A 41,961-nucleotide genomic window follows, 5' to 3' on the forward strand; every position below is an offset into this window, starting at 1 on the left:
CTGAGCCAGGATCAAACTCTCATAAAAAGTGTTTGAAACAATCTTGCGATTGTTAAGCTCAATTTTAAAAATTGACTTGCTAGCATATTGCTTGCTATGTTTCGTTTGTTTCTATTAAAAGAAACGCCCTACACATTTGGTTTGTTTTATTCGTTCAGTTTTCAAAGGTCTACATTGTTTGTTGCTTTGTTTCAGCAACTTTTATATCTTAACAGATTTAAAAGTTAATGTCAACAACTTTTTCGATTTTTTTCAATCTCAAAAGTTATTATTTAGTTTCCACTATATCAGCAACTTTTAAATCATATCAGGTCTTCAATCAAAAGTCAAGAACTTTCGTTTAAAAACTTTTTATAAAAAAACAAGTTAGCTTTTCTTTTTGTTCAAGCGACTTTATAAAAATACCACAAGTTTCAACATCCGTCAATAATTATTTTTAATTTTTTTCGAGATGTTTTTTCTCTTGGGAACAGATAATAATATAGCAATTTTAAAGCTATAATGCAACTATTTTTTATATATTTTTTTATCTTTTTTATTTTTCGAACGTTTAATTATTTATCTGAAATAACGTTCGATTTTAAAACAAAAATAACGTTATCTTCTCAAAAAATAAATTTTAATTTTCGCATAAAAAAACAGTTGAGAAGTTACTCAACTGTTTCTTCTTCTACCATTGGAATAAAAATTCTGAAAATTGTTCCTTTTCCAACTGCACTTTCCACAGAGATATTTCCCTTATAGCTCTCTAAAAGTTTATGTGCAATTGATAAGCCTAGTCCATTTCCACCCTTCGTTCGAGCGCGAGCTTTATCTACACGATAAAATCGATTAAATACTTTATCTATATCTTCATCTGGTATTCCTTCACCAAAATCTTGAATCGCAATTTCAAACTTATTCAATGTTGAAGAAACTGAAATGTGAACTTCTTTTCTATCAGTAGAATATTTTACTGCATTATCTAAAATAATAATCAAAATTTGTTCTAAGTGATTTCGATAAATTTTTAGGATCTTTTCACCATCAAGGTCATCATCCAAAGTGAACGTAAATTCCGGATATAAAATTTTAAAGTTATTGAACACTTGATAGGTTACTTCCTTAGCTTTTGCTGTTTCATTACCATAATAAACATCCACTTGTTCTGCACGTGATAAATCTAGCATTTCTTGCACTAGGCTCTTCATACGGACGAGCTCTTGTAAACTTGCTTGGATGGATTCATCTAAAATTTCTGGATCATCTTTGCCCCAGCGGTTCAACATGTTTAGATGGCCCTCTATCACTGCTACAGGAGTCCTAAGCTCATGAGAAACATCTTCAACAAACTGTTCTTGTTGTTCAATATACATCCTTATACGGTCAATGACATCATTAAAAATGACTGCTAAATCTGATAACTCGTCATTTGTTGTAATTTCTGGCACGTGCACTTCTGCTTGAGGATCTTTCCGAATGATTTCCATTGTATCTCTCAATACTTTTACTGGTTTCAAGAAATATGAAGATAAAATAAAGCCTAAAAAGCTACTTAACAATAGAGAGACAATTTCTAAAATGATTAATGTAAGTAGTAATCTACTGCGCATTTCATAAAAATCTGATAACTCATAAAAAATTTGCGCATAGCCTATTTTTTCTCTCGTTTTTTTGGAATAGATGGGTTCGACTGATAAAAAACCACTCTTTTCATCTACTGTAACGATTGTCGGACTCTTATGTTTTGTCTGTATCAATGGCTGATATTCATTTTGAGTCTTGAATATCAGTTTCTTATCCAGGTTGTAAATATCTAACGAAAGAGGACGTTGGCCTAGTTCTGAAATAAAATCATCAATCCGCATCATATTACCTTCTAGCGTCATATTCTGATCATATAATGCACTCTCTTGGCCAGTGGACTCAGTCAATGTTCGATAAGTGTTTACTAACGTCAGCTCTTCATCGGCATTTGATAGACGCGAAGTAACTTCTGAGATCGTCCGTTCAACATTCTTTCGTTCTTTTGTTACTATTAAATTCACTGAAGATTTATACGTAATAACTGCAAAGATAGTAAATACTACGAATATAAAGAAAGAACTTGTAAAGGCCCACTTGATGGTAAGTGAGGGCCCCTTCAGTTCTCTTTGTTTCTTTATAAATTTTCTCATGAGCGCATAACGTAACCAGTACCGCGGACAGTTTGAATATAGCTGTCTTCACCCGGTACATCAATTTTATTACGCAAGTAACGGATATATACATCCACTACATTTGTTTCTACTTCAGTTTCATAACCCCATACTTTATTTAGTAAAACATCACGTGCTAACACGACATTTACATTTTCCATAAGAGTTAATAGTAATTCATATTCACGTTTTGTTAATTCAATAATTTCATTACCACGACGAACAACACGATTTTCTTTTTCAATTGTTAAGTCACGGTAAGTAATCGTTGTTTGTTTTGCAACGTTTTTATCGCCCTCGATATCAATACGACGAAGTAAGGCACGTAAACGAGCTAATAATTCTTCGATAGCAAATGGTTTGACGATGTAATCGTCAGCACCATGATCCAACCCTGAAACACGATCGATCACAGAATCACGTGCTGTCATCATGATAATTGGTGTATTTTTCACTTGACGAACACGACGACAAACTTCTAACCCGTTCAATTCAGGTAACATCAAGTCTAATAAGATGGCATCCCAATCGCTTTCAAGTGCTGCTTCAAGTCCAGTTCTGCCGTTATAATGAACTTCGGTATCATAGCCTTCATGTTTCAATTCTAATTCGACGAAACGAGCTAAGTTTTTCTCATCTTCAATGATCAGAATATTACTCATTTTTTTAGTTCCTTTCCTGGTTAAATTTCATTAAACCTATACTATTATAGGGCTAAAAACACTAAAAAGCTACATTTAATTGTATAGACCTATTATAATTAACATTTTTATTCTTCGTCATACCAGCTGTAATGATATGTTCCTTCTTTATCAGTACGTTCATACGTATGTGCACCAAAGTAATCTCTTTGCGCTTGAATCAAGTTTGCTGGTAAACGTTCTGCGCGATAAGAATCATAATAAGTAATAGCAGATGAGAATGTTGGTACAGGAACACCCGCTTGAACCGCAATTGCTACTACTTCACGTACAGCTTGCTGATACTTAGCTGTCACTTCTTGGAAGTAACTATCTAACATCAAGTTTGCTAAATCTGGATCTTTTTCATACGCATCAGTAATCTTTTGTAAGAAACCTGCACGAATAATACAGCCTGCTCGCCAAATTTTAGCAATTTCGCCAAACGGTAATGACCAACCAAATTCTTTTGAAGCCGCACGTAATTCAGAGAACCCTTGAGCGTAACTCATGATTTTACTGAAATAAAGAGCCTCACGAATTTTTTCGATCAAATCTTTTTTATCACCATCGTATTCGTAAGGAGCTGGTCCTGTAAGGACTTTGCTAGCAGCAACACGTTCTTCTTTGTATGCTGAGATAAAGCGGGCAAAAACGGATTCAGTGATCAATGGTAGTGGTACACCAAGATCTAATGCGCTTTGAGAAGTCCATTTACCTGTTCCTTTGTTTCCAGCAGCATCTTTGATGACATCAACAATTGCGTGATCTGTTCCTTCATCATCTTTACGCGTTAAAATATCTGCAGTGATTTCAATTAGATAGCTATCTAATTCCCCTTTATTCCATTCAGCAAATACTTCAGCCATTTCATCAACTGAAAGGCCTAATAAACGATGCATTAAATCATAAGACTCAGCAATTAATTGCATATCTCCATATTCAATACCGTTATGAACCATTTTTACATAATGTCCAGCACCATTAGCACCAATATAAGTAACACATGGTTCGCCATCTTCAGCTTTGGCAGCAATTTGTTCAAAAATAGGAGCAACTAAATCATAAGCTTCTTTTTGACCACCAGGCATCATTGAAGGGCCTTCCAATGCACCCTTTTCACCACCTGAAACGCCAGTACCAATGAAATTGATTCCTGAATTTGCTAATTGTTCGTTACGACGAATCGTATCTTTAAAGAATGTGTTTCCGCCATCAATCAAAATATCCCCTTTGTCTAAATGAGGTAACAATGATTGAATCGTTGCATCTGTTGCAGGACCAGCTTGGACCATCAACATGATACGACGAGGTTTTTCAATTGCTTGAACAAACTCTTCGATTGAAAAAGTTGCTTTTAAGTTACGTTCTGGATGTTCTGCTACTACGGCTTCAGTTTTTGAACCTGTTCTATTGTATAAAGCTACAGAATATCCACGGCTTTCAATATTTAGGGCTAGGTTTTTCCCCATTACTGCCATACCTACGACACCAAATTGTTGTTTTGACATAAGAATCCTCCTATTTCAAGTAGATAACGATTGCCATTTCGTTAGAGAACAATCTTCTCTACTTTACATGTACTATTCCATTATGCATATCTTCATCTAATAAATGGACGAATCAATGATCTCTTCGTCTGTTCTGTTATGCAAAAGATGTTTAAAATGCATGATATGTTTACCTTTCTCATTATATCCTAAGAAAGTAAGAATGGAAAACGAATTGTGTTTTTTCTAAGAAAAAAACCTCAAGACTCCATGGTTAGTCTTGAGGTTTTAGCTTCTCTATTAAAAAGTGCTTATGCTTCTTTAGACATAACATCTTTTCCATCGTAGTAGCCACAGTTGCCACATACGTGATGGCTCTTCTTCATTTCGCCACAGTTAGGACATTCGTTTAATCCTTTGATGGTTAATTTGTAGTGAGTACGACGTTTGTTCTTTTTAGCTTTTGATGTTTTTCTAGCTGGTACTGCCATTGGGTGTTACACCTCCTTATAAAATGAAGTATCATTACTGATACATTTTATTCCAATCTTACTCGTTATCCTCTGATTCATTGAATAATTCAGACAATTTTGCAAGACGAGGATCAATTGTTTCAGCAGATTCTTTTTTTTGCAAGTATTCTTCTTCGCTCACGACTACCCAATCGTTACCTTTTGGTAAGTCTTTTGATTGAAGCTCTTCTTCAGAAAACACTTGCAACGGAATCGCTAATAATATGTTATCTTCGATAGAATCTGTTAAGTCGATCGTATCATTGTCTATGACAAGGATCTCTTCGTCTCGTTCATCTTCTAGAGAAGACCATTGCTCCCGTGTCATGAATACTTCATCTACTGATAGATCAAGTGGTAGATCAACTGGTTCCAAGGAACGTGCTGAAGGAACAGTTACAACAGTTTTCAAACGGTAATGTAAAATATATTCATTTTTCCCAACGGACAAGATACCTTCAACAGCAACAGGTGCTACTGCTAAAACTTCATTATCACGATGAATCAACGTTTCATTTACATCAATCGTTTCTGAAAAATTTAATGCTTCTTCTTTATAGCGGCGTAATTCGCCAATCGACCATTTCATTATTCATCACCTCTAAGCAACAATCGCTATTATACAGGTGTAAAAAAACTTTGTCAATGAAATTTTCTTGACACCTATAAAAAACGCTCGTCTGCATTTATCTATTTTATTTAGTGTAAATACTCATAAAAAAAGCGAACCAATAAATTGGTCCGCTTCGCAACAGTCTAAGATTTAGATAGCTGTTGTTTGTCCACGGTAAACAATGCCACGACGAGAGTCGACAGTCACTAATTCGCCATCAACAACAGTTGAAGTTGCATCTTTTGCTCCAACGATTACTGGGATATCTTGAGCGATACCAACAACAGCAGCGTGTGAAGTTAATCCACCTTCTTCAACGATCAAAGCAGCAGCTTTTTCGATTGCAGGCATATATTCTTTATCAGTTGTTGGAACAACTAGAACCATACCATCTTGAGCTTTTTTGATTGCTTCTTCAGCTGAACTTGCAACAACTGCATGTGCAACAACTGAAGATTCGCCGATTCCTTGTGCTTCCAATAATTTAGAACCGATCATTTGAACTTTCATTACGTTTGTAGTTCCACGTTCACCAACTGGTACACCAGCAGTGATCAAGATTAAGTCGCCTTCTTCAGCAAAACCTAATTCTACAGCTTTTTGAGCAGCTAAGTCGAACATTTCATCAGTTGTTGAAGGTTTTTCAGCAACTGTTGGGTATACACCCCAGTTAACCATTAAGCTACGTTTTGTATGTTCGTCAAATGTTACAGCTAAAATGTCAGCATCTGGACGGTATTTAGAGATCATACGTGCAGTGTGGCCTGATTCAGTAGCAGCAACGATTGTTTTAACACCTAAGTTTTTAGCAGCGCGAGCTACAGATAAACCGATTGTTTCAGTTACGTTTGTTTTGTCAAATTCGTTGATTTGGAATGAACCTAATTCGTTCAATGCTGCTTCAGCTTCCATATCGATACGAGCCATTGTGCCAACAGCTTCAACTGGGTATTTACCATTTGCAGATTCACCAGAAAGCATTGTAGCATCAGTTCCGTCAAATACAGCATTGGCAACGTCAGATGCTTCCGCACGTGTTGGACGTGGGTTTTCTTGCATTGATTCTAACATTTGAGTAGCTGTGATAACTGGTTTACCAGCAAAGTTACATTTTTTGATGATACGTTTTTGAACCATAGGTACTAGTTCAGGCGCGATTTCAACACCCATGTCACCACGAGCGATCATGATACCATCAGAAACTTTGATGATTTCGTCGATATTATCGATACCTTCTTGAGATTCGATTTTAGGGAAGATTTGAACGTGAGTCATGTTCTTTTCTTCTAAGATTTCACGAATGTCTAGAACGTCTTGCGCTTTACGTACAAAACTTGCAGCGATAAAGTTAATGTCGTTATCTAAACCAAAACGGATATCGTCAGCATCTTTTTCAGTGATACCAGGTAAGTTGATTGAGATACCAGGTGCATTAACACCTTTACGAGAACCCAACATACCAGCATTTTTAACTAACATGATTAATTCACGGTTAGCAGCGTCTTTTTCAACGATTTCCATGTCGATAAGACCATCATCGAATAAGATGTGTCCGCCGATGTGAGCATCGTCGAATAGACCTGGGTAAGTTACAGCGATTTTTTCTTTTGTTCCTTTAAGTTCAGAATCCATTGAGATGCGAGTTTTGTCGCCTACGTTGAATTCGATATATCCAGCACGACCATAGTCAGCTTCAGTAGTATCTTGAACAGTAGTACGGATTTCAGCTCCCTTTGTATCTAAAAGAATACCAACGTCTTTACCAGTTTTTTCTACTGCTTCACGAACCATTTGCATACGAGTTAATTGTTCTTCATGGTCTCCGTGAGAGAAGTTGAAACGGAAGACGTTAGCACCAGCTTCAATTAATTGAGAAATTAATTCAACAGTATTACTTGCTGGTCCTAATGTACTAACGATTTTAGTTTTTTTCATTGCGTAAACGCTCCATTCTTGGTTGTTTATAATATATAGTATTCAACTATTATTAACGAGATTAAAATGAGATTTGGTTATTTAAGTCATATAATGATAAATCAGGTTTGTGTTTGTTGTTTTCTAAAGTTTCAACGATATCAGAAGCAATAACTTTATTGTCTTCCATACCAATACACAATCCGCCTTTACCTTCTAACAATAAATCTACGGCATATGAACCGAATTTACTTGCTAATACACGGTCACGAGCGCTTGGAGAACCACCACGAACAACGTGTCCTAGAACACTTACACGTGTATGGAAATCGCCGTATTCAGCTAATTTATCAGCGAATTCATTTCCGCCCATAACACCTTCAGCTAAAATGATTAGACAATGTTTTTTGCCACGATCACGGCCTGCTTGGATTTTTTTCGCAATTTTTTCAATGTCGAAGTCATGTTCAGGAATGACGATTTCGTCAGCTCCACCAGCAACACCAGACCACAAAGCGATATCGCCTGCGTTACGTCCCATTACTTCGATAACAAATGTACGGACATGTGAAGTTGCAGTATCACGGATACGGTCAACAGATTCAAGGACTGTATTGATAGCAGTATCAAAACCAACGGTAAAGTCAGTTCCTGGAATATCATTATCGATTGTTCCTGGGATACCTACAGCTGGATAGCCATGTTTCGTTAAAGCTAATGCGCCATGGTAAGAACCGTCGCCACCGATAACAACTAAGCCTTCAATACCGAATTTTTTCAATTGTTCGATCCCTTTTAATTGACCTTCTTCAGTAGCAAATTCTGGGTAACGAGCTGAATATAAGAAAGTTCCGCCTCGTTGGATTTTATCACCAACATCGGCAACATCTAAACGACGGATGTCTCCAGCAACTAGTCCGGCGAAACCATAATTGATACCATATACTTCCATGCCTTCGAAGATCGCTTTACGAACGACCGCGCGAACAGCAGCGTTCATTCCAGGAGCGTCTCCTCCACTTGTTAAAATTCCAATGCGTTTCATTTTCTCACCTCATAAATATTATCAAAAACATACATTGCTTAATTCATGGTACATTCTACCAAAAAACATCCCAAAAGTCTTGGGATGTCCACGCTAAAAGCTTATATTTTGAAAAAAGTTTTTGAAAGTTACAAGAAATCATCTTATTACGACATTTTGTTCCCCTAATATGTCACGTAAAGCAGCTATTAAGGAGTCATTAACCCCTATCCAAAACTTTTTAGCCAACACAATCTTTCGCTGATTTTTTTCATAATAGATAATTACCGGAACATTTCCAGGTGATAATTTGATTTGATCAGCGATTTCTCGTTCAATAGCAGTTGACTCTTTTTCAGCTTTGACACGTAAATACAATGTTTGATCACTGATTGCCTTTTCTGCTGTTTGTGCTAACTCAATTTCTTCTACTAATAATTGAATCGTTTGATCATAGCGACTGCGTTCAACTTTTCCTTGTACCACATACACCTGTTCTACCACTAATAAATTACGGACTCGGCGATACATTTGCGGAAAAATCGTTAAGGAAACCTCACCGCTTTGATCATTTCCAGTCAAGAAAGCCATTTGTTCACCTTTTTTTGTCCGTATTTCGCGAATATCCTTTAAATAGAAGAGAATTTTAGCTTGGCTGCCTACAACTAATTCAGTAATCGCTTGAAGATCTTTTTGTTTCAATAGTTTAGGATAATTCTCTGTCGGGTGCCCCGATACATAGAGCCCTAAATACTGTTCTTCATAATCAAGCCGTTCAGCTAATGAAAAATCAGCACTTGCTCGTTCTTTAAGACTCATTACATCCAGCAGGGACATACTTCCGCCGCTATATTGCACATTTTGAATCTTCCCTTCCAAACCATCAGATAATTCTTTTCGGTTAGGATGTAATTCATCAAAGGCTCCTACTAAAATCAACGGTGCCAGATATTCGTTTTTCAACCAACGTGATTCGATGCGTAATAAAAATTGATCGAGTGATTGGAAAGATCCATTTTCTTTGCGTGCCTTTACGATATCACTGACAAAATCTCGTCGCATCCCTTTAATAGCATCTAATCCAAAACGAATCACATTTTTTTCTACTAATGTAAAACTGTACCCGCTCCGATTGATATCAGGAGCCAATAGTTTTACTCCTGCTCGATTAGCTTCAGCAATATATTCTCTTAATTTTTTAGGATCGTTACGAACTGACTGCATCAATGCTGTATATAAAGCACCTGGATAATGAACTTTTAAATAGGCTAATTGATACGCTACAAAAGTATAGGCCACGGCATGAGATCGATTGAATCCATAATTTGCAAAACGCTCAATATAGTCGTATACCTCTTCCGCACTTTTTTGACTGTGTCCATGAGCTAAGGCGCCTTCAACAAAATGTTTTCTTTCCTCATCTAAAAGTTCCTTTTTCTTTTTGCTGACTGCTCTACGTAAAATATCCGCCTCGCCTAAACTAAAACCAGCCATCTCAGATGCCACTTGCATAATCTGTTCTTGATACACAATGATACCGTACGTCGGTGCCAAGATTGATTCAACGGAAGGATCAGGATAAACCACTTTTTCTTTCCCATTCCTTCGAGCGATAAAGTGATCGATATTTTGCATTGGACCTGGACGATAAAGTGCATTAACAGCAATAATATCTTCTATTGTTGTTGGGTGAAGTTTTCGTAAGACATTTCGGATACCTGCGGATTCAAATTGAAAGACACCGCTTGTTTCACCTCTTTGGAATAGTGCTAACGTCTCTGGATCATCTAACGGAATATCTCTCAATATTAAATCCTCTTGATAAACACGTTGAATATTTTGTAATGTATTGTCTATGATCGATAAATTTCTTAATCCTAGGAAATCCATCTTTAATAATCCGATCGTCTCGACATCGGTCATCGTAAATTGAGTCAGCAATATATCTTCTGATCCATTTTGCAAGGGAACGATGTTCATTAAGTCTACATCGCTGATCACTACTCCACCCGCATGAGTCGATACATGACGAGGCAGACCTTCTAAGTCCAATGCTGTCTCAAATAATAATTTACTGCGTTCATCATAGGCCACCAATTGTTTCAACGATTCTGATTTTTCATAGGCGGCCTTTAAAGTGATCTTTAACTGATTCGGAATCGCTTTTGACCAACGGTTGGCCTCGCTTTGAGACAGTCCGAAGACCCGACCAACATCACGAAGCACCATTTTAGCAGCCATCGTTCCAAAGGTGGCAATTTGCGAAACATGAAAGTGGCCGTATTTCTCATGAACATAATGTAAAACTTGATTACGCCGATTGTCAGGAATATCTAAATCAATATCAGGCATGCTATTTCGTTCAGGATTCAAAAACCGTTCAAACAATAAATTATAGGCAATAGGATCGACATCAGTAATATTAAGCACATAGGCCACCAGCGAACCCGCAGCCGAACCTCGGCCAGCACCTGAAACGATTTTACTGCGATGAACGTAATCCATCACATCCCAAACAATCAAGAAATAGTCATCAAATCCCATATGATGAATGATTTCCAATTCTCGTTCTAACCGTTGACGATAAACTTCTGTCACTTCGAAAACACGCTCAGGAAGTTTTCCCCAACAAAGTTTTTGCAAATACTCTTTAGCAGATTGCTCGGTTGGTACTGGGTAATGCGGTAATAATTTTTGGTGCAACGGAAGTTCAAAATGGCATTCGTTAACAAATTTTTCAGCATTTACTAAAGCTTCCGGATCATCAAAACGCTCAATCAGTTCCTGCATATCAAGTAAATAATGCTCTCCAGATTGCGCAATCAATTCTTCTCGGGGAATTTGAGTTCCAGCTTGAATATGACTCATCACGTTAACCGAGAAAGCCTGAGATTTTTCTAAATAAGCTACTTCATGCAAAGCAACTTTAGAACAACTGACTGGCAAATTACTAAGCTTCGTCTCAGGTGTGATCCCTAAATAAAAATCCGTTTGAAACAGTTCTTGAAATTCATTTATAAGCGGTTCGAGTGCTTCTTTGATTGAGTCTACGGGCAAAACAACCAATAAGTTATCTTGTTTGATTTGATATTCGCTGATTTTTTGAGGCTTTTCTGCCATCATTCGAGTACTCGATAAACGCATGAGTTCTTGATAGCCTGCTACATTTTTTGCATAGAGCAATACCGTTTCAGTTGATTCAATCGAAATAAAATCTAATTCTAATCCAATGATCGGTGTTAATTGATTTTTTTGACACGCTTGAAAAAATTCTACCGCACCGTATAAAACATTTTTATCTGTAATAGCAATTGCTGAATACCCACGGGCTTTTGCTGTTTCTACATATTCCTTGATCGTTAAGGTACTATTTAATAATGAATAGGAAGTTTTTGTATAAAGTTGTGGTAGTTGCATAAGGTCCTCCTACTTCGTCTATCTATCAGTATTTTTTCTATTTAATCAGTATTCATTGCTATCATTCTTTTAGCGTTCAATTAATGTAAATAGGTACTAGACTTTTCTTTACATTTTCAAAAAAAATGCTAAACTAAACCTAAATGTTACTGTGAAAAGAGGTGCTCTTGATGAAATATCTAGTCACACTATTTTGGGCTTTCGCAATTGGACAAGCCGTTTGTTATCTAGGCGGTGCCTTGCAAAGTGCTTCTTATAATTTTGAAATGTCTACTATCATTTCACTCATTGTTGGCGTGATCGCAATTATTACTGCTCGTTTCGTCTCACCAAAAAAAGTAAAAGCATAAAGAAAACCAGTTACTTAATTGTAACTGGTTTTTTATATATTTCAAATTAATCGCAAAACTTTTATCAAATTTCGTTTTGATGATAATAATTTGCTAAAAATTCTTTGGTTCGTTCTTGTTTAGGGTGTTCAAAAACTTCTTGCGCTGTTCCTGCTTCAATGATTTTTCCATGCTCTAGAAACAGGACACGATCCGCAACTTTCCTAACAAAATTCATCTCATGAGAAACTAGCAACATCGTAAAACCATCCTTTGCCGCCTGTTGGATCGTTGCCAATACACCACCGACTAATTCAGGATCTAGTGCAGAAGTTGGTTCGTCTAACAACAATAACTCTGGCTGCATCGCTAGTGCGCGAGCAATTGCGACTCGTTGTTGTTGGCCGCCAGAAAGATGTTTGGGATAATAATCTGCTCTTTCTAATAAGCCCACCTTTTCCAACTGGCTTTCTGCCATTTTACGTGCTTGGTCGACTGGTATTTTTTTTACAACAACCAACCCTTCCATAACATTTTCCAATGCTGTTTTTTGGCGAAACAGATTAAATGATTGAAATACCATAGCGGTTTGCTTTCTTAGTTGAATGATCTGTTCTTTTTTTGCCGCTGCAATTTCTAATGAAAACTCATCGATCGTAATCCGACCGGTATCTGCTTTTTCTAGAAAATTAAGTGTACGCAAAAGTGTTGATTTACCTGCCCCAGACGAGCCAATCAGCGCGACCACTTCTCCGGATTGAATCTCAAAGGAAAGATCATTCAATACTTGATTGCTTTGAAAAGATTTAGATAAATGTTCGATTTGGATCATAACCAATCACCTGACCTTTTTGATCGTAAAACTACTTCATCGGGCACCGCAATTTTTTTCTCGATCAATCGAATCAGCTGTTCGATGATAATTGTTACTACCCAGTAAATCAATGCTAACGCTAGATAGACTTCAAAATAGCGAAAATTAGAGCCTGCTAAAATTTTTGCTTGAGCAGTCATCTCGACTACAGCACAAACAAAGGCCAAAGAAGTTCCTTTTAACAAACCTATCAATGTATTTCCCAAAGTTGGCAAAGCGACCACGAATGCTTCAGGTAAGATCACGCGTTTCATTACTTGACCGTAAGTCATCCCTAAAGATTGTGCGGCTTCGATTTGGCCTTTATCTACTGATAACAAGGCTGCACGTAAACTTTCCGAATTATAGCCGGCTTCATTGAGACTGAAAGTGACTAAGACAAACAGCAGTGCTGGAACATTGTTGACATTTAAGTCAGTCCCATGATGAAGATTGTAGTATTTTAACAATAATGGAATGCCAGTATAGCTTAAATACAGTTGGACGATCAGTGGTGTTCCACGAACAAAAGAAACGAAGATCGTCGTTAGTTGAGACAAGACCGGAACCCTATTTATTTTGATGATTGCTAATAACAAGCCTAAAACAAGCCCTAAAAACATCGACAAGACCGTGATCTGCAATGTCATCGGCAAAAATTTTATAAGTTCTGCGATGGCATCAAAAACATAATTAACATCAAAAATTTTACCCAAAAAAACTGCCTCGCTTTCTATTCCAAAGAGCGTACTTTGATAACGCCATTTTCTTCAACGATTTCGGTTAGGTATCGTTCTTGACTGACTGCATTCAAATGAGCGATCAGATTGCGACGCGATCGTGCATCTGCAATGATTGGGAGCCCTCGTTTGGTCACCCTATCATTACGTAATTGCAAATTGGTTGCAATCAACTGAAATTGTGGTTCTTGTCCGCTTTTTAAATCAAATGAAACTAAAAAATTTTCTTCAAATTTAGGATCACTATAAAATCCTTGCCAATTTCCATCTGAGTCTTTAACACGATTGCTATGGAGCGTTGATGGCAATTCAGCAGAAGCATAGCCATAAGCTTCATTCATTTCTGAAGGCAAGAGTGATTCACCCGCTTCAAACTCCATCAGCAAACTGCCAAGATTATAAAAAATCGTACCACCATGATAGTTTTGAATTCCCCGAGTAAAATGCGCACCATGTCCAAATACGATATTTGCGCCTGCATCGATCGCAGCTTGAGAAAACTGTTCAATAAATGCAGCAGGATACTCGCTATACCAGTTTTCATTTTCTCCCTCATGAGTATGAAGACTGACAAAAACGAAATCGCTTCTTTTTTTCGCATCTTCAATCGAGGCTAAAATAGCCTGACGATCACTTTCTTTTGCCGTTGTTTCTACGCCCGGCTGCTCTCCTGCAACAAAACTGATGTAGCCTTCAAAAAACGAACCTAGATCTAATTGTTTTCTTGAATCAGCTGCTTTCCATAATTCGATTTTTTTCGCTTCATCCATACTCGCTGAAAAACCGCTGCGTTGACTGATTGCTTCTAATGATTGTAGATCCTTGGGACTGACTACATATTTACGATCCCATCGTAATGGATTCACTCCTGGACGTGCCGGCAATCCATTGGCACTATCAATTGCAGCAAAAACTTCGCTTCGTGTGACATCAATGGTGATAAGAGCGATTCGGCAATCCGCATGATCAATAAATACTGGTTTTCTGGCGTTGTATAAATTCTCAGCAATCCCCAAAGGAATAATGTTGCGTTTCCGACTTTCTTCTAATGTATCTAACATCCCTTGAATCCCAAAATCTCCTGTATGATTATTGGCAAATCCAACATAACGAATATTTAATTTTGTAAACTCATCTAACAATGCTGGACGAACACTTGTTACATATCCTCTACCGGCTGCGGGAGGAGTTGCTAAATTCGGCGTGACAAATTCGGCATTAGTAAAGACTGCATCAGCGGTTTGTAATTTTGCTACTAAAGCCTCATCTATCGTTTGCGTTAGATTTTGACTTGAAAAAAGCGAATCTCCGGTAATTATAAAATTCATGTGTAACCCTCTCTTCTCTTTACGGTTGTTTCAAATCAGCTGTTTTAGGAACGTAATCTCCACCTAGCTGTTCTTGACTGATTTTAGCTAATGTACCATCTTCCACTAATTCCTTAATTCGATCATTGACTGTTTTTTGCAAGGCTGGATCTGCATCTTTTCCTAGCAAGACATAAGCATTGGCATTGGTTCCTTCGCTAGTAAAGGCAACGGTCTTTAAATCTTTAAAGCCATGTTCTTTGATCCCAGCTTCGGCAGAAACTTTAGAAATGATCCGTACATCATATTGTCCAGCTTCGATTTGCTCGAATTGTTTGATAAAATCTACTTCTGAATAGGTGATATTTACTTTATTATCTGGATTTTCTTTATTGTAGTTTTCAAGAATCGTTGCTCCAGAATTTCCCACCTCTGTGACCGCCTTTTTCCCGCCTAAATCACTGATTTCTTTAATAGAGTCATCATCTTTTCTGACAGTGAAAACATTAGGATTTGTAATAATCGGATAAGAGAACGTATATTTGCTACCTCTTTCTTCATTATAAGAAAAGTTATTGACTCCTAGTTGATAACGTCCGCTATCTACACCTGATAAAATCGATTCGAATTCCGTTTTTTCAAATTTCACTTTATAATCAGTTCCCTTGAAAATAGCTTTAACTACTTCCACATCATACCCTGTTAATTGCCCATCCTTTTCATAACTAAATGGTTTGCTGACACCACTCGTTCCGACAACGATCGTTTTTTTTACATCACTCGAATTCGTTGTTGCTGTTTTTTTTGTGTCGCAACCTGTAAGTATCAAAAAACTGGTAAGAGCTACCAAAACCAACGCTATTTTCTTCATATTTTAAACTCCCTTTATTTTCAACTTTTTTATAAATAATTATCAATAATGTATTAATTAAAACTAACAAATTGTTAGAATTGCTTTTTAGTATAGCATTCGGAATCATTACCGAATAATTTATAAATTTTATATCTATCCATCAAAAAAACTTATACATAAATAAAAAAGCAGGCAGAGTCGAAAAATTTTTCAACTCTATCTGCTTTTTATGAAGTCTATCTTTGCTTATTGCTTAGATTTTTGTTTTAGTTACGAGCAACTTACGAAAATTAAAGAAGCTCAAAATGATATTTCCAAACACACAGAGGCTAGTCACTAGAAATACTGACGGATAACCCATTGAATGTGCTACAGTCGACCCTAACATCGGTCCGATAACTTGTCCAAAGTTGTTGAACATTTGATTATAACTAAAGATCCGACTGACTCCTTCTGGTGGGCTGATTTTACTGATCAACGTATTGATCGATGGCATTAGTGCTCCAGTGGAAAAGCCAAGGAAAAAACGCAACACGCCTAATTGAAAAGGTGTTCGAACAAATGCCATTGGAATAAAACAAACGAACGAAAGAATCAAGCCCGCTAATAGTACTTTATGATTCCCGATGCGGTCACCAATTTTTCCTAACGTTGGAGAAGAAATGATTGCTGACACACCCGCCACTGAAACAATCAAGCCGCTAATGAATAGCGTATTACTGCTGGATCCATTTAGGTCTCTGATATATAGCGTCAATATCGGACTGATACTCGTAGCGCCCAATTGCAAAATCAATGAACTAATAAATAGTCCCACTAAAATCGGCATATGATCGATTCGTTGACGCAATTCACTCATGCTGACGATATCAGCTTTCTCGATTGGCTCGAAATCTTCTTTGACCATCAAGATCGTTAAAATTGTACAAATCAATAAAATAATTCCTGTAATAATGAAAACATTTCGTAAACCAAACCACTGCGCCAACATCCCGCCGATCAACGGTCCGATCAAATTTCCGGCGACCGCTCCAGTAGCCAATGTACCTAACGCCCAGCCGCTTTTTTCTTTTGGCGCTTGAGAAGCAATCAACGCTGTTGCATTCGGAATATATCCTGATAATACCCCTGTCATAAAGCGCATGATCAGCAGCCAATAAACATTAGGGACAAAAGCTAATGACCCCATCGTTACTGTCATCCCCGCCGCAGCCCGCACCATCATTAAACGCCGTCCTTTACGATCGGCTAAATTCCCCCATAAAGGAGATACGATTGCGGCGGCAAATGCGGTAACTGAAATCGCCAGTCCCGAAAACAAATCAACCTGTGATTTTGCCGTTCCCAATTGCTCGATATAGACCGGTAAAAACGGCATTACTAAACTGAAACTCGCCCCAGTAAAAAAACACCCAATCCAAGAAATAAATAAATTTCTACGCCAATGGATTTTCATCTTCTATTTTTCACTTCCTAGCCATTAATTAGTTCTATACTATAACAGAACGAAAAAAAAAGAAACGTATCTTCCTCTAGCGTGTATTTAGATATTCATTAATATTCTTATTTTTAAACGCTCTGCAGTTGCGTTTTTTGATGAGTATGCTAGACTTAAACAAATCGAAATAAGGATTTTAGTCGGTGACAACTTTATTACTGAGCCTAAATTTTCTCAATGTTATCTTATTTCGAAATCGTTTCCTTATCTATAGAAGGGAGATCCTATGAAAAAATTAATTGCACTTGATTTAGATGGGACAACATTAAATCCCGAGTCTAAAATTACTGATAAAACGGCTAAAGTATTACGACGCGCAATCGCGGAGGGACACTCTGTTGTCATCGCTACTGGCCGACCATATCGGATGAGTAAGAATTTTTATGAACAATTACAACTAACAACACCTATGATCAATTTCAACGGCGCACTTGTCCACTTGCCAGAGCAATATTGGATTGGTGAACAAGAAACTTCTTTCAATCGAAAAATTGTTTTTGACTTAATGGCGGAAAAGAAAAATTTAAAATTGGATTTTATCGCCGCTGAAAATCGTGAAACTTTCTTCATCGATGATTTAAATTTCTTTGATAAACATTTTTTTGCGAGTGATTTTGCTACTGATGAAAACTTACTAACCATGAATACCTTGCGAACAAATCCAACTTCCGTGTTACTTCGCAGCCAACCTGAAAATGTCGGCAGTGTTTCTGAGGAACTAAAACAGCAATTCGGACATGAAGTAGAAGTGAACACTTGGGGCGGACCTAATCCTATCTTAGAAGTTGTGGCCAAAGGAATCCAAAAAGCACATGGCCTACAACGTGTGATCGAAACACTTGATTTTCAACGTGAAGATATCGTTGCCTTTGGAGATGAACACAATGATGTTGCTATGTTGAAATTTGCCGGTTGGGGTGTAGCGATGGCTAACGGTACAGATCAATTAAAATCGGTAGCCAACGATATTACTGAAAAAACAAATGCTGAAAACGGTATGGCCGACTATTTAGCTAAATATTTAGATTTATAAAAAGCTGAGACACAGAATGCACCATTCTGTATCCCAGCTTTTTTAGTTTACAACTGAATAAGCATCGATCGTTTTTCCCTCTTTATCTTTTAAAACTAGCCAACCATTCGTTCCGGCAAAATAAAGAAAGATTCCCACTTCATTCACACTTTTTAAAATGACATCTTCCACCGTCACATAATTCTTGATTTTATCACCATGATCGGAACGTAATTTTTCCGTCAACCGAGCACTAAAACCCACTGAGCCATCTTTATTCAAAGGGCTTTCTTGTGCTAGAACCGCTCCTGACTTAATCCGCATTTCATTGCGTTTTTGCCAAACAACTTCTGCTTTTGCTCCTTTATAATCAATATAAAAAGGAAGTTCACTTAATGCTTTCGACCAACGATGTTGTGCTTTTGCCGGCTTTGTTTTTATCTTTTCATTCTCATAACCAAAAGTCTTTAGTATCGTAAACAAATCTGTCTGATATTTTTTGGCAACAGCGTATTGGTTACCGGCAACTTTTTGTGGTTCAAATAAGGCTGCAATTTCCAGTCCTTTTTCGGTCCACGTATCGAGCATTACTTGGGCAAGATCTTTTGGCTCTGCTTCCCATCCGAGTTGGATTTCTGCTAGACTGTCCGCTGCATTCAAGCTCTTTTTATCAATTGCATTGTCAAAAGAGACTGCCACTGGCTTCCGCCCATTATAATAGACCAAAAGAGCATTCTCGTTTGCTAGCTTTATATTATCCAATTGCTGATAGAGAATCACTGATCCTTCCTCTTCAAATGAAATCATCGTCTTATTTCGAGTGATTTTCACTGTTAAATCGATCATGACTTTCACCTCTCTTGTTTAATTGCTTGTTGCTTTATTATAGCAAAGCCGATTATTTTTTACGCGATAGTTATCCTAGCAACTTGGATCAATCCAATAATTTTTTGAAGAAAAAATAGTCGCAATGAGCTACCGGTACATCTCTAATTTTGCCAAAAGTTTCAAAGCCATTTTTTTCATAAAATTTAGGTGCTTCAAAAGAAAAAGTCTCTAAATGAATCACTTTGCACTTTTCTCTTTGATTCGTACTTGCATCTCACTTGTATTATTTTCAATAATTTCCATAAATACCTCCACCTACTTTGATAAATGATTTTGCTCTTACTTTCGAGTATAACAAAAAGAGTCCCATTATAAATGAGACTCTTCTTATGATAAAAATTATACAGCACTTTGTTTTTTTGACACTTGAGTGTAAACCAAACCGATTAAGAAACCGATAAATGCTGGTAAAATCCAGCCCATTCCAATCGAGAAAAATGGTAAGTAATTACCGACAAAGGTTAACAATGTGTTGACGAATGGAATATCTAAAATTCCTTGCGGACACGCAGCTAGACCATCAAAAATAGCCGCAATCAATGTGAAGGCCGTCGTTGTTTGATAAACTATTTTGCGATGTTTGAACAATGGACTTAAAATAGCTAATAAAATTAGAGTCATCGCCAAAGGATAAACAAACATTAAAACGGGTAATGAGATTTCAATGATTTTAGTTAACCCGACATTTGCAAACAGGCATGGTAAAACACTTGCGATAATAATAAAGAATTGATAGCTGCGACTCGGAAATAATTCGACAAAAGTTTCCGAAAAAGCAGTAATCAAACCAATTGCCGTTTTTAAACACGCTGAGATCACAATCAGTGCCAACAAGACACTTCCCGAAGTCCCTAGATAATAATTAGAAATTTGGGCCAAAGCAACGCCGCCATTTTCGCTGATAGAAAATTGACCTAAACTCATTACACCAAGATAAGCTAATAACGTATAAATGACCCCCATCAATACGATACTGATAGCACCTGATTTGATGGTATCTTTTGCGATTTGATTTGGTTTTTCTACTCCCATCGATCGGATCGTTGTAACAATAATGATCCCAAAGGCTAAAGAAGCCAACGCGTCTAAAGTATTATATCCTTCTGTAAATCCCTTGATGAATGCATTTGCTTGATAAGCTGGTTGGACTGCAGCTCCACTAACTGAACCCATTGGACGAATAAATCCTAGAAAGAGGACAACTCCTAGTAAAACTAGAAAAATCGGATTTAAAAATTTGCCTACATAATCTAAAATTTTTGTCGGTTTACGTGAAAACAAGAAAGCAACTAAGAAAAATAAGAAGCTGAAAACAGCTAAAAATAAAGTCTGATTATTACCTTTTAAAAATGGAGCGATCCCCACTTCAAAAGAAGTAGTTGCTAAACGAGGTAAAGCAAAAAATGGTCCGATAACAAGATAAATCAAAATAGTAAAAATATAGGCATATGTTCGATTGATTCTTAGTGCTAAATCAAAAACTCCTTTGCTTTGCGAGACACCAATAGCTACCACACCTAAAAAGGGCAAACCTATTCCGGTAACCAAAAAGCCTAAATTGGCTAAGAAAATATGACCTCCTGCTAACTGCCCCATGTTAACTGGAAAAATTAAATTTCCTGCTCCAAAGAACAAGCCAAAGAGCATGGAACCCACGTAAATATACTGCTTCAATGAAAGTTTTTTCTCCATATAATCCCCTACTAACTATAAATTTATGATTTCCTGGTTAATTGTACATAAAAATCTAATCTATGACAAAACTTTTTTCTATTTAAGTATTAATAATAGTTTATTTATTTTAAATCTTTTTGCCTCAACAGTAACTAAAAAAGCTGAAGATCCTTACAAAACTTTTGTAAGGGATCTTCAGCTTTTCAATAGTTAAGATAAAAGGAAGGTACGGGACTTGAACCCGTGCACCACATTACTGCGGCTCGCCGGATTTCGAGTCCGGTGCATTACCACTCTGCCAACCTTCCGCACCATTTATCTTACCTTTTCTGATTGAAATGTCAAGATTTTATAATGAATCTAAAACAGAAGTATCTTCCTCTTCTAACAAATCTTTGGTTGAACGATTGATCAAATGAACGATTTCATCTTGTGTTGGTTCGATGATTCCAGAAGACATCAATGTAGCAATCCCAGTAACAACGATCCAAGTACCTACATGTAACGCATTGATCCGTTTTTCAGATAATTGACTATACTTAGGATGTTCTGTAATTAATTGATGGAAGTAATTGTAAGAAAAGTCATGCATTTTTTTCCCGCCGCCATACTCTTGAACAAATAAAGCATTATATAAATTACTTTGCTCTTTAGCGAAGTAAATATAATTCAATCCTAAATCAACGATTGTATCGCCAGTACGGACTTCTGGGAAAATATCATAATACAAGTGATTACAAATCTCATCTAACAAGGTATTTTTTAAATCGCTCATGTTTTTGAATTCTAAATAGATCGGTTGTGTGCTGATACCCATTTTCTTTGCGATGTTACGCGCAGTAAATCCAGAAAAACCTTCATTTTCAACAACTTCATATGCAGCTTTTAGAATCTGATCTTTTGTATATACTTTTCTTCTCATTTTTATTCCTCCCAGAATGTTATTATTTTTATCGTCATTTTATTTTAATCAAAAAGGGATTAGTTTTGCAACCCCTATAGAGAATGTTATCTAACAAATGAGGCAATTTTTAAATAATTTGTGTATTATGACAAAAAATCCACGGTTTTTAGTGCAAATTTGTACTTTTTTCATTATTGGGCCTCGAATAAGTTTAGTTGATTTTATGGTAAACTCGTTATAATTTTAACTAGTCGTTTGTTTCTTTAAAATCATCGGATTTTATCAAAAATAGAAATTACGTGTTACTTTATTATACTTATTCTAAGTAATTCTGACAAACGTAATTGTTTTTCTTGTCTATTTAGTTTATTTTATCTACTATTGAATACGGAAAGCAAAAAGGAGGTATTTTTGATGGAACAGCAAAATTATTCACAACTTGTGCTGAATACTTGTTTAAAAGCGGGGAAAATCATGATGGAATCTGGCTCTGAGGTTTATCGTGTAGAAGATACAATGAAGCGAATTGCCTTAAATGCGGGGTTAAATGATATCCAGACTTACGTAACTGCTACTGGATTAGTGGTCGGATTTCCTTCAGAGCATACAAGCCAAGTCGCACAAGTAACCCAACAATCCATCAATTTAGAAAAAGTAACAGCTGTCAATTGGGGCTCAAGACAATTTGCAGACGGTGAACTTTCATTACCTGACTTCTATCATTACTTGATCGAAGTAGATCAAGATACGCCGGACTTTCCTTATTTATGGAAAATCGTTGCTGCCGGAATTGTCAGCAGTACTTTGATGATCATTTTAAATGGGACGTGGTTCGATTTCATTCCAACATTTATAATTGGAATAATTGGCTTCTCTGTTCATACTCTTTTTGGTAAAAAATTAAAAATGAGTTTTTTAAATGATTTTATGGCAGCTTTAGTCATCGGCCTTTTGGCAATACTCGCGGTTTCTAATTCCTTTGCCAAAGATGTCAATAGCTTGATTATTGGTTCGATTATGCCCCTAGTTCCAGGATTAGCCATCACGAATGCATTTCGTGATATTATGGCAGGTCATCTCCTTAGTGGTGTTGCTCGTGGAACCGAAGCTTTATTTATTGCGGGAGCCATCGGCGGCGGCATCATTGTAGCGTTTAATTTCTTTTAGGAGGATAGGTTCTATGACATTTATAGTAAATTTCTTGTTCAGTATGTTTAGTACGATCGCTTTTAGCGTGATCACCAATATTCCTCGCCGCGCGTTTTTATCGTGTGGTTTGACCGGAGCAGCTGGTTGGATGACCTTTTGGATCTTACAAACGCATTTCCATCAAAATATTGGTACCGCCAATTTCTTAGGTGCTTTAATGATTGGATTGATCAGTATATTATTCTCTCGTAAAATGCAGATGCCCGTCATTGTTTTTAATGTTCCTAGTCTTGTCCCTTTGGTTCCCGGTGGACCGGCTTATATGGCTGTTCGTTTTATGATGAATCAACAATTTACGGAATCAATGGAAAAAGTCGTCGTTGTTTTAGTCACTTCTGGCGCGATTGCTTTAGGCTTTATGTTTACGAACTTGATTGAACGCGCTCTGAAGCGAACACGCTCAAGTTTCCAACCAAAATAATCTAAAAATAGTTTAAGATTGATTTGATTTTAGAAAATTCCGTCTTTAGACCTATGCCATTTTTTCTTTTATCCTTTATACTTCATTTAGAAAGAAAAGGAGTTGACTGCGATGAGTGTCGTGCAATCTAGAAGATTATTAAATATTGTTTCTTTGATGGGAATAGCCGTCTCAATAAGTTTGACTATTTACTTCTATCATTTAGGAGTCTTTAAAGATGTTAATTCACTCCAGCAGCTTGTCGGCAGTTCACCAATTGCAGGCCCTTTGATTTTTATCTTGATCCAAATCATTCAAGTGGTGATTCCGATCATTCCTGGTGGTATTAGTTTAGCTGCCGGTGTATTGATTTTCGGCCCATACTGGGGTTTTGCTTATAATTATTTAGGTATTTGTATCGGTTCATTGATCTTATTTTTGCTAGGTCGCCACTACGGCAAGCCCTTGATTACTCACTTAGTTAGTGATAAGGTTTATCAAAAGTATAATCATTGGCTGGATGACCAATCTCGTTTTGAAAAAATGTTTGCCTTAGCGATCTTTTTGCCCGTTGCACCAGACGACGCTCTTTGTTTGATGGCTAGTTTGACAAATATTTCTTTTAAAAAATATAGTGCTATCATCTTTTTAGCAAAACCAGCATCGATTTTTCTTTATAGTTGGGCTTTGTTACAAGGCGGCAGCTTCTTATCTCACCTACTCGTCCACTAATCAGTGGGCTTTTTTTATGTCTCAAATTGTTTATAGGAGGTTTCATGTCAACTGTACGTATTCATTTTTCTACTTTTCTCTATTCGGACCTAGCTATTTTTTTTAGTTTAGCTTTTTTTAACCAAAGTTTGTATTTACTTTATCAACATGCTTTTAAATACAATAAGTTTTTCTGGTTATATTATTTAGGGCTGCCTGTTTTGATTGGCTTATCCGCTGTTGTCTTTACTTATTTACAATCTAGGAATCAAACACTTCGACACCCTTTTTCGTTAAAAGCTTTTGGACTACGTATCTTAATTATTGTTTTTCTATCGCCTATTTTATACTGGCGTTTTTATCAACTCTTTTTAATCTGGCGGCCTTTACCAGCCGAATGGTTATCTTTTATTTTCCTTTATCGTTGGAAAATTCTTCCGATCGTTATGATTTTGTATTTTGGACTGTTATATCTTGTTTACCGTTTGATTTTAGCAGCACTTTTTATTCAAGACGGTGCTACTTTAAAGACAGCTTTATTATTAAGCTGGAAAAAGACGATGCAACCCGTAAGACACCAGTTATTACAATTTTTCGTTATCCCAGTCTCTATTCTAGTAAGTCCTATTTTGTTGAAACTATTTTTTATTGCTTTATCTCAATTATTGCATAACAATATTAGTGCTATTTTATTCTTGACTGCTTATCTCCTATTAAAAAATGGGATTCAGCTAGTATTTTTATTTTATTTAGCTTCTATTGGAAATAACTCTATCAAATTGATACAGTTAAAATTTACGCATCTAAGTGTCCTTTTTTCTTTTCTGATTTGCTGCGGATGTTATTCTGTTTCTTCTTATCAGTTACTGGATCAACACAATGACACACAAGCATTGGCCATTTCTCATCGTGGTGTTTCTGCAGATAATGCGCTGCAAAACTCACTGACAGCTCTGAAAAAAACGCATGCTGAAGAACAACCAGACTTTATCGAGATGGACATTCAAGAAACCTCCGATCATCATTTAGTAGTGATGCATGATGAAAATCTAAAAAAACTAGCGAACATCGATGCTCGTATCGACGAACTGTCTTGGGATGAGTTGAAACATCTGACGTTAAAAGAAAATGGCTATCAAGAATCTATTCCTTTATTCTCAGATTATTTAAAAACCGCTAATGAGATCCAGCAAAAATTATTGATCGAACTAAAAGTCTCAGCTAAAACTAAAAATACTATCGTCCAACAATTACTCCCTTTACGTTCTCAGCTTGAACAACATCAATTTCAAAGCATGGATCTTGAAACAGCTGAGAAAATCAAACAAGCCTTCCCAAAACAGCAGGTAGGCTATATTTTACCATTTGATTTATTAGGCAGTCCGCGTAACTCATTAGACTTTATTGCCATCGAGTCACGTACGGCATCTAACACGCTCATCCAGGCGCTTGAGCAGCAACAAAAGAATGTTTATGTCTGGCCAGTGAACTCAGCAATCACTGCCTCAGCTTTTCGCTTGTATAACGCTAATGGTTTAATCAGTGATGATTTATCTTCTCTAAATAAAAAAAATACTTCGCTAACAAATAAACTTGTTTCTATCCTTTTATTGAATTAAAAAGCCTCAGGCCTAATATTCGGTCTGAGGCTTTTTAGACATCCAAATAAAGAAATACTTCACATGCTTTTATAAAAAATCAGGCAGTACATTCAACTTGGATACAAGCAGAAATATCTTCATATTTAACAAGCAACCGATTTTGTAACTCAATGATCGCTGCACGATCTGTCGGCTCGCAATCAACCACATTGATCAATACGGTGTTATTGTACAGCTGCTCAACCACTCCTGTCACTTCTTTTTCGATTCCAATTGCTTTGCATTCATATGTAAGTCCAATTTCAACATTATCCATAATAGATCCCCCTTAATTTCTTCGTTTTTATAATAACACAATAATAAAAAAATGAAAACGTTTTGTGTGAGTTTTTTTGCTTTAAAATCAAGGATTTAATTTATAATTTTCTGACAATTCAGAAACGATAAATAAACAAACAATTGTTATTTTTAATTATTTATTCATATTAAATTTATGAAAAACCAATTCTTTAATTATATCGTTTTTTCACTTTCTTATCGTAAACAGAAACGTATTTTTATTCATTCTACTTTTGTAAGTACTCCTATATTTTTTATAAAATAATGACTACTAACAGCTAATATGTGAAATAAAACACTAAAATAATTAAGAGAATTTTTATATTTTACGATCTTTTTTCTAAATAACAATGAATTAACCTTTTAAAAATTAGTACCTAAATTAATTTATAAAACAAAAAAAGCGCTCAGATGAGCGCTTTTTAGTATCGATTATAGACGATCGTTTAATTCTTTAGCTAAGTCTTCAAATCCTGGTTTGCCAAGCAAAGCAAACATATTTTTCTTGTATGCTTCAACACCTGGTTGGTTGAAAGGATTTACGCCTAATAAGTATCCTGAGATACCTACAGCGATTTCGAAGAAGTACATCGCATAACCCAAAGTATAAGCATCCATTGTAGGAATGTTTAATACAAAGTTAGGTACGCCTCCATCAGTATGAGCTAATAATGTACCTTGGTAAGCTTTAGAGTTTACGAAGTCTACATCTTTACCTTCTAAGTAGCCTAATCCATCTAAGTCAGATGATTGAGCTGGAATTCCAACTGATTTGCGAGGTTTTTCAACTTTCACGATTGTTTCAAAAATGTTGCGGCGACCTTCTTGGATGTATTGTCCAAATGAATGTAAGTCAGTTGAGAAGTTAGCACTTGATGGGTAGATACCTTTCAAGTCTTTACCTTCTGATTCGCCGTATAATTGTTTCCACCATTCGTTGAAGTATTGCATACCTGGTTCATAGTTGACCAAAATTTCAGTCACTTTACCTTTACGGTATAAAATATTACGTAGAGCAGCGTATTGGTAAGCTTCATTTTCATCTAAATTATCGCTTGAATAAGCTTCACGAGCATCTGCTGCACCTTGCATCAAGGCATCGATATCTGCTCCACTAACTGCGATAGGCAATAGACCTACTGCTGTAAGAACTGAAAAACGTCCGCCAATATCATCAGGAATCACGAATGTTTCCCAACCTGCTGCGTCTGCTTCAACTTTAACCGCTCCACGAGCTTTATCAGTTGTAGCATAGATACGTTTGTTTGCTTCTTCTTCACCATATTTATTGATCAATAATTCTTTGAAGACGCGGAATGCGATTGCTGGTTCTGTTGTTGTACCTGATTTAGAGATTACGTTAACAGAGAAATCACGGTCGCCGATAACTTCGATCAAGTCAGCAATGTATGTTGAGCTGATTGAGTTTCCTGCAAAGAATACTTGTGGTGCTTTACGATCTTCTTTGTCCAATACATTGAAGAAACTTTGGTGTAAGAATTCGATTGCTGCACGAGCACCAAGGTATGAACCACCGATCCCGATAACTACTAATACTTCAGAATCAGATTGAATTTTTTCAGCTGCTTTTTTAATGCGAGCAAATTCATCTTTATCATAATCAACTGGTAGGTCGATCCATCCGCGGAAGTCGTTTCCTGCGCCAGTTCCTTCGTGTAATTCTTTGTGAGCTAGAGCTACTTCAGATTTGATGTAGTCCATTTCATGTTCGCTCACGAATGGTGCTACTTTCGAATAATCGAAATGAATGTGTGCCATTGTTTTTCCTCCTTGAAAGTCACTTCATACAACCTATACTTTACGTTTCTTTTACAAATTTTTCAAGTTAGAACATAAAAAAAATTAAACTAATCCTTGGTCAAGCATTGCTGCAGCAACTTTTTCGAACCCAGCAATATTTGCGCCAGCGGCAAAATTATCTTTTTCAGCATATTTTTCAGCGGTATCCCGACAAGTTTCATAGATATTTTTCATGATATCATCTAATTTTCCATCTACTTCTTCTTTCGTCCAAGACAAACGTTGTGAGTTTTGGCTCATTTCTAATGCCGAGACAGCTACGCCGCCGGCATTGGCTGCTTTACCAGGCCCATACAATACGCCTTTTTCATGATAAAGATGGATTGCTTCTTTTGTACTAGGCATGTTCGCACCTTCAGCTACGATTTTTATACCATTATTGACTAAAATTTCGGCTTTATTTTGATCAATTTCATTTTGAGTTGCACATGGCAATGCAATATCGGCAGCTTGTTCAAGTTCCCATACAGAACCTTCATGGTATTCTGCTGATGGACGTTCTTTCGCATATTCAGTTAAACGAGCCCGTCGAACTTCTTTGATATCTTTCAATAAAGCTAAATCGATCCCTTCTTTGTCATAGATATAACCATTTGAGTCTGAACAAGTAATTGCTGTCGCTCCTAATGCTTGGGCTTTTTCAATTGCATAGATAGCAACATTTCCGCTACCCGATACTAAAACTTTTTTACCCTCAAAAGAATCTTTACGATCTTCCAATAAATGTTTAACGAAATAGACTGCACCGTACCCAGTTGCTTCTGTACGACCTAAGCTTCCATTAAAGCCCAACGGTTTTCCTGTTAAAACACCGGCATCGTATTCCCGTAATCGTTTGTATTGGCCGAATAAGAAGCCGATTTCTCGACCACCAACACCAATATCACCAGCAGGCACATCTAAATTTGGACCGATGTGTTTTGATAGTTCAGTCATGAAACTTTGACAAAAGCGCATGATCTCTGAATCTGATTTTTCTTTGGGATCAAAATCAGAACCACCCTTGCCGCCGCCGATCGGTAATCCAGTCAGACTATTTTTAAAGATCTGTTCGAAACCTAAAAATTTCAAAATGCTTAAATTCACACTTGGGTGGAAACGCAATCCACCTTTATAAGGACCGATTGCCGAATTAAATTGTACTCGGTAACCGCGATTTACTTGCCAATTGCCATTATCATCTTGCCAAGGTACACGAAATTGGAATAATCGCTCAGGTTCAATAAGAATCCCTAGGATATTTTTTTCGACATACTCTGGATGTTCTTCTAGAAAAGGAATGATTGTTGGTAAAAATTCATCCACCGCTTGTAAAAATTCTTCTTGATTCGGATCTTTAGCCACTAGCTCTTTTTGAATCTGCTCAACATATTTTTGTACTTCCATCAAATTCCTCCTCACATTTTGTACTCATAGTTTACATCATTTTCTAATAGAAGGGAAAAATTATTCATGCTAAACTTCAATTTGTAAGCTAATTGTTCGTAATTCCGCTTAAGATATTTAAAATGTAAGAAGAAATCTATTTATGAATGAGGTATTTATTATGACAAAAAAATTTGACGTGATCGTTATTGGCGGCGGACCTTCAGGGATGATGGCTGCCATCACGGCCGCAATGAACGGTGCACAAGTTGCGCTATTTGAAAAAAACAAACGCTTAGGAAAAAAATTATTGATGACTGGCGGTGGTCGTTGCAACGTCACTAACAACCGACCAGTGGATGATCTTATTTTTCACATCCCAGGAAATGGCCGCTTTTTATATAGCACATTTTCACAATTTGACAATCAGGATGTCATGAATTTCTTTAGCGAACGCGGTGTCGCATTGAAAGAAGAAGACCATGGGCGTATCTTTCCTGTCTCAGATAAATCAGCAACGATCGTTAATACATTAAAAACTGAACTTGAAACCTTGAATGTCGCTTTGCATTTTAAAGAACCGGTTGAAAAAATTATTACTGATGGGGCAACGATCCAAGGTATCCGCACTTCCGAGGGAGATTATTCGGCTAAAAGTGTGGTGATCACTACTGGTGGGATCACTTATCCTTCTACTGGATCTCAAGGTGATGGTTATCGCTTTGCAAAAAGTGTGGGTCACCATGTCACTCCTTTATATCCGACGGAGTCTCCAATCTTTTTAACAGATGATTTCGTTGCAGCTAAAACGTTACAAGGACTTTCTCTCCAAGATGTGACTCTAGCTGTCGTCGATGAAAAAAATAAAACCCTCGCAAGTCATGAAATGGATTTATTGTTCACTCACTTCGGTATTTCCGGTCCTGCTGCATTACGCTGTTCAAGTTTTGTCAATCAATTATTACGCAAACAAGAGACAGTTACTTTGACCCTAGATTGTTTTCCTAGCCAATCACAACAGGAGTTACTAGAAACCATCGACGAACAGCTAAATGATTCTACAAAACAATTGAAAAATGCATTGAGTGGTTTGTTGCCTGAACGATTGTTGCTCTTCTTCTTAGATCAAGTCGGTATCAGCGATTTAACTTATGCCCAAACATCCAAAGAACAACTAGCGGCTTTTGTCGCCTATTGTAAAAACTGGAAAATGACTGCCAATAAAACCTTTGGGTTAGAAAAATCATTTGTGACTGGCGGCGGTGTCGAGCTAAAGGAAGTCAATCCAAAAGATTTATCTAGCAAAAAAATCCCCGGCTTATTTTTCGCCGGGGAAGTCCTTGATGTAAATGGTTATACAGGCGGTTATAATATTACCACCGCTTTTTGTACCGGAAACGTTGCAGGTACTAATGCTGCTTACCATGCATTCGCCTAATTCGTAAGCTCTATAAATTGTCCTCGAGTCAATTCAACTATGGCATCGGGGGCAATTTCCATTTGGAGCCCTCTTTTTCCTGCAGAAATAGCAATCCGCTCAAAATTTTGAGCTGATGCATCCACAAAGGTCGGAAATAATTTTTTCATCCCGATCGGTGAACAACCGCCTCGGATATATCCGGTCGTCGTTTCTAAGTCTCTGAGATGCAACATTTCCACTTTTTTATTGCCACTAGCTTTTGCTATTTTTTTCAAATCTAACTCATGATCACTAGGGATGACAGCAACGACTGGTCCTGTCTTATTTCCTACTGCCACAAGTGTTTTAAAAATACGGGCAGGTTCAATCATTACTTGTTCAGAGACATGGCCTGCACCTAAATCTTCTTCGCTCCAAGCATACTCATGTTCCACATAAGGAATTTTTTTTTGTTCCACTAACCGAATCGCGTTGGTCTTCTGTATCTTCTTCTTTGCCAAGCTGCTCCCTCACTTCATTACTGTTTTCTAAAGTCTAGCAAAAAAAAGCCTGTGAAACAAATGATCGTTTTATTTGGTCTTTTAAATCAAAAAGTCTACACTAAAATCAGTAAAGAAAGGAAGTCAACATCATGAAAAGAATCTCAAGAGGAAAGTTCGAAAAAATGCAAAAATTGTCAAATGACCATGGGGTCATTGCCGCGTTAGCGATCGATCAAAGAGGCTCTATGAAAAAAATGATGCAAACAGCCGTCGGCGAAGACCGATTTTCAATGGATCAAGTCTACGAATTTAAGGAATTAGTTTCGCAAGAATTAACCAAGCATGTCAGTGCTATCTTGCTAGATGAACAATATGGTTTTAAAGGAATTGCCGCAAAAGATCAAACGTGCGGATTGATTTTATCCTATGAAAAAACAGGTTACGACGCCAATACACCTGGACGCTTACCCGAATTGCTACCAAATGAATCCCTCGATCGTTTGATTGCCAAAGGTGCCGATGCAGCAAAAGTATTGGTCTATTACAACCCGGATGATCCAAAAGAAATTTTAGAAGACAAACATGCTTTCCTAGAACGATTGGGAACAGAAGCCTTAGCTGCAGACATCCCGGTTTTTGTGGAACCTATTGTGTACGATAATGAGATCACAGATGATCATTCGCCAGAATTTGCCGCTATCAAACCGCAAAAAGTCATCGATACGATCAAAGAATTTACGAAAGATAAATACCATATCGATGTATTAAAAGTTGAAGTCCCAGTCTTATTCAATTATGTAGAGGGTTATAATCATGCAGGTGAACCTGTCGTTTATACTTTAGAAGAAGCCGCTGCTTACTTCAAAGCGGCCGGCGAAGAAGCTACCCGCCCATTTATTTATTTAAGTGCTGGTGTTCCAGCAGACATATTCCGTGATGAGTTAAAATTCGCTGGCGAGCATGGAGCCAATTATTGCGGTATCCTTGGCGGTCGTGCTACTTGGCGTGATGGCGTTCAAGTGTACGCTGATAAAGGAAAAAAGGGATTGATTGACTGGTTAGATACAAAAGGCCGTGAAAATATCGAGGAACTAAATGCGATTTTAGATCAATATGCAAAACCTTGGTATGCTATTTATGGCGGACTTGATAATATCGAAGTATTTGATATCGACGTGATGGAATAAAAAAAGATGGCACAGAAGTTTATACCGCTTCTATGCCATCTTTTTATCTTAATTCATTAATAATCAAATTTAATTTCTCAGCTTCAATCTGAGCATCTGGATAGACATTTCCTTTTAGACAACCATATGCCATACAAGAACCATCTAAAGATCCACAAACTTGTGATGTCTTGCCGATTCTTCCTAATGAGACTGAGATGACTGGCAACGTAACAAATGTCTGAGCTTTCATCACGATCCCCATTTGACGTAAGACATCGGCTTCATTTTCTGGCTGTAAAACGATTTTAGCAATATCAGCACCTAAATGTTCCATCAGATTTAAGCGGAATAGGATGACTGCATCTTCTGGTGTTTCATCAAAATTGTAATAACTTAAAATGACCCGCACATCTAAAGCTTGTAGCCATTTGATAAATGTTACAGATAGCTGATCGATGACCGAAACTTCGACATCAGCGAGATCGATTGCTCGAGTTGAGACGGCAAATTCATTTACATGTCGATATTGATTTAAATTGATCTCAAGCTGTCCGCCCGATTCTTTTGTTCGTAAATTGAAAATCAAAGGAATGTTCCTGATTTCATCACGCAACGCTAGCAACGTGGTATTCAATTTGTCATCATCTAAAATATCGTCATAATAATCTGCGCGCCATTCGATTACTTCGGCATACTTTTTTGCTTCCGTTGCCTGTTCGATGATCTCATCAAAAGTTCTACCGGTCAGCGGTACACAAACTTTAGGTTTTCCTGCATCGAAACGGGTCTCTCTCACTTGAATATCCATCATATACAGCCACTCATTTCCTTTATTTTTTTATCTCATAAAACAATACTTTCAAATAATTGCTTTCTTCAAAATCACTAGCTGGAAAATCTGCCGGCAAGCGATATGTTTCGACTAATCGATAGCGAACGTGTTTATTTTCCAATGCAGCTTCAATCGATTGTTGGAATTTCTTAACTGGTAGATTTGCGGCATTAGTCGACGCAATGATCGTGCCCTCATTAGTTAAAATCTCAACACTATCTTCGATCAAACGACCATAGTCTTTCGCAACAGAGAACGTTTTTTTCTTATTCCGAGCAAAACTTGGCGGATCTAAAATGATCAAATCGTAATTAAAGCCTTTTCTTTTAGCATAACGGAAGTATTCAAAAGTATCCATAACAACGATTTTTTGTTGATCTAACGGCAATCCATTCACTTGGAATTGTTCTTGTGTTTTTGGCAGACTGCGCTGCGCTAAATCTACACTTGTTGTTTCTGCGGCCCCACCGTATGCAGCAGCAACAGAAAAAGCTCCCGTGTAGCTGAACATATTCAAAACTGTCTTACCAGCGGCCAGCCCTTCAGTCAATCTTCCACGAACTTCTTTTTGATCTAAGAAGATTCCCGTCATATAGCCTTCATCTAAGTATACAGCATATGAAACACCATTTTCTAGCACAAGCAATGGTTCTTGCGGCTTTTCTCCTGCCAACCATTGGCTCTCTTTTTGGTCACTCTTAAAACGAATTTTTTCGACTGTTCCTTTAGCTTGTGGAAAAGCTGCTAATAAACTATTGACGACACTGTCTTTCAAATGATAAATCGTTTCGTTATACCATGAAATAACTAAATAGTCTGCATAATAGTCAACAGTCACTCCACCTAGACCATCGCCTTCTCCATTGAAGAGACGAAACGCAGTGGTTGATTCATCAACAAAAAAAGGTTGGCGTTTTTGAATCGCTTGGTCAAATTTTTCAATCAAAAATTCATCATCGATTGATCGATTCGATTGATCAATCACCCAACCGAAGCCTTTGTTTTGTTTTCCTAGATAGCCGGTCGCTACATATTGCTGTTTATTATCAACGAAGGTCACCCATTCCATCGGAACAGTGGCTAATTTTTTCTTTAAATCCTCTACTTGAATCAAAGGGTTTCCTTGTCTGATCCGTTTGACTCCGTAGTTATTTAATTCTATTTTCACATTCATCCCTGCTTTCTTTTTTATTATAGCAAAAAATTATCTCAGTTTTCGCTTATAAAGTTTTCTTTAAGGCGGAAACAGCAACTTTTAATAAGAATTGACGAGGTTGCTCTAACCAGTTAAACTGTTATTAAGTGAACATACCGTTTTTTTACGGCAGAAAGGAAGTTACAATTGAAAAAACTAAAAGCTCCTGGATTTTTGAATAAGCGGCTTGGCTTTTACGCCTTACTGACATTCTTACTGTGGGCAAAGAGCATATTTGCTTATCTCTTTGAATTCAATTTAGGCATCGAAAGTCTCACACAGTACTTTATCCTATTCATTAACCCGATCGCATCGACAATGTTTTTACTGTCGATTGCTTTGTATGTACGTCGCGCAAAAGCATCTTATCGAACGATGCTAGTCATTTATGGATTAGCCAGTATCCTGCTTTTTTCAAACGTCGTTTACTACCGAGAATTTACTGACTTTATTACAGTCAATACTTTCTTAGGGGCTGGTAAAGTTGCTAGCGGTTTAGGGGAAAGTGCCATTCGTCTATTCCGGCCATATGATCTTTTATATGTAATTGATCTAGTAATCTTACCAATTTTATTATGGCGTAAGGGAATCAAGGAAGAAGAACGTCCTGTTCGCGCCCGGATGGCTTTTGCCATGACTGCTCTTTCTGTATTAGTTTTCTCAGGAAACCTATTTTTAGCAGAAGCAGATCGTCCCGAACTATTGACTCGTACCTTTTCACGCGATTACTTGATAAAATATCTTGGGGTTAATGCTTTTACTGTTTATGATGGCATCCAAACCTATAAAACCAATCAGGTTCGAGCCGAAGCTAGTCCCAACGATTTAAAAGAAGTAGAGTCTTATGTCAAAGAACATTACGCTGCGCCAAACAGTGATTATTATGGTGTTGCTAAAGGGCGCAATGTTATCACGATTCATTTAGAAAGCTTGCAGCAATTTGTGATCGACTACAAATTGAAGGATGAAAACGGTCAGGAACATGAAGTAACTCCGTTCTTGAACAGCATCTTCCATAGCAATAGTACATTCTCATTCGATAACTTTTTCCATCAAGTAAAAGCAGGAAAAACTTCAGATGCAGAAACCTTAATGGAAAATTCATTGTTTGGTTTGAACCAAGGATCATTGTTCTCACAATTAGGCGGTAAAAATACGTTCCAAGCGGCACCAGATATCTTGAAACAAACGGGTGGTTATACAAGTGCTGCCTTCCACGGGAATTCTGGAAACTTCTGGAACCGGACAGAAACCTATAAAAATCTGGGATATGATTACTTCTTTGATTCATCTTATTATGATGTCAACGACGAAAATTCATTCCAATACGGATTGCATGACAAACCGTTCTTCCAACAATCTGTTCAATACTTAGAACGTTTGCAACAACCATTTTATTCAAAATTTATTGCTGTTTCAAATCACTACCCCTATAGTGAATTCAAAAATGATGAAGCGGGATTCCCTCGTGCAACGACTAGCGATGAAACAATCAATGGGTATTTTGCTACAGCGAACTATCTAGATAAGGCTGTTGAAGAATTCTTCAACTACTTGAAAGCTTCTGGTTTGTATGACAATTCGATCATCGTCATGTACGGTGACCATTATGGAATTTCAAATTCAAGAAATCCTGAATTAGCAAGTTTACTTGGCAAATCAAAAGATACGTGGTCAAATTATGACAATGCTCAAATGCAACGTGTTCCTTACATGGTTCACATTCCTGGTCAAGATAAAGGCGGTATCAACCATACTTATGGTGGTGAAGTAGATGCTTTACCAACACTCTTGCATTTACTAGGTGTTGATACTAGTAAATATATTCAATTAGGACAAGATTTACTATCTGAAGACCATGATCAAATCGTTGCGTTCCGAGATGGTGATTACGTTACACCAAATTATACGTATTACAGCAGCAATTTATATGACAATTCAACTGGCTTACCGGTAACAGATCCAAGTGAAGAATTGCAAAAACAAGCAGATACTTGGAAACAAGCAGTCTCCACACAATTGAGTACTTCCGATAATATTAACAATGGTGATTTATTACGGTTCTATTCTGCGAGTGGTTTAGAACCAGTCGATGCTACTCAATTTGATTACAAAGACGGTCTCAAGAAATTGCAACAAGTTGAGAACAAGCTTGGTGATAAATCAACAAGCATCTACGATCAAAATGGTAAGAAAACGACACAAGATTTGTATAAGACGGAGACATATAAGCAATACCAAGAAAAAGCACAACAATAATTCTCAGGAAGTCCTTTTCTCATATTCGAGAAAAGGACTTTTTTCTTATATTTATTCCGATAGAATTCATATTTCTTTCAAACTAAGCTTTTATACTCTTTATAAGAGGTGGAATTTATGGGATTTTTATCAACTACAATGTCGACAATCAAACAGCACCGTATCCGATTTTCAATTTCTTTAGGGATTTGTTGGCTCGCTCTTTTTTCTTTAACTACCCTGGGTATCTTGAAAGTAGCGATGAGTTATTTGAATACCTCTACTCCGATCAAATTATTCTCAAGTGCTGAAATCGATCAATTACAACAGTATTTCTCAAACGGATTGATTGCTTGCAGTATCTTTTTAATTGTCTCTCTGTTCCTCTTTTTCATTCTGCGTTTCAGACATTGGAAAAATCAAGATCGTACAAGTGATACGATGATTTATGAAGCAGGGCTAGAATGTTTTTTAAGTTTATTGCTCGCTACAATATTTTTGATTTTATTATTTGCTCTTTTTGAACCAACTTACGAAGTAGTATTACAAAATATTTATCATAAAGGCCTTGATCAAATCAGTGATCTTCCTAATTTTGTGATCAGCAATGGAACAAACGGGATCGTCTACTCTACTCGTTCTTCCCTTTCGTTTGATTTTTCATCAGCAACACTGTTAGATATGTTTTTCAAATCGCTCTTCCGATCGATTTTCTATATTCTCTTAAACTTAGTTGTTTTAACTGCTGGATTCAAAACAATAAATTTATTGAAAAAAAAGCGCAATGTTCGTTAAACACGAACATTACGCTTTTTATTTTCTTTTTTACACTTATTTTTATTGAAAGTCGATTATTTATTATATACAATCAAAAAGTATTCGGTTTTAACCAATATAATGAACTTATTCTTAAGGAGCGTTTATAAAAAATGGAGAAATTCTTTAAATTGAAAGAACAAGGCACGACCGTTTCAACTGAAGTGATGGCAGGAATCACAACATTCTTTGCTATGAGTTATATTTTGTTCGTTAATCCAACGATTTTATCTGCATCAGGGATGCCGTTCCAAGCAGTCTTTTTGGCAACGATCATCGCTTCAGTCATTGGAACTTTAGTTATGGGATTATTTGCTAATGTTCCCTATGCACAAGCTCCTGGTATGGGATTAAATGCTTTTTTCACTTATACAGTTGTCTTTGGTTTAGGTTATTCATGGCAGCAAGCTCTCGCTATGGTCTTCATTTGTGGAATCATAAATATTTTGATCACAGTTACAAAAATTCGTAAATTGATTATTCACGCGATCCCTGAAAGTATGCAGCATGCGATTGGTGGCGGGATTGGGATCTTTGTTGCTTATGTTGGGATCAAAAATGCAGGACTGCTTTCTTTCAGTGCTGACTCTTCAGCTATCACCAACAGTGTCGTTGAAGGCGGAAAAGCAACGAGTGTTTCGATCAACAGCGGCATCGTTCCTGCTTTAGCTAATTTCAATAATGCCCCCATCTTATTAGCTGTTATTGGATTAGTTTTAACAACGATTTTAGTTGTCAAAAATGTTCGTGGTGCGATTTTGATCGGTATTATCGTTACAACGGCTCTAGGAATTCCTATGGGAGTGGTACAACTAGGAGCGGTGGATTTCCACGCGAATTCATTAGGAAGCTCAATCAATGAATTGGGAACTACTTTCGGTGCAGCTTTTGGTGCACAAGGAATGGGCTCGCTATTTTCTGATTCATCAAAACTTCCACAAGTCTTAATGACGATTTTAGCATTCAGCTTATCAGACACATTTGACACTATCGGAACGTTCATCGGAACAGGTCGTCGAACAGGTATTTTCTCTAAAGAAGATGAAAAAGCGCTGGACAATGATTCACGTGGTTTCAAAACAAAAATGGATAAAGCCTTATTTGCAGATGCTATCGCTACTTCGATCGGTGCTATTTTCGGTACATCCAATACAACGACGTATGTTGAATCAGCTGCTGGTATCGGTGCTGGTGGACGAACAGGTTTAACTTCTGTTGTGGTTGCTATTCTATTTGCGCTAAGTAGTTTCTTCTCACCATTAATTTCGATCGTTCCTGCCCAAGCAACTGCTCCAGCACTTATCTTAGTCGGCGTGATGATGTTAGCTTCATTTGCCGATATCAATTGGTTGGATCTAGAAGAAGCCGTCCCAGCATTTTTTGCCAGCATCTTTATGGGGCTTTGCTACAGTATCTCTTATGGGATTGCCGCTGGTTTCATTTTCTACACGATCGTTAAAGTGATCAAAGGAAAAATCAAAGAAATCTCACCGATTTTATGGATCGTTGATATTCTTTTCATTCTGAATTTTATAATTCTAGCCATTTTATAAACAAAAGAAAAAAGCGTAAAGCCAAATGGTTTTACGCTTTTTCTATTTCTTCAGGTTTATTGGGGAAAACAACAGTAAAGGTTGTTCCCTGTTCGAGTTCACTTGTTACACTGATTGTTCCTTTATGCAGTCGAACCAATTCTTGGACAATCGAAAGTCCTAAACCAGATTCACCATATTTTGTATTCTTACGTGACGGATCTGCTTTGTAATAGCGATCCCAAATATTTTTGACCTGCTCCTCACTCATTCCGATTCCTGTATCTGAAATAGTGATTTGTGTTCCTTGCTCGATCGTCGAAATCCCAATAGAAATCGTTCCATTTTGAGTAAATTGGATCGCATTTTGAGTCAAGTTGACCATGACTTGAACAAACCGATCATAATCAGCATAAACATCAACTGCCTCTTCTGTCGTTAAAAGCAATTGATCATTAGACGCCTGCGCCTTCCCTTGCAGTTGAGAAACAAGCGTTGCTAGAGCCTCAGTCGCATTGAACTTCTGTAAAATGATACTGATTTGGTTCGTTCGGATTTTTTCGTAATCTAGATTCTCATTGACCAAGCGAATCAAACGTGACGTTTCATTTTGCATCAATTTAATTGCTTTTTCTTTTTGGTTTTCTGGAATCGCATTGTATTCCATTCCTTCTAAAAGCCCATTGATTGTGGTTAACGGTGTCCGCATCTCATGAGATGCATCCGCCATAAATTGTTTTCGTCGCTCTTCTTGCCGCTCGATTTCTTCTTGCGAAGCTTTCAACGAAACGGTCATTTGATTAAAATCATCTGCTAAATCATCAAATTCATCTCGGTTACGGTTAGGGACAATCACATCAAAGTTCCCTGCTGCCACTTCTTTCGTTGCGGAACGCATCCGATTGATTCGTTTCACTTGTTGAGTCGCAAAGAAGTAACTTACAATGATCGCAAGAATCGAAGCAATGATAAAGGCTTTAAACAGATCCGCTACGATCGAATTGACACTATTTTCGACATTGGTTGCTGGCTGACTAACTAAAAGAACGCCGTAAAATTCATTGTTGGCAACAAAAGGCACCATTGCATAAGACGTTGTTTGATTTTCACCATGAATATTTTTAGCACTAGTTTCCTTTTGACGCTGTCCAGCTTTTAGTGCCGCCCATTGTTTATTCGTCACTAGATGTTCACTGATCTGTTGTCCGTCATCACTTGAAGGATAAGATACTTTTTTATCGCTATCAATAAAAACAAACCGCACACTTTGTTGATCTAAACTACGTTCAGTCACTAAAATTGAAAAACGAAAGACATCCGTATAAGAACTACCCTCAAATTGTGGACTGCTGCTCAATGCGTTTTGATTTTTTTCCATTGCTTCGGCATAATCGAACAAATTCTTATAATTATTGTCTTCAATCGTTTTTCGAGTAAACTGCGTGAATGAAATCCCTAAAGTCAAAAGTATCAACAAGATCAATCCGCCGAAAGCTAAGAGTTGTTGATAGAGGTATTTCATTGACCAACCTCATTATCGTCAAATTTGTAGCCGACCCCCCAAACAGTTTGGATCACTTGTGGGCCAACCTTTTCAATCTTTTGGCGTAGCTTTTTAATATGGGCATCTACAGTTCGTTCATCACCAAAATATTGGTAATCCCACACTAATTCTAATAATTGTTCCCGCGTAAAGACTTGACGCGGTTTTTTAGCCATCGTATACAACAAATCAAATTCTTTTGGCGTTAAACCATCGATTGATTTTTCATTTAAATAGGCTTCACGTGTTTTCAAATTCATTTTGAAGTGATCGGTATGAATGTCAAAAGTACCGTTTGCATCTTCTGAATCTTGTTGCGCGTCACTAGCTAACTCACTGCGGCGATGCAACGCCTTGATTCGCGCAATCAACGTTAGCGGTGAAAAAGGTTTCGTTACATAATCATCGGCCCCCATCTCAAGACCAATTACTTGATCACTCTCTGAATCTCTAGCAGTCAACATAATGATTAGGACTGTCTTAGAAATTTTACGGATTTCCCGGCCAACTTCCATGCCATCCATGTTTGGTAAATTTAAATCTAGTGTGATCATATCCCATTTTTCTGGAGCGGCTTTGAAGGCTTCTAACCCCTCTTTTCCATCGTACTTAAATTCAGCTTCCCATCCTTCATTTAGGAAAAACATCTGCATCATTTCCGAAACAGATTCATTATCTTCGATCATTAAAATATTCATTGTTCAACCCCCTGGTATCATTTGGTGCTCTTTTCCAAGTATACTCTATTTTATTTTAATCAACCATTACCTTACCTGTATCTTCATTAACAATTTGTTTTTTCTTCAATTTTTGCAGTATAATTCGACAAAATCTTCATGTTTAAGCATTAATTCAATGGACGACTAGTCTAGCTTTGCTTTTTTTCATTTTAAATGGTATACTTTCTTCTGCAACAAGTTATTAAATAAGGGGCTGTTACGGATTCGACAGGCATAGTTCGAGCTTGAATTGCGCTTCGTAGGTTACGTCTACGTAAAAACGTTACAGTTAAATATAACTGCTAAAAACAACAATAACTCTTACGCTTTAGCTGCCTAAAAACAGTTAGCGTAGATCCTCTCGGTATCGCCCATGTGCTCGAGTAAGGGTCCTATTCTAAGTGGGATACGTTTCAACTTTCCGTCTGTAAGTTGAAAAAGAGCTCATCAGACTAGCGATGTTCGCGGCCAGTCATGCGGCAGAGAACAAAGCGAAACTTAAATAGTATGACTATGAGCGTAGATTTTTAGGTGGTCGATATGTTTGGACGCGGGTTCGACTCCCGCCAGCTCCATTAATTGATTTTCTCTAGTTTTCATTCAGTTCCAAGACGATTAAAATTCCTTTTAAACAAGGGTTTTGGTCGTTTTTTATTTTCAGCCAGTTTCGCTAAAAAATATATA

The 41,961-nt window shown here is 37.1% G+C and carries 35 protein-coding genes, 1 tRNA gene and 1 other RNA gene; 12 read left to right on the forward strand and 25 right to left on the reverse strand.

Annotated elements, in window-relative coordinates:
- Positions 1-650 precede the first annotated feature (650 nt).
- From ACKTSC_RS10960 to dnaE, 8 genes are all read right to left on the reverse strand, one after another.
- Entirely contained in the window at positions 651-2,156 is a 1,506-nt protein-coding gene (locus ACKTSC_RS10960) for a HAMP domain-containing sensor histidine kinase (protein ID WP_407856395.1), read from the reverse strand.
- A complete protein-coding gene (locus ACKTSC_RS10965) occupies positions 2,153-2,839 on the reverse strand; it encodes a response regulator transcription factor (protein WP_010740068.1) in 687 nt (228 codons plus the stop codon). The genes ACKTSC_RS10960 and ACKTSC_RS10965 overlap by 4 nt, the downstream gene beginning before the upstream one ends.
- Before the next feature lie 107 nt (positions 2,840-2,946).
- A complete protein-coding gene (gene gndA, locus ACKTSC_RS10970) occupies positions 2,947-4,368 on the reverse strand; it encodes an NADP-dependent phosphogluconate dehydrogenase (protein WP_407857610.1) in 1,422 nt (473 codons plus the stop codon).
- Between the two features lie 290 nt (positions 4,369-4,658).
- The gene (gene rpmF / locus ACKTSC_RS10975; RefSeq protein WP_071858614.1) at positions 4,659-4,838 is read right to left on the reverse strand and encodes a 50S ribosomal protein L32; all 180 of its coding nucleotides are present in this window, start codon (positions 4,836-4,838) and stop codon (positions 4,659-4,661) included.
- A 58-nt stretch (positions 4,839-4,896) separates the two neighbouring features.
- Positions 4,897-5,448 (reverse strand): YceD family protein, encoded by a 552-nt coding sequence (locus ACKTSC_RS10980; RefSeq protein WP_407856396.1) that lies wholly within the window; start codon positions 5,446-5,448, stop codon positions 4,897-4,899.
- 174 nt (positions 5,449-5,622) lie between these two features.
- Positions 5,623-7,407 carry a pyruvate kinase gene (gene pyk, locus ACKTSC_RS10985; RefSeq protein WP_332654268.1) on the reverse strand — a complete coding sequence of 595 codons (1,785 nt, stop codon included), beginning with the start codon at positions 7,405-7,407 and terminating at the stop codon, positions 5,623-5,625.
- A 61-nt stretch (positions 7,408-7,468) separates the two neighbouring features.
- Positions 7,469-8,431 (reverse strand): 6-phosphofructokinase, encoded by a 963-nt coding sequence (gene pfkA / locus ACKTSC_RS10990; RefSeq protein WP_332581487.1) that lies wholly within the window; start codon positions 8,429-8,431, stop codon positions 7,469-7,471.
- Positions 8,432-8,569: 138 nt separating this feature from the next.
- Positions 8,570-11,827, reverse strand: a complete 3,258-nt coding sequence (dnaE, locus tag ACKTSC_RS10995; RefSeq protein WP_407857611.1) for a DNA polymerase III subunit alpha — start codon at positions 11,825-11,827, stop codon at positions 8,570-8,572.
- 170 nt (positions 11,828-11,997) lie between these two features.
- Here dnaE and ACKTSC_RS11000 point away from each other — a divergent pair, with 170 nt between their 5' ends.
- Positions 11,998-12,177, forward strand: coding sequence for a YjzD family protein (locus tag ACKTSC_RS11000; RefSeq protein WP_332581489.1), 180 nt, complete (start codon positions 11,998-12,000; stop codon positions 12,175-12,177).
- A 64-nt stretch (positions 12,178-12,241) separates the two neighbouring features.
- Here the strand turns inward: ACKTSC_RS11000 and ACKTSC_RS11005 are convergent, their stop codons facing one another.
- The 5 genes from ACKTSC_RS11005 to ACKTSC_RS11025 form a co-directional block, all read right to left on the reverse strand.
- Complete coding sequence (locus ACKTSC_RS11005; protein WP_407856398.1) at positions 12,242-12,988, reverse strand: amino acid ABC transporter ATP-binding protein; 747 nt, start codon at positions 12,986-12,988, stop codon at positions 12,242-12,244.
- Entirely contained in the window at positions 12,985-13,725 is a 741-nt protein-coding gene (locus ACKTSC_RS11010; protein ID WP_407857612.1) for an amino acid ABC transporter permease, read from the reverse strand. The genes ACKTSC_RS11005 and ACKTSC_RS11010 overlap by 4 nt, the downstream gene beginning before the upstream one ends.
- Positions 13,726-13,742: 17 nt before the next feature.
- On the reverse strand, positions 13,743-15,077 hold the full coding sequence (locus ACKTSC_RS11015) for a CapA family protein (RefSeq protein ID WP_407857613.1): 1,335 nt from the start codon (positions 15,075-15,077) through the stop codon (positions 13,743-13,745).
- Positions 15,078-15,096: 19 nt separating this feature from the next.
- Positions 15,097-15,927 (reverse strand): transporter substrate-binding domain-containing protein, encoded by an 831-nt coding sequence (locus ACKTSC_RS11020; protein WP_407857614.1) that lies wholly within the window; start codon positions 15,925-15,927, stop codon positions 15,097-15,099.
- A gap of 235 nt (positions 15,928-16,162) precedes the next feature.
- On the reverse strand, positions 16,163-17,365 hold the full coding sequence (locus ACKTSC_RS11025) for a multidrug efflux MFS transporter (protein WP_332581494.1): 1,203 nt from the start codon (positions 17,363-17,365) through the stop codon (positions 16,163-16,165).
- Positions 17,366-17,633: 268 nt separating this feature from the next.
- Here ACKTSC_RS11025 and ACKTSC_RS11030 point away from each other — a divergent pair, with 268 nt between their 5' ends.
- Entirely contained in the window at positions 17,634-18,440 is an 807-nt protein-coding gene (locus ACKTSC_RS11030) for a Cof-type HAD-IIB family hydrolase (RefSeq protein ID WP_407857615.1), read from the forward strand.
- 42 nt (positions 18,441-18,482) lie between these two features.
- On the opposite strand, the gene ACKTSC_RS11035 is transcribed toward ACKTSC_RS11030, so the two are convergent.
- The 4 genes from ACKTSC_RS11035 to ACKTSC_RS11050 all read right to left on the reverse strand — a co-directional run bounded on the left by ACKTSC_RS11035 (position 18,483) and on the right by ACKTSC_RS11050 (position 21,903).
- Positions 18,483-19,265: a hypothetical protein gene (locus ACKTSC_RS11035; RefSeq protein WP_407857616.1), complete on the reverse strand. Its 783-nt coding sequence runs from the start codon at positions 19,263-19,265 to the stop codon at positions 18,483-18,485.
- A 381-nt stretch (positions 19,266-19,646) separates the two neighbouring features.
- The gene (gene brnQ / locus ACKTSC_RS11040) at positions 19,647-20,999 is read right to left on the reverse strand and encodes a branched-chain amino acid transport system II carrier protein (RefSeq protein ID WP_332581497.1); all 1,353 of its coding nucleotides are present in this window, start codon (positions 20,997-20,999) and stop codon (positions 19,647-19,649) included.
- A gap of 202 nt (positions 21,000-21,201) precedes the next feature.
- Positions 21,202-21,289 (reverse strand) — tRNA-Ser (locus ACKTSC_RS11045).
- A 41-nt stretch (positions 21,290-21,330) separates the two neighbouring features.
- Positions 21,331-21,903, reverse strand: coding sequence for a TetR/AcrR family transcriptional regulator (locus ACKTSC_RS11050; RefSeq protein WP_332581498.1), 573 nt, complete (start codon positions 21,901-21,903; stop codon positions 21,331-21,333).
- 396 nt (positions 21,904-22,299) lie between these two features.
- On the opposite strand from ACKTSC_RS11050, the gene ACKTSC_RS11055 reads away from it, so the two are divergent.
- The 4 genes from ACKTSC_RS11055 to ACKTSC_RS11070 all read left to right on the forward strand — a co-directional run bounded on the left by ACKTSC_RS11055 (position 22,300) and on the right by ACKTSC_RS11070 (position 25,824).
- On the forward strand, positions 22,300-23,052 hold the full coding sequence (locus tag ACKTSC_RS11055; RefSeq protein WP_407856361.1) for a threonine/serine exporter family protein: 753 nt from the start codon (positions 22,300-22,302) through the stop codon (positions 23,050-23,052).
- A gap of 13 nt (positions 23,053-23,065) precedes the next feature.
- On the forward strand, positions 23,066-23,515 hold the full coding sequence (locus ACKTSC_RS11060) for a threonine/serine exporter family protein (RefSeq protein ID WP_332581500.1): 450 nt from the start codon (positions 23,066-23,068) through the stop codon (positions 23,513-23,515).
- A gap of 111 nt (positions 23,516-23,626) precedes the next feature.
- The gene (locus ACKTSC_RS11065) at positions 23,627-24,226 is read left to right on the forward strand and encodes a TVP38/TMEM64 family protein (RefSeq protein WP_407856362.1); all 600 of its coding nucleotides are present in this window, start codon (positions 23,627-23,629) and stop codon (positions 24,224-24,226) included.
- A gap of 44 nt (positions 24,227-24,270) precedes the next feature.
- A complete protein-coding gene (locus ACKTSC_RS11070; protein WP_407856364.1) occupies positions 24,271-25,824 on the forward strand; it encodes a glycerophosphodiester phosphodiesterase family protein in 1,554 nt (517 codons plus the stop codon).
- A gap of 79 nt (positions 25,825-25,903) precedes the next feature.
- Here the strand turns inward: ACKTSC_RS11070 and ACKTSC_RS11075 are convergent, their stop codons facing one another.
- From ACKTSC_RS11075 to gdhA, 3 genes are all read right to left on the reverse strand, one after another.
- Entirely contained in the window at positions 25,904-26,122 is a 219-nt protein-coding gene (locus ACKTSC_RS11075) for a hypothetical protein (RefSeq protein ID WP_332581503.1), read from the reverse strand.
- A gap of 455 nt (positions 26,123-26,577) precedes the next feature.
- The gene (locus tag ACKTSC_RS11080) at positions 26,578-27,924 is read right to left on the reverse strand and encodes a glucose-6-phosphate isomerase (protein ID WP_332581515.1); all 1,347 of its coding nucleotides are present in this window, start codon (positions 27,922-27,924) and stop codon (positions 26,578-26,580) included.
- Positions 27,925-28,008: 84 nt separating this feature from the next.
- Entirely contained in the window at positions 28,009-29,352 is a 1,344-nt protein-coding gene (gene gdhA / locus ACKTSC_RS11085; RefSeq protein WP_407857617.1) for an NADP-specific glutamate dehydrogenase, read from the reverse strand.
- 160 nt (positions 29,353-29,512) lie between these two features.
- Here gdhA and ACKTSC_RS11090 point away from each other — a divergent pair, with 160 nt between their 5' ends.
- Positions 29,513-30,769, forward strand: a complete 1,257-nt coding sequence (locus ACKTSC_RS11090; protein WP_407857618.1) for a BaiN/RdsA family NAD(P)/FAD-dependent oxidoreductase — start codon at positions 29,513-29,515, stop codon at positions 30,767-30,769.
- Here the strand turns inward: ACKTSC_RS11090 and ybaK are convergent.
- Complete coding sequence (ybaK, locus tag ACKTSC_RS11095) at positions 30,766-31,251, reverse strand: Cys-tRNA(Pro) deacylase (RefSeq protein WP_332581512.1); 486 nt, start codon at positions 31,249-31,251, stop codon at positions 30,766-30,768. The genes ACKTSC_RS11090 and ybaK overlap by 4 nt on opposite strands.
- 131 nt (positions 31,252-31,382) lie before the next feature.
- Here ybaK and ACKTSC_RS11100 point away from each other — a divergent pair, with 131 nt between their 5' ends.
- Positions 31,383-32,420, forward strand: coding sequence for a tagatose 1,6-diphosphate aldolase (locus ACKTSC_RS11100; protein WP_407855563.1), 1,038 nt, complete (start codon positions 31,383-31,385; stop codon positions 32,418-32,420).
- Positions 32,421-32,463: 43 nt separating this feature from the next.
- Here the strand turns inward: ACKTSC_RS11100 and ACKTSC_RS11105 are convergent, their stop codons facing one another.
- Both ACKTSC_RS11105 and ACKTSC_RS11110 read right to left on the reverse strand, forming a co-directional pair.
- Positions 32,464-33,213, reverse strand: a complete 750-nt coding sequence (locus ACKTSC_RS11105) for a type I 3-dehydroquinate dehydratase (RefSeq protein WP_407855564.1) — start codon at positions 33,211-33,213, stop codon at positions 32,464-32,466.
- A 19-nt stretch (positions 33,214-33,232) separates the two neighbouring features.
- A complete protein-coding gene (locus tag ACKTSC_RS11110; protein WP_407855565.1) occupies positions 33,233-34,402 on the reverse strand; it encodes a class I SAM-dependent rRNA methyltransferase in 1,170 nt (389 codons plus the stop codon).
- Positions 34,403-34,576: 174 nt separating this feature from the next.
- Between ACKTSC_RS11110 and ACKTSC_RS11115 the strand changes: the two genes are divergently transcribed.
- The 3 genes from ACKTSC_RS11115 (at position 34,577) to ACKTSC_RS11125 (ending at position 39,036) form a co-directional block, all read left to right on the forward strand.
- On the forward strand, positions 34,577-36,688 hold the full coding sequence (locus ACKTSC_RS11115) for an LTA synthase family protein (protein WP_407857619.1): 2,112 nt from the start codon (positions 34,577-34,579) through the stop codon (positions 36,686-36,688).
- A gap of 117 nt (positions 36,689-36,805) precedes the next feature.
- Complete coding sequence (locus ACKTSC_RS11120) at positions 36,806-37,462, forward strand: hypothetical protein (RefSeq protein ID WP_407857620.1); 657 nt, start codon at positions 36,806-36,808, stop codon at positions 37,460-37,462.
- A gap of 134 nt (positions 37,463-37,596) precedes the next feature.
- Positions 37,597-39,036 (forward strand): NCS2 family permease, encoded by a 1,440-nt coding sequence (locus tag ACKTSC_RS11125; protein ID WP_407857621.1) that lies wholly within the window; start codon positions 37,597-37,599, stop codon positions 39,034-39,036.
- Between the two features lie 31 nt (positions 39,037-39,067).
- Here the strand turns inward: ACKTSC_RS11125 and ACKTSC_RS11130 are convergent, their stop codons facing one another.
- On the reverse strand, positions 39,068-40,537 hold the full coding sequence (locus ACKTSC_RS11130) for an ATP-binding protein (protein WP_407857622.1): 1,470 nt from the start codon (positions 40,535-40,537) through the stop codon (positions 39,068-39,070).
- Complete coding sequence (locus tag ACKTSC_RS11135; protein WP_407857623.1) at positions 40,534-41,256, reverse strand: winged helix-turn-helix domain-containing protein; 723 nt, start codon at positions 41,254-41,256, stop codon at positions 40,534-40,536. The genes ACKTSC_RS11130 and ACKTSC_RS11135 overlap by 4 nt, the downstream gene beginning before the upstream one ends.
- Before the next feature lie 231 nt (positions 41,257-41,487).
- On the opposite strand from ACKTSC_RS11135, the gene ssrA reads away from it, so the two are divergent.
- Positions 41,488-41,855: a transfer-messenger RNA gene (gene ssrA / locus ACKTSC_RS11140) on the forward strand.
- Positions 41,856-41,961 lie beyond the last annotated feature (106 nt).

It is taken from the genome of Enterococcus hailinensis (genome assembly GCF_045862035.1).
Lineage (GTDB): Bacteria > Bacillota > Bacilli > Lactobacillales > Enterococcaceae > Enterococcus_A > Enterococcus_A hailinensis.

Bases quoted from the DNA above. Each gene is read 5' to 3' on its own strand.
- ACKTSC_RS11075 (WP_332581503.1), bottom strand. From the start codon at position 26,122: ATGGATAATGTTGAAATTGGACTTACATATGAATGCAAAGCAATTGGA.
- ACKTSC_RS11080 (WP_332581515.1), bottom strand. From the start codon at position 27,924: ATGGCACACATTCATTTCGATTATTCGAAAGTAGCACCATTCGTGAGC.
- ACKTSC_RS11135 (WP_407857623.1), bottom strand. From the start codon at position 41,256: ATGAATATTTTAATGATCGAAGATAATGAATCTGTTTCGGAAATGATG.
- ACKTSC_RS11005 (WP_407856398.1), bottom strand. From the start codon at position 12,988: ATGATCCAAATCGAACATTTATCTAAATCTTTTCAAAGCAATCAAGTA.
- ACKTSC_RS10960 (WP_407856395.1), bottom strand. From the start codon at position 2,156: ATGAGAAAATTTATAAAGAAACAAAGAGAACTGAAGGGGCCCTCACTT.
- ACKTSC_RS11055 (WP_407856361.1), top strand. From the start codon at position 22,300: ATGGAACAGCAAAATTATTCACAACTTGTGCTGAATACTTGTTTAAAA.
- gndA (WP_407857610.1), bottom strand. From the start codon at position 4,368: ATGTCAAAACAACAATTTGGTGTCGTAGGTATGGCAGTAATGGGGAAA.
- ACKTSC_RS11130 (WP_407857622.1), bottom strand. From the start codon at position 40,537: ATGAAATACCTCTATCAACAACTCTTAGCTTTCGGCGGATTGATCTTG.
- ACKTSC_RS11030 (WP_407857615.1), top strand. From the start codon at position 17,634: ATGAAAAAATTAATTGCACTTGATTTAGATGGGACAACATTAAATCCC.
- ACKTSC_RS11120 (WP_407857620.1), top strand. From the start codon at position 36,806: ATGGGATTTTTATCAACTACAATGTCGACAATCAAACAGCACCGTATC.
- brnQ (WP_332581497.1), bottom strand. From the start codon at position 20,999: ATGGAGAAAAAACTTTCATTGAAGCAGTATATTTACGTGGGTTCCATG.
- pyk (WP_332654268.1), bottom strand. From the start codon at position 7,407: ATGAAAAAAACTAAAATCGTTAGTACATTAGGACCAGCAAGTAATACT.
- ACKTSC_RS11100 (WP_407855563.1), top strand. From the start codon at position 31,383: ATGAAAAGAATCTCAAGAGGAAAGTTCGAAAAAATGCAAAAATTGTCA.
- ACKTSC_RS11090 (WP_407857618.1), top strand. From the start codon at position 29,513: ATGACAAAAAAATTTGACGTGATCGTTATTGGCGGCGGACCTTCAGGG.
- ACKTSC_RS11035 (WP_407857616.1), bottom strand. From the start codon at position 19,265: ATGATCGATTTAACAGTGAAAATCACTCGAAATAAGACGATGATTTCA.
- ACKTSC_RS11105 (WP_407855564.1), bottom strand. From the start codon at position 33,213: ATGATGGATATTCAAGTGAGAGAGACCCGTTTCGATGCAGGAAAACCT.
- rpmF (WP_071858614.1), bottom strand. From the start codon at position 4,838: ATGGCAGTACCAGCTAGAAAAACATCAAAAGCTAAAAAGAACAAACGT.
- ACKTSC_RS11125 (WP_407857621.1), top strand. From the start codon at position 37,597: ATGGAGAAATTCTTTAAATTGAAAGAACAAGGCACGACCGTTTCAACT.
- gdhA (WP_407857617.1), bottom strand. From the start codon at position 29,352: ATGGAAGTACAAAAATATGTTGAGCAGATTCAAAAAGAGCTAGTGGCT.
- ACKTSC_RS11065 (WP_407856362.1), top strand. From the start codon at position 23,627: ATGAGTGTCGTGCAATCTAGAAGATTATTAAATATTGTTTCTTTGATG.
- ACKTSC_RS11070 (WP_407856364.1), top strand. From the start codon at position 24,271: ATGTCAACTGTACGTATTCATTTTTCTACTTTTCTCTATTCGGACCTA.
- ACKTSC_RS11025 (WP_332581494.1), bottom strand. From the start codon at position 17,365: ATGAAAATCCATTGGCGTAGAAATTTATTTATTTCTTGGATTGGGTGT.
- pfkA (WP_332581487.1), bottom strand. From the start codon at position 8,431: ATGAAACGCATTGGAATTTTAACAAGTGGAGGAGACGCTCCTGGAATG.
- ACKTSC_RS11015 (WP_407857613.1), bottom strand. From the start codon at position 15,077: ATGAATTTTATAATTACCGGAGATTCGCTTTTTTCAAGTCAAAATCTA.
- ACKTSC_RS10980 (WP_407856396.1), bottom strand. From the start codon at position 5,448: ATGAAATGGTCGATTGGCGAATTACGCCGCTATAAAGAAGAAGCATTA.
- ACKTSC_RS11050 (WP_332581498.1), bottom strand. From the start codon at position 21,903: ATGAGAAGAAAAGTATATACAAAAGATCAGATTCTAAAAGCTGCATAT.
- dnaE (WP_407857611.1), bottom strand. From the start codon at position 11,827: ATGCAACTACCACAACTTTATACAAAAACTTCCTATTCATTATTAAAT.
- ACKTSC_RS10965 (WP_010740068.1), bottom strand. From the start codon at position 2,839: ATGAGTAATATTCTGATCATTGAAGATGAGAAAAACTTAGCTCGTTTC.
- ACKTSC_RS11060 (WP_332581500.1), top strand. From the start codon at position 23,066: ATGACATTTATAGTAAATTTCTTGTTCAGTATGTTTAGTACGATCGCT.
- ACKTSC_RS11000 (WP_332581489.1), top strand. From the start codon at position 11,998: ATGAAATATCTAGTCACACTATTTTGGGCTTTCGCAATTGGACAAGCC.
- ACKTSC_RS11020 (WP_407857614.1), bottom strand. From the start codon at position 15,927: ATGAAGAAAATAGCGTTGGTTTTGGTAGCTCTTACCAGTTTTTTGATA.